The organism is Bradyrhizobium sp. 138 (assembly GCF_023074075.1).
GTDB lineage: Bacteria > Pseudomonadota > Alphaproteobacteria > Rhizobiales > Xanthobacteraceae > Bradyrhizobium.
Map to the genome: position 1 here is coordinate 1 of NZ_JADPKT010000010.1, position 57,671 is coordinate 57,671.

Sequence of the window (57,671 nt, forward strand, 5' to 3'; positions counted from 1 at the left end):
CCTGGGCCGAACGGCCGGCTTCGGACCCCGACCCGCGCACGCTTGGCCTCACATCGCGCCATCTCGCCTACGTGATCTACACCTCAGGCTCAACCGGAACTCCCAAAGGGGTACAGAATGAGCATCGGGCTATTATCAATCGCCTGATCTGGATGCAAAAGGCCTATGCACTCAATGCGGCTGATGTCGTCTTGCAGAAGACCCCGTTCGGATTCGATGTCTCGGCCTGGGAATTCTTCTGGACATTGCTTGAAGGGGCAACCCTGGTGCTGGCACTTCCTGGTGCGCACAAAGACCCAGATGCGCTTATAGACTTGATAATCGGCCAACGCATCACCACTGCGCACTTCGTACCATCCATGCTGGCCAGCTTCATGGACACGAAGGGCGTTGATCGCTGCACATCCCTGCAGCGTCTCGTGTGTAGTGGCGAGGCGCTTTCTGCCTCCCTTACGCAGAAGGTTCGGCGCGTATTACCCTGGACTAGTCTGCACAATCTATATGGTCCCACGGAAGCTGCTATCGACGTAACGGCCTGGAATTGTCCGGCTGATTTTAATGGGGCAGTGGTCCCGATCGGCCGTCCGATTGCGAACACGCGGGTGTACCTGCTGGACGGTCATGGCGCGCCCGTGCCGTTCGGTGCGGTGGGCGAGCTTTACATTGGCGGTGCGGGAGTGGCGCGAGGCTATCTGAACCGCCCCGAGCTGACAGCCGAGCGGTTCATCGCCAGTCCCTTTGTGGACGGCGATCGGCTGTACAGGACCGGCGACCTCGGGCGTTATCTGCCGGACGGCAATCTGGAGTTCCTGGGCCGCAATGACGACCAAGTGAAGATCCGCGGCTTCCGCATCGAGCCGGGCGAGATCGCGGCGCGGCTTTGCGAGCACCCGTTCGTGCGCGAGGCGGTGGTGGTGGCGCACGAGGGCCCCGGCGGCGAGCAGCGTCTTGTCGCCTATGTGGTGTGCGCGCCGGAAGCAGCTTCGAATGGGCTGGAGGGAAGCGAGCTTGCCGGGGCCTTGCGCGCGCACCTAAGTGCGCACCTGCCGGAGTACATGGTGCCATCGGCGTTCGTGCGGCTGGCGGCGCTGCCGCTGACGGTGAACGGCAAGCTGGACCGCAAGGCGCTGGCTGCGCCGGCTGACGATGCCTATGCACGGGCGGCCTATGAGGCGCCGCAGGGCGCAGTCGAGACGGCATTGGCGCGGATCTGGGCCGAGCTTCTCGGGTTGGAGCGGGTCGGACGCCACGACGACTTCTTCGAACTGGGTGGGCACTCACTGCTAGCGGTGCGGCTTCTCAGTCGAGCGCTCGATGCCGGGTTCAAGTTTACCGCCGCCGATCTCTTCCAAGCTCCTGTTCTGAAGGAACTTGCATTGAAGGTTCATTTGGAGCCACAGCCCAGTAGTCCGGGAGTGATTTGTGTTCGCGCAACCGGATCGCAGCCGCCGCTGTTCTTTGTTCCCACAGGCTTAGGAGATTGTTCCTATATCCTCAACTTGGTGGAGGAAATGGACGCGGACTGTCCAATCTATGGTCTACCGTGGCCTTCTTTCAGTGAAGTTTGTTCACCAACTCTTGAAGCGATAGCCTCGCAAGTCATTCCGGCGATCAGGGAGATACGGTCCCGGGGTCCATATCGATTTGCTGGATACTCATCAGGCGGAATATTGGCTTACGCCATAGCCGAGCAGTTACTGAGCCTCAATGAAACTGTCTCATTTATGGCGTTCATTGATGTTACGCTACCCGCAAAGCCAGCCGGCATGACGCCCACCCAGATGGTATGCGAAGTGGTGCTAGAAACTCTTGAACCCCTTGAGGACGAGCACTTTAAACTATTAAAGCGCTTTGCACGGCACAGTTCGATTGCTCAACTACTTGAGAAGGCTCATCAAATAGGAGCTATACCTCCGGATCACAATGATGCTTTGATGTACGAGAGAATTGAGCAGTTTCAAAGGGCGCTGCAGCTATATCGGGCTCCGTCGCTGCCAATTGAGGTACATCAGTTTTACGCGGATTCTTCCGTAAGTTGTCGCGCACGAATAGACAAGAGCTCAATAGCTCCAGAGATGAGCTCGCCGATGCGCGGCTGGGACAGGGTTTTGAGTGCAGCGGCCATTGATACCACAACGATTCCAGGCAATCACGCGACGATGATGAACACTCCAGAAAACCGCAAAGTCCTGGCACGCTCGTTATCAAGAGCCTTAAATAGTCGTCCGTGAAGAACCTGGATTTCAGCTCGGGACGAACTGAAGCTGGACGAGGATTTGGCGCAACAGGAGCTGCAGCCAGCGGAGGAGACGCCGGAAGTTGTAACCGGCGGCGGCGAGGACGGCATTGGTGGCGTCGCCTTGGCGATGCCAGAGATAGTTGCGGCCCATCCGGTGTTCGGATTTGAGATGGCCGATGACCGGCTCGACCGCGGAGCGCCTTCGCAGCTCGCGTTTGATCTTTGGCGTCACCCGCCGCTTCTGGCCTGAGGTGAACACCCTGAACCTGTAATCGGGCGGCGCATTGTGGCCGCGATAGCCCTTGTCGGCGAGGATGCGCGCGATGGTGTTGCCGATCAGCGCCTCCATGGCCGCCCACCTCGAGATGATACTGGATGCCCACAAAGGCGAACCCCTTGCCGAGTTCGAGAATCAGCGAACGCAGGTGTTCTATCAGCCCGCGTTCGAGGTCTCGCTCCAGCATTTCGGGGCCAAGTGAAAGAAAGTCGAAGCTGTAGGGATCCTTGAGGATCTCTTTAGCGAGCTCGACCGCTCCGCCGGCAGAGTCCGCGAGAAGGTGGTAAGTGCGCGCTGCCTTGACGGGCGAACAGGTCACTATCGATCTGATTGATGAGGACGTTGCGGCTCCATCCGTGTTCGATCGCCTGTCGCGCGTACCAAGCGCGTTGCTTCGGCGCCTTGACGGCATCTAGAAGGCGGACGTTATGGCCCCAGGGCAACAGTGCAACAACTTGTTGCACAAATTCGGCATCCCGCCACGTACATTTGTTGCTCCTCAGCGTCCTCATCGCGAGGTACCGCTCCGACCGCAACGAACGCTGGCTGAAAATCAAAACTGTGCAGAAGGGCAAATTCCCCGTGGTCGGGTTCATCAAGGATCCTACAGGTGTGGCTGCGCTCTACCTGGGCAAGAAGGAAGGAAAGGAACTGGTCTACATGGGCAAAGTCGGGACCGGTTGGTCGCGCACCGTTTCAAGCGAGATCCGAAAGAAGCTCGATACCGTAGTGAGCCCAAAGGCCAAGCTCACCCGGCCCATCAAGAAGCCCAAGGCGACGTGGGTTGAGCCCACGTTCTACGCAGACGTCGAGTACCGTGATATCACGTCAGAAGGGCTGCTGCGTGCCGGCTCGTTCAAGGGGTTGAGCAAGAAGTAGGGCTGCAAGGGGGGAAAGATGAGCACTCGATTGCTGATTTTGATTTTCGGCGGGGGCGCTTTCGCCGTCGCGGTTCACGCTAACGACCTATCGGCGATGTATATTGCCCTGTTTGCAAGTTTTATCATCTACCTGCTCCATACGTTGGAATTCAAACTGAACAAGCTTCTCGACCACTACGGCATCAGGGTCTGGGATAGCGATATCTCGAAGGACTGATGTGAGGGCTGGGATGGACTGGGGACTTATTTTGGTGTTGGCGATTTCCGGCGGCATCTTCCTGTGGCAACGCTCGAAAAACGTCGAAAAGGCAAAAATCGCCAATCAGCGTCTGAAGCAGGATGATCGCCTGTACGAGCACATCAAGGCAGGGATGCGGGAGTACCACTTCCGCGATGGCGAGCAGCAATTGTGGCGAGTGAAAGAGAGCAGGCAACGGCTATTTGAGACCGCCGATCTGATAGCCTTTCATGTGACACACGTCATCGAGAGCCGCGTAGGTTTTTATTTTAAGGACCTCGGAGAGTAAGCGCCTTTGCGGGCAACGGTGATGAGTTCATCGAGAGCTATTACCGAACCGATGCCACTTTTCAGAAGGAAGGCATGCTGATCCCGCCGGATGACTGACGCCCCGGTTCTCCACAAGGCTGCGGGATGTGATCTGCTTAACGTCACGCCATTGTAAAACTTTTTCGTTTGACGGATTTTGCCAAATATACAGACAGAATCCTCAATCCTTTCAAATACTCAGCGCGGACCCTTGCGAGTCCGGATTTCGGCGATAGAGTTTTTTGGTGCCCCAAGTGTGAATCAATTTCCTTGCAAGCTTCCGGACTTCTGATCTTATGAATCTTGGTCGGACGGCCTGGTTCACAGCAGCTCATAACCAGTCAAATGGAGAGCTGCGCCAATGCCTGACCATCCCGAGTTGCACGTTAAATTCCTGGGCCTGAGCCTCAGCGCTAAAGGTGCGCTGGCAATCTGCGCCGCCATGATGATTGTTCTGTCGGTGCTTGAACCGCCCCGGGTTTGCCGGAGGCTCCAACCCCTGAGAGGATGGAGCCATGACGAGCAAGACGACGAACAAGTTTTCACCCGAGGTCCGGACCCGAGCGGTTCGGATGGTTCTGGATCACGCCAGCGAGCACCCGTCGCGCTGGGCGGCAGTGACGTCAATCGCGGCCAAGATCGGCTGCACGCCGCAGACGCTGCATGACTGGGTCAAGAAGGCCGAGGTCGATAGCGGGCAGCGGGCCGGCGTTCCGACCGACACGGCCGAGAAGCTGAAGGCTCTCGAACGGGAGAACCGCGAGCTGCGGCAGGCCAACGAGATCCTGCGCAAGGCAAGCGCCTATTTTGCGATGGCGGAGCTCGACCGCCGGTCCAAGCCATGATCGCCTTCATCGACGATCATCGTGGGGCGCATGGGGTCGAGCCGATCTGCAAGGTCTTGCCGATCGCCCCCTCGGCCTACCATGCCCATCTGGCCAAGCGGCGCGATCCCGCCAAGCTGTCGGCGCGCGCCAGGCAGGACGCCGCGCTGAAGATCGAGGTTCGGCGCGTCTTCGATCAAAACTTCTCCGTCTACGGCGTGCGCAAGGTCTGGCGGCAGCTCAAGCGCGAAGGCTTCGATGTTGCCCGTTGCACAGTGTCGCGACTGATGCGGGACATGGGTTTGCAGGGGGTCATCCGCGGCAAATCCGTCAAGACCACGATCAGCGACAAGGCCGCGCCATGCCCGCTGGATCACGTCAATCGCCAGTTCAAGGCACCAAGGCCGAACGTCCTCTGGCTCTCCGACTTCACCTATGTCGCGACCTGGACCGGCTTCGTCTACGTCGCCTTTGTGATCGACGCCTATGCCCGCAGGATCGTGGGCTGGCGGGCCTCCCGCACGGCGCACGCGGGCTTCGTGCTCGATGCGCTGGAGCAGGCCCTGCACGATCGCCGACCGGTCCATCGCGGCGGGCTCGTGCATCATAGCGATAGGGGCAGCCAATACGTCTCTATCAAATACACCGAACGCCTGGCTGAAGCTGGCGTCGAGCCTTCTGTCGGCAGCGTCGGAGATTCCTATGACAACGCTCTCGCCGAAACCATCAACGGTCTCTACAAGGCCGAGGTGATCCATCGGCGCGGACCATGGCGCAGCTTCGAGGCCGTCGAGTTCGCGACGCTGGAATGGGTGGACTGGTTCAACAACCGGCGGCTCCTGGAGCCCATCGGCAACATACCGCCGGCCGAAGCCGAGCAACGCTACTACGCCATGCTGGAACAATCGGCCATGGCGGCATAACTTAAACCAAATGGCCTCCGGCAAACCCGGAGCGGTTCAGCTCGCCTTCTACCGCTTTTGATTGTGGCTCGTTTGCAGTCTCACGATCCACCATGCAAACACCTCAACCTGTGAAGCGGCGTCGGCCAGGACAGCTTTTTGCAACGAACGAGCTGTACCTGTTCGCGGCCAGCCTAACTCGTGAACGCGGTTAAAGCGCTTAGCCCCCCGTGTCATCGGACGCGAGTGTTCCGTCGCTTCAAATGCCCTTGGTCATCTAAGGGTACGGTCTTGGTTAGAGAGGCAGCTTGATTGATTCCACGCAAGCTCTCTTCAGCCGCTTTAGCTGGGCGTTGGAGTAGAGCCCGAAAGTGATGCCGACCTCGCTCTCGTGGCCCATGATGTCCGCCACAACGTTCTCCCGGTGACCTGCATCCTCAGCCTTCGTCGCAAACCAACGCCTAAAGCTATGGAAGTTGACCTTGGACCTCCGCGCACCCGGTCGCTTATCATGCACGCCAAGTTTCTTGCGATAGTACGTGAACCGCTTCGAGAGGGCCATCGTCCGATTGCCATCCCAGCCGGTGTCCTGGAAGTCGGGAAAAAGATAGGCAGTCGCATCGCGCTTGCCCATAAGTTTCGCGATCATAGGTCGAAGCGTTGAATGAATGGGAATGGTGCGAACCCCAGCCGCAGATTTGCTGCGAGTGACGCTGAATGTGTGGTCGCTGCAATCACGAATGCGAAGCTGTCCGATTTCATCGAGGCGCATCCCAGACAGGGCGGAAATCCTCATGGCGTTCACCATATCAGTGTCTGCCGGGCCCGCGAGAAGGGTGCGAACCTCGTCATCCGTGAACGGCCGCTCGGGCCCATCGGGCCATCTGGGGCAATCCTATGTGCCTTGGCCTTTGGGAGCGACTTGCGCATCCAGGGGTTCGACTTCACGCCGAAGCTCTTCTCTAGCCAGGTCCAGTATTGCCGTAAGGCAGATAGCTTCTTGTTGGCCGTCTTGAAGTGCACGCCCGCCTTGACGAACGCCTCATCGCGGAAATCGGCGGCAATCCGATCCGTCGTGGTCTCGATGAAGAAGCCTTGGCTGGCCTTCGTGCACCAACCCTTGAACAGCGTTAGCGCGGTGCGGGCGTCGGCCTTGGTTCGCTCGCTATATGTCGAGGCAGCAAGCCATCGCTCGATGTAGAGGTCGGCGGGGGTGACCTTTGCGGACGCCAGTTGAACGAACTTGGTGGCCTGCTTGGTAGCTGCCCGGGGTTCTCCGAACGGTTCGTAATCTTCCCGGGTCCCGCCAGTCGCAAGATCGATCTCTTCGGCCCGGTCCGTGATCTGATACATAAGGTCATTGCGCCGCGCGGCATCTGCCCGGACGAATTCCTCCCGGAGCGCCATGGCCTCCAAGAGTAGCGGGTCTTGTTCCTCGGGCCCAGCGTCCGGTGTTTGGCAATCTCAGACTTCAAATCCGCAACGGCGTTCCAACGGGCTATGCGGGCCACCCGGAGGTCTGTGGTCGCCAGGGACTTTCAGGAGCCGCTTCTTGCCAATGGCGCGCCGTAGCGTCCTAGGGACTTCAGCAACGGCATACCAAGTCGTCCCTTCGCCCCGAAGGCTGGGTCAAGTAGCGCCGATCACCACCACCTTTTTCCGCTCTCAGAATAACGTTCACGTGGCCTGCCCCTAACAGTGTGCCCAACGGCTCGCCCCCAACGCGGGCTTTCATATAGAGCTATTTTGGCAGTATTTCCAGGCTTTGAAAGCAGGCGCGTAGGGTCCAGGTTCCCCAGCCAACCTAAGAGTCCACAGCGGAATCAAGCGACTTTCTGTCGATCGCAGAACCTAGCCTAGTCGATCCACACCTTTGGTCCACTTCGACCGAGAGGGGCTTTGACCTTTGCGCAGGAAGGCCCGGGCGCACCGGCCGAGATGGTCCCTGACAGGCGCTACTGCAAGTTCAATGTACATTGGTGCTCGAAGGGTGGGCATCGACAGAATTCTAGATCGCAGCGTTGGCCTGGTCGATCCGAAGGAGTGCTTAATCGGGTGCATCGTGGGCCAGTACCGGCACATGTGGAGCGCCGGCAGCAGCGAAGGCTGGGGATCGCGACGGCTAATTTCCACGATAGTTTGGCGATCGCTTCTCGAAGAACGCGTTCATTCCTTCCTGCTGGTCAGCAGTGTTGAATGCGCATCGAATTGCCTGGCGCTCGAATTCGAGCCCGGCGTCCAGGGTGGTCTGAAAGGCGGCGAGAACGGCCACCTTGGCGAGCTCAGTCGAACGCGGCGGCTTTTGGGCGATCAGTTCGGCGATCTCGAGCGCTCGCGCCTGTGCCTGGCCGCTTTCGACGACTTCAGCGACAAGGCCGGCCTGCATCGCCGCACGGGCAGAAATCGATTGGCCAGTCAGTATCATCAGCATGGCCAGAGATTTGCCTGCCACGCGCGTCAGACGCTGGGTTGCGCCGTCGCCTGGCAAAATCCCGATGTTGATTTCAGGCTGTGCAAACCGCGCTCCTTCGCCTGCTATGGCGATGTCGGCGAGCAAGGCCAATTCGTGACCACCACCGAAGCAAATTCCCTCAACCGCGGCGATAAGAGGCTTTGGAAAATTGGCGATGTCCCGCCACGCAGAACGTCTCGCGGGATTGTCGATTGCCTCAAACCCGCGCTGCTGCATCTCCTTAATATCGGCTCCGGCAGAGAAGAAGGTTTCGTGCCCGCAAAGGACGACGCAACGAACATCCTCATTGAGCGCAGCCTGCCGCAAGCTCGCGCCAAGCTGTGCGATCAGGTCGTTGCTTAAGGCGTTTCGTTTCGACGTCCTGTTCAGCGTCACAACGCGCACATGGGCCCTGGGAGAGGTCGAGAGGATGAGATCGGGCTTGCCGGTCATTGAGGGTGTCTCCTGAAAGAAGTCAGAAAGGCAGCCTATAGACTGAAATCGTTTTCTACGCAAAACATGCTTCATTATAGTCAATCCGACTGACCAGGCTTCGAGCTGTTTCTGGCTGCTCAAGAAAAAAATTGCTGGTCAGACTGGGAGAAGGTTTAGCGGCAGCATTTTTCGCGCTTGACTCCGAAATCTAGAGCGCCTACGTGTATGAAATCGATTTCAGAACTGCGATGTTTTCTTAGCCAGATGACGGCGTAGTAGCGCGGCGCCGTCCAACAAGAACAACAGCTTCTTCACGAGTGCGCTTTGGCAACAGGAGGGATGGAAACCATGGGAATGGGACAGGCTCGCGCGCGTTTTGTACGCAGCGCGTTCGGTGGCGTCTGCTCTTGGGCGGCTGCACAGATCGGAATCGCCGCTCGCGATCTCTTTGACTAAGGTCATGCAAGAGCCGGTCGTGCGGCCGCACGACTTGCGAAATCGCGAACCAAGACGGCCTTATCGGCGGCATGCCGCGTACCCGTTGGCGCTTGCGCCTTCACCGCTATGAGCCGGCCCGCTCAAGTCGCGTGTATCTTAGATAGCGCCGCACTCCGCGCGTAGACCCAGCGAGCGGCTGCTCGTCCTTGCTTGACCGCAGCATCATTAACGCCATTGACTTAGCCCGAGGACACATGAACATTATTGCTCAACCCAGTGCCGTATCTGTTCAGCTTGATAATCAGATTGCAAACAGACGGATGACCATCGGCCTCGGAGGGGGCGTAGCGCTGGAGTGGTACGACTGGAACGTCTACGGCGTGATGGCGGCGTTTCTCTCGCCGCATTTCTTCCCTTCCGATGATCCCACGACCTCGCTGCTTGCGGGGCTAGCCGTGTACGGGGCGGGCTTCTGCGCGCGGCCACTGGGAGCGGCTTTGCTTGGCCCAGTCGCAGATCGCATTAGCCACAAGCGAGTAATGATGATCTCGGTGACGGCGATGGCGGTTTGCTCGCTGCTGATCTCTCTATTGCCGACCTACCGGGACATCGGCGTCACGGCGGCTGTGGCGCTGCTTATCATGCGCCTTATTCAGGGGCTTGCTACCGGAGCCGAGGCGGGTGTCGCCAATGCAATCGCAATTGAACTGGCGCCGCCCGGAAAGGAGGGGCGTTATCTGGGGCTGATCGGTGGCACTTTCATCCAGCTAGGCAACCTTGGATCCAGCCTTGTTGCGTTTCTGGTGAGCGCATCGGTTGCCCCCGAAGCGATGCGCGAGTGGGCCTGGCGCGTACCTTTTGCGGTCGGCGGGGTGCTGGGCCTACTGGTCATTTATCTGCGCACGTCGGTACCGGAGACCTTGATCCATCGGGTTATGCATCGCCAAGATGACTCGTCGCGAATTCAGGAAACCACCGGCGGTGTGTGGAAGACGCTCTGGAGCGTGCGGCTATCCCTGCTTGCGGTCATCCTGGTGATCGGATCGGTGCAGATCGCCAACTATGCCTGGAACACCGGTCTGCCCAATATGGCGAACACGGTGTTCAAGGAGAATAGCACCTCTGTATACGGAATTATGACGCTGATGGTCTTGATCTGGATGTTGGCCGCCCCGCTTGTTGGCGCCTTCGCTGACAAGGTGCGGCCCTCGCGTGCGTTCACGCTGCTGCGCCTACTGCTCATCCCATGCTTTTTCCTGACGCTGCTTTATTCGGAGAAGGGCATCTCCACGTTCTTCCTTGTCACGGTATTCGGCGGAGCCATCGTGGGGTTCAACATGGCGCTCTATAACTTCATCGCTACCACCCTGATGCCGCGTGCCGTGCGCACCACGGGCGTAGCGCTCGGTTACGCGCTCGGCGTCTCATTGTTTGGCGGGACCTCACCGTATCTTCTTGTGTGGTTGCAACGCGAGCACATGGCCTGGATGTTTCCTGTCTACGGATCGTTGATAGCGCTCTTAAGCGTGGTGGTCTACCACTTCGCCAAAAGGCGTGGCCGCGTCTACATCGGTGACTGAACGCCTTCTGCCTGCCGCTTGCGCCTCCCAGCAGAGGCAAAGCCTTCCTTATCAGACGCAAAGCATGTCGACTGGCGAGTATCTCTTGATGCTGGGCAAGAGCATGGGATTGGGACGAGCGCCTTCGCCAGCAGCGGGACACGTGAGCAGTCCTGATCGCATCCAGGGCCGCTTATGGGCGACGACGTCCATGAACTGGAGTCCATCGAATGAAAACGCCATCGTCACCGCACTTCGCGCTCGTCGACTTGCAGCGATATTTCAACGCCGGTCGCCTGGAACTCGATGAGGGGTTCGGCAGCCGCCCAGGCGACACCGGCTGGATCGATTCGCTTCGAGGGCCGCAGACGTATCGAGGCATCCCGTTTCTATTCGGCGCCAACGCCGGAGCGGATGTGCTGGCCTTGCGTCCCGGGGGGCTTCCTGTGGTGATCGCGCTGCCGCCCACATTGGCCAGCTACGTGCTCTTTGTGCAAGTGGTCGCGGACCGCCCACCCGTAAGTCCTCAAGGCTTCGGGGAGATCGGGCCGGCAACGCTGCCTGTGGAAGGCAATTCGCTCGGCGATCGGGTGTCGACATACGTGCTCCGATACGTCGACAGCACCGAGGCCGACGTGCCGGTGCTACGGCGGTTCGCGGTCCAGCAGAACCATATCTCCTGGAGCGCGAGCCCGTTCGCGGCGCTGCCGTTACGGGGGCCCATCGTGCACGCAAGCACCGGCGAAAACTGCGCACTCGGCAGAACGGCGGGCGCGAGCTTCTTCCATGGCGAGACACGCACCGAATCGGGGCGCATGGATCGACAAGGGGAGAACTTGTGGCTTTATGCGCTCGAAAATCCATATCCGGAGAAGGAGCTCACCGCGCTAAGCCTGCGAGCGGAGCAAGAAGTTTCTCTTGTCTTTGCGGTGACCACGACAAGGCTCACCGAGCATCCCCTGCGCCTCCAGGCTCGTCGCAAGCTGAAGATGCGGCTACCGCCCGGAGTGCATCTGAATAAGCTTGGCGAGCTCGACGTCGATCATCGGGGCGAACAGATCGGCATGGATCTCGGCACGGTGATCTCCGCCCGCGCGGTGCTTGACTACGCGAGATCGGACTGGCTCGGTGACAAGCACGACGTGCAGCCGGTGCGTTCCGAGGACGAGGTCATCGTCGAGTACTCCGCCCATCCCGACGCAAGGCTGTACCTACGCTCCGACGACGGCCGCTTGCACCTTGCCGATCTTCGGTCGCTGGAAGCTGGCGGGAACGCAGGAGACACCTCGCTGGAGGCGGTGCCCATCGCGCCGGCAACAAGGCCCGTCAAAATCCGCATCGTAGAGAAGGGCAACGGCGTGCGTGTCGCCGCGCGCCTGCATGTGCATGGCGCGGATGGGGAGTATCTGCCGCCCAAGGGGCACCACCGCAAGGTCAATACCGGAAGATTCGAAGACTTCGCCGGGGAGTTTACGAACGGGCTGAACCAGTACGCCTATGTGGATGGCAGCTGCGAGGCGGACTTGCCGATCGGGCCCGTGTTCGTGGAGATCAGCAGGGGCTTCGAGGTGCGGCCCCTACGCCGTATCGTCCAAGTCACCGCGACCACGGAGGAACTCACCTTCGAGCTGGACAGGGTGCTGCGCTGGCGCGAACAGGGCTGGGTCAGCTCCGATACTCACGTCCATTTCCTGAGCCCGCACACAGCCCTGCTAGAGGGCAAGGCGGAGGGGGTCAACGTCGTCAACCTGCTCGCGGCACAATGGGGCGAGTTATTCACCAACGTGGCCGATTTCGACGGGCGCACGACGCTCGGGGCAAAGCACTTCGGCGGGGACGGAGAGTTCCTTGTTCGCGTCGGCACAGAGAACCGTATGCAAGTCCTAGGACACATATCGCTTCTCGGCTACGAAGGCGAGATTATCAACCCCCTGTCTTGCGGCGGACCCAACGAGGCTGCGATCGGCGATCCTCTGGAAGCGACCATGGCCGATTGGGCGGAGCGCTGCCGCCAGCAAGGGGGCCTTGTCGTGATGCCGCATGCTCCCAACCCGCAAGCCGAGCGGGCGGCGGACATCGTGCTCGGCCTGGTCGATGCCATTGAAATGATGTCGTTCAACCCGCGGACTGCGCAGATCAGCGCATTTGGTCTGGCTGACTGGTACCGTTACCTCAACATCGGCTACCATCTGCCACTGGTCGCCGGCTCCGACAAGATGGACGCTGCCGCGCTCCTCGGAGGCTCGCGGACCTATGTGCAACTAGGTGGGCGCGATTTCACGTATCGCAACTGGATGGACGCCGTACGCAGCGGAGACACGTTCATCACAGTCGGGCCGCTCGTTGAGGTGACAGTGGAAGGACGTCGCCCCGGGAGCGCGATCGCGCTTCCTCCTTCGGGTGGCACCATCACAATCGGCTGGCGGATCGAATCGGTCAGCGTCGCGCCAACACGGGTGGAGGTGATCCGCAATGGCATCGTCATCGATGAAGTTCGATGTAGCGAGTTGTCGTGCAACGGCCAGCTCGCGTTGCGCATCACCGAGTCCTGTTGGATCGCAATACGCGTTCGAGGCAGTGTGGCGGGGCGCGAGGCCGACATCGCGGCCCACACCAGTGCGGTGTATGTCAAAGTCGGCGACAAACCGGTCTTTGCCACTGCGGACGCGGTGTCGATTCTTGCACAAATCGAGGGATCGATCGCCTATATGGATACGCTCGCTCCCAGGACTGACGAAGCGCGGCACTCGCGGCTGCGAGCTGCCTTGGAGCTTGCACATCATCGTCTGCATCATAAGCTGCACGAACTTGGCGCCATTCACCACCATGCGCCTGTCCACTCCGTTCACACCGAGCGCGAGCACTGAGAAGGGGAAAACGTCGTGTGAGCTGCTCTCCTTTCTCTCGCTCCAGCGCTTCGCGGGCAGCATGACCGCGGCATGTTTCAGCCACGTCCACTTTGTGCCGCCACCAGTCATATGTTCGCGCAGCGTGGCAGCCGCCAGAGTCTTGGAAGAATGCAGAAGGCACGAGAAATCGATTTCAGTGACAGCGCGTCGGCCGCGGCAGCTTCAGCCCGGGCTGCGCCTGCGACGCGGTGGGCGTTCGCTAGATCTCGGCGGCCCGGTCGATGACCGCATGACCAGTCGATAGGGCAACAGGACACTCCTGGGAAGTGGGCTTCCAGCGATCGCATTGATGAGATAATCGGCGGCTCCTCGGCCAATTTCAGCTGCCGGAACACTGACTGTTGTGAGCGGCGGGTCCATCTGCGCCGCCAGCTCCACATCGTCAAATCCTGTGATGGAAAGCGTAGCCGGCACGGCGACCCCAATTTTGCGGGCCTCTGCCATTGCACCGATGGCAAGGGTGTCGGTGGTGCAGATCACCGCCGTCGTGTCGGGGTGGTCGGTGAGGAGCTGACGAAGAGCGCTGCGACCCTGGGCAAGCGAATAGTCGGCCTTAATGATCTGGGTGGGCCTGAGCGGGAGGCCGGCGTCCGAAAGAGCGCGCTGAATGCCCTCGAGCCTCGCGCGGGACCGGTCGTTGGACGCAGCAACAACATTGGCGATCGCGCCGAAACGGACGTGTCCAAGCCGCAACAGATACTCGGTCATCTCGCGCGTGGCTCTTTCGTTATCGATTCCGATCGCGGGAATGCCGCCAACTGCCTTCGAAACATAGGTCGTGATCACAGGCACACCGGCTTGTTCAATCAGAGCCCTCAGTTCACGTCCATGGGAGCCTCCGACCAGTACAATTCCATCGATGCCGCGCTCGATGAGGCTCTGCAGTTCCTGAAGTTCGCGGCGCTGATCATATTGGGAATTCGCGATGAAGAGCGTATAGCCGCTTTCGCTGAGGCGGTTCTGCAGCGCCTCAACTCCTTCGGCAAAGATGCCGAGCGCCAGCGTCGGAACGATGACTCCGATGGTGCGCATGCGTCCCGACTTCAAGGCTCTCGCCGCGCTGTCTCGCGTGTAGGACAGGTCTGTGATGTGCCGCATCACCTTGTCCCGGAGCTCCGGTCTCACGATTTCGGGATGATTGAGGACGCGCGACACGGTCGCAGGGGACACATTGGCCTTTCGCGCGACATCTTCGATCTTCACGCGCGGTTGCTGGCGTCCTTTAGGCTCGATTGTTGGTTTTTTATCCATCCGGTCTGGTCGCTCAGTCAATGGCATGAGTCCGATCCACGTTAGAACATTGGACAGCCAGCGTTCTCAAGCTCTGTATACGCCCGATCCGTCTTATCCAGTGGAACTCTGGTACATGGGCAGGCGCTGAGTTGGCAGGCCGGCCATTTTGCTTGACTCTGCAGATCATGATGCTTATTTCTGAAATCGATTTCAGAGGTCGAGCCAAATAGAACACCTTTGATCCAAGAAAACTGAAAGGCGAGACCATGGTCGATCTTTTGAAGGGCGTTCGCGTCCTGAGCTTCAATCACTTCCTGATGGGCCCCGTGGCTGCGCAGTTTCTCGCCGATCTCGGGGCGGACGTCATTGCCATCGAGCCACCAGATGGCGCCTTTCAGAGGAAATGGGGCGGAGCAGACAAGCGGGTCGATGGGCAGTCCATGCTGCTGCTCACCGGGAACCGCAATAAGCGAAGTCTCACGCTCGACCTGAAGAAACCTGAAGCCATTGAGATTGCCAGGAAGTTGATCGCGACCTCGGATGTCATGACTGAAAACTTCCGCCCCGGCGTTCTCGACAAGCTTGGCCTCGGCTACGAGGACGCCAAGAAGATCAATCCGCAAATTATCTATGCTGCGGCCTCAGGCTACGGTCCCGATGGGCCCTACGTCTACCGTCCCGGTCAGGATCTACTGGTGCAGGCAATGTCGGGGCTGGCCACGATTACTGGAAGCCGCGAGCAGGGTCCAAGGGCCGTAGGTGTTTCAGCGGTCGATCACCATGGTGCTGCGTTGTTTGCGGCTGGCATTCTGGCTGCGCTTGTGAGGAAAACGCGCACCGGACAGGGGTGCCGGGTTGATGTCAGCCTGTTATCTGCTGCACTCGATCTGCAGATGGAATCCTTTACTTGTTACCTCAACGGCGAGCGGCCTGACGATGTCCGTCAGCCGGGACCGATCTCCGGTTGGTACTACGGTGCGCCTTACGGCATTTATCCGACGCGTGACGGTCATATGGCGATTTCTCTTGGATCTCTCAGCACAGTGTCGGAGGCGCTCGATGTTCCGGCCGATCAGCGCGTTCCAGACAAGGAGGCGTATCGCCGACGCACGAGGCATCCGCTGCGATCGCCGCAAATGTCGCAAAGCGCACGACGGCCGAATGCATCGCATTGTTCGAGGCCCACGGAATTTGGCACGCCGCGGTCAATGACTATGCAGATGTCGTGACCGATCCGCAGGTCGTGCACAACAAGAACTTCCAGGTCGTTCGCGGGGCGACGGGCGCGCCGATCACGCTCGTCAGCCATCCCGTGCGCTATGATGGCAAGCTGCCCGAAGTCCGACTGCCGCCTCAGAAACTTGGGGCTCAGACCGAGGAAATCCTCAAAGAGCTCGGCTACGACGACCACCAACTTGAAGACCTTTCCAGCAAGGGGGCGGTCGGCGCCTTTACGTCCTCGCGCGCCCCTTGATGACGCTCCCAACGCGCATCACGGCAGGCATGCTCGCATGTACACACTGGTCATGCGCGTGACGATCGGGCTGAGGCGGATAGCCGTTGGGCGTTTGCTCGTGATCAGGAGCGATAGCTGGAGAAGGCAGCTGCGTGCTCCTGACCCGCTTAAGCCATCGGCTCGGCCGAAGCGAAATCGGTCGGACATTGGAAGGTTAGCACCGGGAACGATGCCCTGGGATTTCGGCAAGTGGCAAAGGAGTATCGGATATGAGCAAGTCGCGCTGGGCACACGCAATAGACCTGATGCAAGCACGCGTCGATCAGACGCTTGCCGCGATGAAAATAGAGTTTCCGCATTGGGCAGACAGCTCGACCGGTAAATGGACGACCACGCCGGACGGCGATTGGACCGGTGGCGCATGGCCGGGTATGTTGTGGCTGCTCGCGCGGCGATCTGGCGAGGCGAAATACCTCGATGCAGCTCGGTTCTGGAGTAGCCGCTTGAAGCCGCGCGCGCAGCTGCAAACGGCGTTCAAGGGCTTTGGGTTCTACTATGGGGTCGCTCTTGGCGACGTCCTGTGTCAAGACAAGGACGCAGCTCTCCTGGCACTGGATGCCGCCACCTCTCTCAAGACGCAATTCGATTGCCGGCTTGGCCTCATTCCGCTAGGCCGCGATGCGGAGGAAGCAGAAGATGTTGGCAATTCGTTCAGCAGCATCGACTCTCTGCAAGCAGTCCCGCTTCTGTATTGGGCCGCCGCAAGGACAGGCGATTCCTCATACGCTGGCATTGCGGCGCGCCATACCACGCGCGTGCTCGACATTCATATGCGCTCCGATGGCTCAATCGTTCAGTCGAGTGAGCTAAATCCGTCCACCGGCAAGATAGTCCGCCATTTCACCCACAAGGGATTCAGCGACACGAGTGTCTGGGGCAGGGCGCAAGCTTGGGGGCTCGTCTATGCGGCGATCGCGCTTGCTCACCATCCTCATGAGACGCGCTGGATGGAGCAGTTGATGGCGGGAGCGGACTGGTGGCTTTCGCACGTGCCAGCGAGCATGGTCGCGTTCTGGGACTTTGATGATCCTGACATTCCCAACACGGAGACGGACACGGCGGCAACTGCAATCACGTGCTCGGCGCTGCTAAAGTTGGCGCGGCTCGCGCCGACGGCGGCACTGCGCGTCAGATATCGTGAGGCAGGCGAACGGACGGCAAAGGCCTTGATTGAGACCTATCTGACGCCAACAAAGCCGGACGATCCCCGCCCGCCCGGAATGTTGGTCGGCGCCTGTTTCAACAAGCGTCGCGATGCACGCGCTCAGGACTCGGCCAACAATGCAGAGACGATCTTCGGATCCTACTATCTGTTCGAATCATTGAACGTTCTTGATGGACTCATCGAGGCTGAGAAGATTTGATTAGAAGCAGCCCCTATTGCGATCATGGTCCAGGACGCACCGCTCAGCGGCGTGATGCTGACGGTGCCGATTCTTGTTCGTCTTGCACGAGAGGTGCCGTCAGCTATTTCAAAATCGAGGTACCGCTGCGCGGCGAAGCTGCGTGCGTTGATCGAGGAGGGTGGTGAGGCCCTCGCAGGCCGCACTCCGGCAACACAAGGGGGTTGGGCCTGACAGGTCAAGGCAGCGCGAGAGCGCAGACGTAGATGTGGCGCGACGATCAAGGACGCGATGACGGCGCTATGGGAGGCGTTGGACCGGCTATGCGGCAAGCAGCTCAACGTGATGATTCCGATCTTGCTGCCGGCCCTTGAGCAACATGGGCGATTGAAGCCTGGTCTGGCAGATCGTGATCCTGTTTTCGCGATCACCCCTGCAACCATCGACTGCCTGCTCGTCGACGTAAGGGTCGCGGCGAGCGGCGGTAGGCGGCGGCGCCGTGCCGGATTCCATTCGACCATCCGACGGAAAGTTCCGATCCGGACGATCAATGACTGCCCACAGCCGAATTATGCGAAAGCGAAGGTCCGGCGAGAGCGGTTTAGCGATGGGGCTGGCCTCCATCACCAGCCCTCAGAGTGAATCACGATTTGCCGCAAGCGAATCACTTCCGATTCCGTCAGGTAGGAAAATGCTCTAAAGTAATCAAGCGCTATCATGCTCCGTTGACGCCCTATGAGCGCGCGCTGGCGTATGCCAAATTGACGCGGCTGTAAAGCGGCGCCTACTACGTGGATCAGTATCGCTCGCTCCATCCGGTCGGGCTCATGGCCGAGTTTCGCACAAACCACGAGGAACTTGGCAGTTGCGTCGATCGTCGTGCCGGACAGGTGCGCGGCCTGCAACCCGCTTGCACGAGCTCCGCGCCGGCAACCGCAGCGACGTTCGCCAAGAAACCCTCCGCAGCACGGTGACGGCCGGCGAGGCGCGTGCCACGCACCGAGGCTGCCGTCGGCCTTATAAGACCAGGGTTCGCATGGCCGTCCAAGCTCGACCCGCACATTACTAGGATTGAGGGCTGGCTCGTCAAGGAGCCGCAATTGACTGCGCTCGCAATAACTCACGTTCGACCGCCCGTTCCGGAGTTGACAGCGCGCGCGTTGCCCAGCTCCTTCTTCAAGGCTTTCTCCCGACAGGAGAGTGGGGTGATATTTCCGAGCAATGGGGTTGGGAGCGCAAGGCCAGGGGCATTCCCAGGGCCGAGACAAGAACCGCGATGGCCCCCAGCCACTGTGTTGCGGTCAGAGTTTCCCGAAGGAAGATAGATGCGAAAATGGATGTAAGCACGGGAACGAGCGGTAGCAACAGAGCGGCGGCTGTCGCGCTCATTCGCTGCAGCGCGATCCCGTAGAGGAGGAAGGGGATCGAAAAGAGCAGCAATCCGGATCCGGCCACCGGGACAATATCGCCGATGACCACAGAGAGCGTCGGCAATGGGCGAACGCAAATCCACGCAAATACGACCACTGCAAACGCGACGATCTGGCTCGTTGTCGTAAGGCGCAACGCGTCCACGCTTTGCGACATCACACGGACCGCTATGCTGTAGAGTGAGGCGAATAGTACGCCGGCGAGTACGAGAGCGACCCCCAGTCCCGGCGTTGCGGAAGGAGCAGATTCAGAGGTCCATTGCAAAAAGCCGACCCCGGCAAAAGCCAACAAACAGAGAAAGACGATAGCACGGTTAGGGATCTCACCAAGGATCAACCACGCAAGAAGTATGACCATCGGCAGTTCAACTGCGAACAGCATCGCCTCTACCGACGCCGGCAGCATCGATAGTCCGAAGATCGACAGACCAGACGCAAGCGCCGGCTGCAGGATGCCGGCAAGGCCAGCACGCCAATCGCTCAAGCGAGGCGGCGCACCTGAGAGGATCGATAGTACGATCAGGCTTGCGGCACTCACAGCCAACTGCGCTGTCAAAAGCGAGAGCGGTTCGATGCAGCAGAGCGCGGCCTTGGACAGAACGTTGCCGATGCTCCAGCTGACCGTTGCGAGTGTTCCGCAAAGAAGCGGTAGGAAAAGAGGTGGGCTCTCACTCAAGCTTATGACTCCCTTCGTCGCGGCGATCGGAGTGGGTTCACGGCAATGCACGTTTGAATTCTCGGTTCATGATCTGCCGCCGCCGGATCGCATATCGAATTCTGGGCTCTAATTGTCCTACCCAAGGGCGAAGCCACGAGTATCGCATGCGTTGTGTCTCTTAGCCTCGAAGCTTCGTCGTTCCGCACCACGGGCGAATGGCATGGTCGGAGGTAACTGGCGACGCCCTTACGATGATCGTACATGCGTTGTCGATCGCATGAAAACAAGTGAAAGAGCGATAAATCCATACCACGATTTACGTCATCTCCACCCCGGGGCAGGCTGCTGCGACCTATGGGGTTGAAGACGGATTGGATCGAGCTGCCGTTCCGCCTTCGAAGGACCTGGATCCGGAGGTGCGTAAGGCGCTCCGGGAGTTTCTAGTCGCATCGCTCGACGGGTACGGCGATTCCCCTCACGTGGTTGATTTCGCAATCCGAGGACGCGCGCCAATGATGATTGGGGAGGACATTATGCCACAATGCAGGGGCCGGCGCTGAGGGCAGGCCTTGCCAAGGCCGTCCAAGGCCTCGGGGCCGCACGCTTCCGCATTTTTCGGAAGCTCGAAAACTGAATCGGTAATCGTAGTCCCTGCTTCTGTCCGAAACCACACGTGCCGAATGTAAGTAAATTGCCAGGGTGTCTGCACACGAGACATTCGGCCGAGAAATTGCGACCAGATTCCTCTGGTTTGCACTGGCCCAAATCATGCTGTGGCTACGGGCGAGAACGCAGAATGGGAGGCGCCTTAGTTGCAACCAGCCATCGAGATGACCTCGTGCCACTGAGAATGAGGGCAAAATATAAGTCGTGATCCGAAATCCGATCTCGATCGGGACGAGGGACCTGACGGTCTTGGAAGTCCCGTCTTAGGTCATGACTTGGCTGAAATGCGCATCCGCAACCTAGATGCGCACGCTCACGCCAGGCGGGCATCTGGTACTCGGATCTGCGTGTGATACCGCTCGAACGCTTGGCGTCATGCCGCTGATGCAGAGATGGTCCGGGAAGCGCTGACGAAGCGTTGATCGTTCGAGTGCGTCTGCTTGCTCGCTGCTTTCGGCAGCGAAGACGGTCTTCAAATTAATCGAATCGTCTGGGGCTAACATGGAGGCACTATGCGCATCTGCGGTATCAAGCTGACGCATGACGGATCAATCGCTCTTATCGAGGACGGACGACTTGCTTTTTGTGTCGAGCAGGAGAAGCGGGACAACAATCCGCGATATCAAAGCATTGACAATCTCGATGCAGTTGTCGTCGCCTTAGCGGAGCAGGGGCTGGATGCGTCGGATGTTGATCAGTTCGTCATCGACGGCTGGTGGGGAGAGGGGCAGTCGGAATTCCAGGTCCTCAGTGGGGCTACGCCAATTACTCTCAAAGGTGCGCCGTATATTGAAAGTCATGCCGATGGCCTGCTAACGTCGCGCGACGGCACTGGCCTGCTACTGGGCGGCAAATCCTTTCCTTACAGGAGCTATCCGCACGTCACGGGCCATGTGGCCGCCGCATACTGCACGAGTCCCTTTGCGAAAGCAGGACAACCCGCGTTCTGTCTGGTGTGGGACGGCGGCACCTTTCCACGTCTTTATTATGTAGGACTCCGCGGCGCCCAGTTCATCGAATGCCTGTTTCCAATGATTGGGCACGCCTATGCGGCCGCAGGTTATCACTTCGGACCGTATAAGCAGGCGACGCGCACCAATTGGGACCTCGGTGTTGCCGGCAAGTTGATGGCCTATATCGCACTAGGCTCTGTTGATGAAAACATCGTCACGGTCTTTCAGGAGCTTTACGAGGAGCACTTTGGGACCAATGCAGAGCTCGCCCGTCCTGACAGTCCGGAGTCTGCGCTTGAAGCTGTGCATGATTACGTCGATGCCAGCGCGCAGCGGTTGAAGTCCAAGGCTCCCGAAGATGTGCTTGCATCGTTTCATTGTTTCCATGAGCGTCTGCTCGTTCGCGAAATGGCGCGTGCTTTGCAGCGCCACTCACGTTTTCCGGCGCGCAACTTGTGTATAACAGGCGGCTGCGCTCTCAACATAAAATGGAATAGTGCGCTACGCGCCAGCGGCCTGTTCGATGCTGTCTGGGTGCCGCCCTTTCCGAATGACAGCGGATCGGCAATCGGTGCCGCTTGCTCGGCAGTGGCGGCCGACAAAGGCTTCGTGCCGCTACAATGGTCAGTCTATAGCGGTCCAGCCCTGCAGCCGAGCGATGTGCCGACCGAATGGGACGCCGCGCCGTGTAGCATGAGTGAACTCGCGACCATTCTCGTCAGCAACAAGCCGGTGATTTTCTTTGCCGACCGCGCCGAGCTTGGGCCTCGGGCACTGGGCAGTAGAAGCATTCTCGCAGCCGCGACGACGGCGCGAATGAAGGATCATCTCAACGATATCAAACTTCGCGAACACTTCCGGCCGGTCGCTCCGATATGCTTGGAGGATCGTGCCCCGGAGATTTTCAGCCCTGGAACGCCGGACCCTTACATGCTCTTTGATCATCAGACACGAGCAGAATGGCGGGACAAAGTCCCCGCCGTTGTACATCTGGACGGAACTGCGCGATTGCAAACCATTCCCAGATCGTCCCAGCACAAAGTCGCCAAGCTTCTCGTCGAATATGAGAAACTTACGGGTATTCCACTGCTTTGCAACACGAGTGCGAACCACCATGGACGCGGTTTCTTCCCGAATGTCGCAACGGCCTGCCAGTGGGGAGGCGTTGAGCATGTATGGTGCCATGGCATGCTGTGGACGAAAACACAGAAGTGAGCGATCCCCGGTCCAACGGCACCTTTCCCGCTAAGAATGAGCGAAATATGACAGCGGGTCGCTGTCTGCCGGATGTCGCCTACGATGCGCCGGGAGGGTGCTTCGGGCTGCGAATGGTGCGGCAGGAGGACGATTTTATGTATGGTCCTCGGCACGGCCACCGCCTGATACAGGCATATCAGGGTGCTCGGCGAGCCAGTGCCGGCATGCCGCAGAGCCTAACGATAGGCTTGCTGCGCTTAGTGTTCCTGGCACGGCCGTTGCTATTGAGAGGCAGCAACACCGAGTGAGGCTGTGCATTCAGACGTGTCAGACAGACGCTCTCTAACGCCGTGTGTCCATTTCCGAGAGAATAGGCGCGGGAGCAGCCGCGGGATCGTTGGGACTTGCCAGTGGGCTCATCAGGATCGCCGGTTGCGATCGGCCAGCCAGGATGAGGGCGGTAAGAAGGGCCGAAGGTCCGGGAAAAGCATCTTTCCGCTCAAGAGCGGTCTGGGATCGCCAGAGCGGCAGCAGCGGCCTGGGAAAAGGGCTGATCCCTCAATTTCAAACTGAGACACGGCATTATCGCTCAACACCGTCCAGCGTCCCTGGTGATGGGCGCCGCGAAATGGCGCTGGCGCGACACGGGCTAGTCATCGCACAAGGATGCCGAGATTGGCGGCGACTACCGCATCAGCACCGGACATTTTGCCACAACGTAGCAGTCGGCGCTGAGGACAGGCATAAAGCGAGAATCGGGTCAATGCCCAGAACCGCAGGCGCTGGGCAGCTTTCGGTAACCCGAAAACTGATCAGGTGAGCGCAGTTCGTGCTTCTGTCGGAAACCAAACGTGACAAATGTCAGTAGATCGCCAGCGTGTCTGCAAACGCGACGTTCGGCCGAAAAGTTGCGAGCGATTCCTCTAGCTCGCACTGGCGCATGGTGCGGCAAGAGGACGATTTCATGTATGGTCCTCGGCACGGCTACCGCCTGATACAGGCATATCACGGTGCTCGGCGAGCGAATGCCAGCATGCCGCAGAGCCTAATCATAGGCGCTTGCTGCGCTTAGCGTTCCTGGCACGGCCGTTGCTATTGAGGGGCAGCAACACCGAGTGAAGCTGTGCATTCAGACGTGTAGACAGATGTTCTCTAAAGCCGTGTGCCCATTTCCGAGAGAGCAGGCGCGGGAACAGCCGCGCTATCGTTGGCAGTCGGTTGATGGAGAGCGAGATGAGGCCGGCTATCCGGCTTCTCAGCTCACCGCTTGCCGGACGCTGAAGCAGTTCGTCCAGACCGGCCTGCTGGCCGCCGGCGTCTCGCGAATGTTGTTTTCACCACAAGATGGAGAGTTAGATGAATGCCCCGCTAGGCGTGTCTGTAAGGCGCCAAACGACTGACGTAGATGCAATGCTAGCCGAACTGCGATTATGCGAGCGCCCGCATGACGTGGAAGTAAGCGGTCTGCCCCTGCACGTCCTGCCTGGTGTTTTGTCACCACGCCTAAGTCACGGTCCCGACGCATTGATGTCGAAGTGGCACATCGAACCTGGCGCGACAGTACTCGATCTGGGATGCGGATCAGGCGTACTAGGGCTTGCAGCGCTCCGTGCCGGCGCAGGCTGTCTAGTGGCACTCGACATAAATCCGCAAGCCGTCCTCACGACGAAGATAAACATCGAGAGGTTAGGTTACTCGGACAAAGCCGAGGCGCGCTATAGCGACACCTATTCTGGGCTGCATTCCGGAGAAAAATTTGACATCATTCTCTTTGCCGCCCCTTATTGGAATCGTAAAGCGAAAGACGACCTGGAGCGCTCTTGCTTCGATGAAGATCACAATGTCATGGCTTCGGCTCTCAAAGGTGCGCGGCGCCGCCTAAATGACAAGGGCGTGATGTATGTGCTCTTCTCTGATCAGGGAGATGTCGGGCGCGTCCTGAATTTGATTAATAGGAGTAAGCTGCGCGTCAGGAATATGCATATTTTCCGCCCCTCGATTCCAGAGGGGCACGTCCGGATTATTTGGGAACTCACGGTGCGATGAAAGCTCGTGTATCGGGTACCGTTCGGGCCGAGCATGGGCCCAAAAAGAAGGTCCAGGCGCTGCACGGTTCGCTTCGCAAAAGTCATAGAGTTCGCGGTACTTTCCGGCCGACGAGGCGCGCTCGACATTTATGTCGCGGTGACTGACCGCGATGATGACCGAAACCCGTGAAAAGCCCATTCTGGCGCACCTTCACGTAGGTAGCTATAATCCACGGTTAGCCTCGCGCTTCGAGTAGTCGCTCGAGACTTCAGCTTGTCGTCGAACTCATCGCCCGGCCGTCCGGCAACGATGCGCCTCCGTTAACCGAAACGGTGTTTTTGCCTTGCGCAGTTGCGGAATGTTGCCCGGATAATCGTATTTGAGTAGCGCCTCAGTGGCGCAACGGCTGAAGCCCATAAGCTGCCGACCGTGGCGCGTGCAATAAATACCGAGAAAATGCGCCATCAACAGTGGGATGTCGTCGCGCCGCTCCCGCAGCGGCGGAATCGCAATCGGAAACACGCTTAGCCGGAAATACAGATCCTGCCGGAAGCGGCCGGCCGCAACCTCGGCGGTCAGATCGACGTTGGATGCCGCCACCACACGAACGTCGAGCGAGATAGTCCTCGTGCCGCCGACCCGTTCGATCTTCCGCTCCTGCAGCGCCCGCAGCAGCTTGCCCTGGGCCGAATAGGTCAGCGACGCGATCTCGTCGAGAAACAACGTGCCCCCGGAGGCGCGTTCGAAATAGCCGGGGCGCGAGGCGATGGCTCCGGTATAGGCGCCTTTCGCCACGCCGAATAATTCTGACTCGACGAGCTGCTCCGGGATATTCCACCAGATTGCGCGCAGCGTCGCCGTCGCGGGTGCCGAGATTGACGGCCAGCATCGGGGTCACCAGCCCTACACCAGTCGATGAACTCATTCGTGCCGAAGCGGTTGGGCTCGGTGCTTAACCAAGCGAGATCGAGCCGTGCCGGACGGCTCTCCACCGGGCCGACGCCGTCCTTCCAATTGTAGCCGGAGACGAAATTGCCTCCCGGATATCGTACGAGGGTGGGACCAAGCTCCTTGATCAGCGCCAGCACGTCCCCGCGAAATCCACGCTCGTCCGCCGTCGGATGACCCGGCTCGTAGATGCCGCCGTAGACACAGCGCCCGAGATGCTCGATGAAGCCGCCGAACAAACGGGGATCCGTGTGACCTATGACAAAACGACATGCCGCGTGGCCTCTCGCGCGCTGATCGTTGCGACCAACCTCCTGGAGTCGGAGGATCTCGAAGCCAGACCTCGGGTTTCGACAAGCGACCTGAGGGGAACGCTCGTCTCAAACCGCAGGAGGCGCGTGAAAGCTGCGCAAATCAACCGGACCGACGATACGTTAAGCTCGGTAGCCCGGGAATTTGGTGAAATGCAGCGCAGCAAAGAAGCTAGGCTCAACGGCAGGAGAGCCGGCCGCCCTTTGAGAACGGACGGCGAGAGCGCACGGCGGGACCTACAATTGCCGGCCCGATTAACTGTCGCTGACAGCGTCTGGGGCCAGGCTGAAGTTATCCACAAGCACTTACTATTTGGAAGTCCCAGGGGCTCCTCTTAGATGCTACCTTTGATTGTTGTGAATGAGGGGACTACTTTTGAAGATTAAGTCTATCGCCGTTAAGAATTTTCGGTCCTTCAAAAAGATGGTGGTTAATCTGGATGATTACACAGCCTTCGTGGGACCGAATGGCGCCGGAAAGTCCACTGTACTTTGCGCCCTGAACATCTTTTTCCGTCAGACGGAGGAAGCTCCGACAAATCTCATCGAGCTTGACGCCGAAGATTTCCACAACGGCAACACCAAAGAGCCTATCGAGATTACATTGACCTTCCACGATCTCGAGCCCGAGGCGCAAGCGGATTTCTCCGAATACTACCGGTCAGGCATCCTGGTCGTATCAGCGCTTGCGGAATTCAGCGACACGACGCGCAAGGCGACGGTTCGCCAGTTCGCCAAACGCAGTGCCATGAACGAGTTCAGCGAATTCTTCCGCAAATACAACGACGGGGCTGCTGCCGGTGAATTGGCGGTGATCTATGAGGGGATACGCGAGACTCACCCCGAGTTCGGTCTTCCCAAAAAGGGCAGTAAAGAAGCCAATCGCCAAGCGCTTCGATCATACGAGGAAGACCACCCGGAACGATGCGTTCTGATTGATAGCGAAGATCAATTCTACGGCTTCAGCAAGGGCGGCGACCGTCTATCCCGCTATGTCCAATGGGTCTACGTCCCCGCAGTGAAGGATGCGACCAAGGAGAACGTTGAAGGTCGCAACACCGCACTGGGCAAGCTCCTCGCACGGACGGTGCGCTCAAAGGTGAATTTCGATGGAGAGATCGCCTCACTCAGAAACACCACCCTCGATGCTTACAAGAACATCATCCAGAAGCAGCAAACTGCGCTGGACGACCTCTCGCAAGCTCTGACAGCCAAGCTCGGTGAATGGGCGCATCCCGAGGCGGTTGCGCGGCTGGAATGGACCGAGGACCCGCTCAAGTCCGTGCAGATTGCCGATCCCGCGGCGCGGCTATTCGCGAGCGAGGGAACGTTCTCAGGCGATCTCGCCAGATTTGGGCATGGCCTTCAGCGATCCTATCTTTTGGCTCTCCTTCAAGAGCTCGCCGCGACGAACGAGTCGGCGCAACCTCGGCTGATCCTGGGATGCGAGGAGCCGGAGCTCTATCAACACCCTCCGCAAGCGCGTCATTTGGCCTCGGTTTTCAAGAAGCTGAGCGAAGCAAATGCGCAGATCCTGGTTTCGACCCACAGCCCGTACTTTGTGTCCGGAAGGCATTTTGAACATGTGCGTCTGGTTCGAAGGGATGAGACGAAAAAGGAGTCCAGCATACGATGGACCACCTGCGAAAAAGTCGTCGCAAGGTTATCCGAGATATCCGGAGAGAAGGTGACGCCGATTGAGGCGGAGCGGGCGCAACTCCATCAAGCTCTGCAACCGCATCTCAACGAGATGTTTTTCACCCAGAAGCTGGTGTTGGTGGAGGGTCTGGAAGACACGGCTTACATCACCGCGTGGATGACATACTCAGATCTTTGGGATGTTTATCGCAAGTCGGGCTGCAACATTGTTGCCGCGAACGGCAAGAGCTCGCTCATTGAGCCCCTGCTGATCGCCAGGGAACTGGGCATTCCGACGTTTGTCGTCTTTGACGCCGATGGCAACGAGCAAAACCCGGGGCGCCGCAACCTTCACAAACTGGACAATATGAAAATTCTCGCCCTGCTGGACGGTGATGTAACCACGCCTTTTCCGGACAATCCGGTGTGGACGAGCAGCTATGCGATTTGGCCGGAGAATCTCGGCGCGATCCTCAAGCAGGAGGCAGGAGCCGCGCTTTGGGATACTTCCTATTCGGCGGCCACCAAGGGATTGGGCAGCCCCTCCGGCAGCTTCGTCAAGAACACCGTCCACATTGGGGATCATCTGGCAATCCTGAGAGGGAAAGGTGCAAAGATGCCGACGCTCGACAGCCTTTGTGCAGCGATCCTGGCGCTGGCTTGAGACATGGGGCAATAAATGGATTACGTGAGAGTGCGATCCAGCACGGTGAGCGCCGTCGGATACGACGAGGACGCAAGGGTCTTGGGCGTACAATTCCTCAATGGCAGTGAATATCACTACTTTGCCGTGCCCAAGGCGCAGTTCGAAGGCCTCAAAGCAGCCGCTTCGGTGGGGAGCTACCTGAACGCCTTTATCAAGGATGCCGGTTTCCGATTTAAACGAGTCAGATAGAGGAGAGCAGCGAGGAAGGACGGACGAGCCAATGATCGAGCCAACTATCACCTGCCCAAAATGCAGCAGCGAGATAAAGCTGACCGAATCGCTCGCGGCGCCATTGCTTGAGCAAGCCCAAAAGCAATTTCAAAGCCAGCTGGCAGCCAAAGAAGCCGAATTCGCGAGGAGATCCGAAGAACTTCGGGCACAGCAGAATGAAGTTGCGAGAGCGCGCGAGCAGATCGACGAGTTGGTCGCCACCAGGTTGAAAGGTGAGCGGTCACAAATCGCGGCCAGCGAAGCCAGGAAGGCCCGTGAGGCGGCAGCCCTCGAGCTCGAGAACAAGGACAAGGAAACGGCTGAGCTGAAGGAGCTGCTGGCCACGAACAACGCGAAGCTTGCCGCGGCCCAAAAAGACCAGGCAGAGCTCCTGCGCAAACAGCGCGAAATTGAGGACGCCCGGAGAGAGCTGGATCTGACGGTCCAGAAGCAGGTCCAGGAGGAACTTGCCGGCGTGAGAACGAAGGCCAGGCAGGAGGCTGAGGACGAGCTGAAGCTCAAGGTGTCGGAAAAGGATCAACAAATTTCGGGCATGGCCCGCACGATCGAGGAATTGAAGCGAAAGGCGGAGCAAACCTCACAGCAGGCCCAAGGCGAGGTCCTGGAGCTTGAACTGGAGGACGTGCTCAGGGCGCGGTTTCCGACGGATGTGATTGAACCGGTGGCGAAGGGTGAACTCGGCGCTGATGTCATTCAGCGTGTCAACGGCGCGATCGGGGTGCCTGCGGGGGTGATCTTGTGGGAGTCAAAACGCACAAAGAACTGGTCCGACGGATGGCTGCCCAAGTTACGGGATGATCAACGACGCTGCGGCGCCGATGTTGCGTTGGTCATCTCGAGCGCTCTTCCAAAGGATATTGAACACTTCGATCTGGTGGATGGCATTTGGATAGCTCATCCGCGCTGCGCAGTCCCGGTCGCGATAGCTCTTCGGCAGTCGCTCGTGGCCGTCAACGGTGCGCGCACCATGCAGCAGGGACAGCTCAGCAAGGCTGAGGAGGTTTATCAGTACCTGACCGGAAAGAGATTCCGGCAACGTCTCGAGGCCATCGTCGAACGCTTCAATGACATGCGCGAGGATCTGGATAAGGAGCGCAAGTTCATGACGCGCTTATGGGCAAAGCGCGAAAGCCAATTAAACAGCGTCATTGAGGCCACGATCGGGATGTATGGAGATTTGCAAGGCATCGCGGGGAAAGCCATGCCTGAAATAGAGAGCCTGGACACGCCACTGCTGGACGGTCCCGGAGCTGAGGCAAAGCAATCGTAAGATGACCGCAAAATCGCTTTGGGCGATGTGGGAACGCGAAGCCGAATCGGGCTAAAGTCCAGCATTGTCAACGGCAATCCCTCTGCAACCGGCCTAACCGCCGGGCTCCCGCGCCGGGGACTCGGCGTTTCGCGAGTCCGAGCCGGCGGGCTGTAACCCGCTCAAGCAGAAAGGGAGGCGGCTATGGCAAACCATGGCGGCCAGCCAAAGTCTGTTTACGTCAATGCCTATCTGCGTTGGCGTTTCGGCAAGTTGGAGCATGTGTGCTCCCACTTCCGGTCCCTTCCGGGACAACTTGACTTCGGCTTTTGACAATTTGGGCACGGCTCAGATTGGCCAGTGACGACGCCGGGGATATGTTCCCGGCGAGTGTTGCGTAGCGAGACCTGACCTCTCGGTCGGGTCTCGTTTCCTAGCTCTGCGCGTTTCAATCTCGGCCTCTTGTCGGCTCGTCGAGCCTTGCACTCATCCGCACCAGTGCATCAAAGTTTTTTCATCTTTCGACTTGGCAAAACTAGATCTGCAACGGCAGGTCAAAGGCGATTAGTTAGCAAATGACGTATCCTCTGCATCTTCTCGGCTGGAAAGCATTTCAGGATCTCTGCATTGCACTTGCCGAAGAATGCCTCCGTCGTCCCGTTCAGAACTTCTTGCCGGGCAATGATGCCGGCCGCGACGGCGCCTTTGTTGGCCGATGGGACGGAGACGATCCGGGAGCTGGTGCATCAACGATCCAGTGTAAATTTACGTCCAAACCCTCGAATTTGTCCTTGAGTATTCTCACTGATGAGTTGGAGAAGGCAAGAAAGCTTGCGAAGCGGCGCTTGGCAGCCGACTACATCATTCTCACAAATCATTCCATATCAGGCGCAAGCGAGCTAAAGATCAAGGAAGCGTTCGAAAAGCAAGGGGTGGGGCGCTGCCGCGTGTTTGGCTATGAGTGGATCGTAAGACAAGTCAGGTCCTCTCCACGACTGAGGATGATGGCACCCCGCCTGTATGGTCTCGGGGACCTCAACGAATTCCTGGATGAGCGGGCCTACGCCCAGGCGCAATTGATTCTATCGGCGTTGGGCAACGACCTTCAGCGCCTGGTCGTCACCGAAGCACACCGCAAAAGCGTGCGAGCTATCAGTGCGCACAATTTGGTGCTCCTGCTTGGTGCACCTGCTGCCGGCAAGTCTACAATCGGCGCAAGCTTAGCGATAGGCGCCGCCGATATTTGGCAGTGTGCTACCATCAAGGTGACTTCTCCGCAAGAACTTCGGGAGCGCCTGTCGCCCGGCGACCGGCAATTCTTCTGGATCGATGATGCGTGGGGAAACACCCAGTATCAGCGGCAGACTTCCGAGCTCTGGAACCAAGTCTTCCCGCTGATGCAGGCGGCGGTTGCCTCGGGCGCAAGATTCTTGATGACCTCCCGCGACTATATTTGGCAGGCAGCGAGAGGCGACTTGAAATTTCAGGCGTTGCCGATCCTCAGCAAGAGCCAGGTGGTCATCAACGTGCACGAGCTATCCACGCAGGAGAAGGCTCAAATTCTCTACAATCATGTCAAGCTTGGTGATCAGCCGCCCGCCTTCCGCGCGGAGATTAAACCAAGCTTGCCTGGAGATAGCGGAGCGGAAAGACTTTTTACCTGAGACAGCGCGACGCTTGGGATCGAGTTTCTTCGCGGGCTCCATAGATACCTCAAGAGAATCGTTACTGAAGTTTTTCGCAGAGCCTGAACAGTTTTTGTTGGAGACGATCACAAACTTATCCGCCGACTGTCGAGCTGCCATCGCGGTCGTATTCATGAATGGCGGGCAAGTGAGATCCCCCGTCTCCGAGAAGGACATCGCGCCAGCGGCGAACGCATTCGGCGAGACGATCGGCGCAGTGCGTGAGCAGCTCGTTGCTCTCAATGGCAGCCTGCTGTTGCTGTCAGCCGACGATCAGGGTCAATTTTGGACATATAAACATCCGACTGTCAGTGATGCATTCGCTCATTATGTTGCGCAGAACGCCGAACTCGTGGACATTTACTTGAGAGGGGCAAAGTCTGATTCAATCGCGAGGGAAGTCGTTTGTGCGGGGTGTATCGTCACTGGCGCTCCAGTGATTGTGCCTGATAGCTTGCATGGTCTGCTGGCGAAGCGTCTCTCCTCCCTCGAAGATTATCGAATTGCAAGCTTCCTCTCCTACCGCGCGAACAAGACCTTTTCCCTGCTAATGCTTGGAAAACGTCCAGATGTCTTGGATCGCCTTCTCCACTATCACATACCGATTAAAGACGACACTGACGCCGATCTCGCAATCAAGCTTCACGATCAGGGCCTACTTCCCTCCGAGCACCTTCAGAAGCTCAAGAGCGCTTTGGAGAACGCCGCAATCGAGCATGGCAGACGCGAGTTTCCTCCAACAACCACGACTAGGAGAAATCTTTACAGACGATGAGCGCGAGGCTCTCCTTGACCGGATCGAGACGGAACTATTCCAACGCATTGATGATCAAATAAGCCATTTGCGAGGGGAGTGGGATTCCGATAGCCCGCCCGACGAATATTTCGATCTCTTTGAGTCTGCCTTGAGAAGTTTCGTAAGCGCATTATCTTGTAGGGGAGATTACAGCAACGTTCTGCGAGCTGCGTCAGATGGGATAAGCCGCGCGCTCAGTGATATGTATGACGATTATCGGCCGAGTCCGTCAACAACTGCGCCGACGAGTTCTTCAACTCCTCAACATGCTGCTCTTTCATCCCTTTTCCGAGACGTTGACGAGTGAGCGATCTGGCCCTGATACGTTCGCGCAAGCTATTGCCAGGACTGCCGAGATCGGCGGGCATGATCGGTAGCGTTCGCCTCCGCCATAATCTGATTGGCCCGTCCTGCGCTCCGTGGTTCAATGCGTCCTATGGATGGCGCCCGCGCACCTCACACAAGACTGAATAATGGTGTCAGAGGCATGCTTATACTGGATCATACCGGTGATCGTGCCGAAGGGACGGTTGGCTATACCTGCAATCGTCGGGGGATGGCCGCGACGTTCGGGCAGTTACCGGCATGGCGCGCGCGAAAATTCGTGGCTTCCCCGTTCAATCCGGCGCTAGTCACCAGGAGGTACCGGGCGCGGGGATCCTTCAGCCGTTCTGCCGCGGGCTCGCCTGCCTCGCCATGTTCGAGGAGACGCTTCACACCGGCGACCGTTCCATGCGTCGTTGTCCGCAGCTTGGCCTGGACGATCAACCGGTAACCGTCGAGCGCCGCAGAACCGGCGCGGCTCGAACCTCGTCGAGATCGGCTTCGATGTCGTCCGAGGCATGCTGGGAGCGGCGGTCGTCGCGGCATTCGCGACCTTGACCTGCCACTGAGTATTTCCTCCAGAAGGAGTTAGAGTCCGGCCCGAAGAAGGACGGACAGATGAAGCGAGCAAGGTTCACAGAAGAGCAGATTATCGCGGTGTTGAAGGAGCATGAGGCCGGGGCGAAGACGGCCGACCTAGCTCGCAAGCACGGGGTCTCCGAAGCGACGATCTACAATTGGAAGGCCAAATTCGGCGGCATGGACGTTTCCGAGGCGAAGCGGCTGAGGGCCCTGGAGGAGGAGAACGCGAAGCTGAAGAAGCTTCTGGCCGAGCAGATGCTCGATGCGGCCGCCCTTCGCGAGCTCCTTTCAAAAAAATGGTAGGGCCCGCCGCCAAGCGCGCTGCGGTCGCGCATCTGCAGGCCGTCATGAGCCTGTCGGAACGGCGGGCCTGTTCGATCGTGGGCGCGGATCGGAAGATGATCCGCTATCGCTCCAGCCGTGCTCCAGACACGGCTCTCCGGGGCCGGCTGCGTGACCTCGCCAACGAGCGGCGACGTTTTGGCTACCGCCGGCTGTTCGTCCTGCTACGGCGGGAGGGCGAGCCGTCGGGGATCAATCGGATCTACCGGCTTTACCGCGAGGAAGGGCTCACCGTCCGCAAGCGACGGGCTCGCCGCAAGGCCGTGGGGACCCGTGCCCCGATCCTGGTGGAGGCCAAGCCGAATGCACGCTGGTCGCTGGACTTTGTTCACGACCAGTTCGCCAGTGGCCGACGCTTCCGCATCCTCAACATCTCGACGATGTCACCAAGGAATGCCTAGGCGCCATTCCAGAGACGTCGATCTCGGGGCGGCGCGTGGCCCGCGAACTGACGGCAATCATCGAGCGACGCGGCAAGCCAGGAATGATCGTGTCCGATCATGGCACCGAGTTCACCTGCAATGCCATGCTCGCCTGGTGCAAGGACGCAGCCATCGATTGGCACTTCATCGCACCGGGAAAGCCGATGCAGAACGGCTTCGTCGAGAGTTTCAACGGCCGGATGCGCGACGAGTTACTCAACGAAACCCTGTTCTTCGATCTCGACGACGCCCGCACCAAGATCGCTGTCTGGGTCGCCGACTACAATCTCCAGCGGCCCCACTCATCGCTGAAATACCTAACCCCCGCGGCCTACGCGGCCCATCTCACCGCAACGGACGATCGGCTACGCAACCCCGACCAGCTCCGCCGATCGTCCGTTGCTCCACCCGCGCCACTTGGCGTACAAAACCCCGAGACTCTAACTGCCGCTGGATGAAAATTCAGGGGCAGGTCAACCTCCGGAAATAATGCGGCCTCCCGCAACTCGCGGGTATGGGAATGTTGCTAGCTGTTCAAAATGGCCTTCACATCGCCGCTCTCGACCGCGCGGCCCGTGGCAACGACTGCATCGTCGTATGGGCGCATAAGCTCGTCCTTCGTCATGACGGTGAGGCCGTTGACGTCCCTCACTGGCAGCACTGAGTTTTTGAAGTGTCCCTCGTTCCACGCCTTGGCCGCACGCCGCTGGCTCTGCGCATACCCGTCGACATCCTCGCGGGAGAAGCCGTATTTGGTGGCGATCAGATCAGCCGAGACGCCCTGCCACATGAAATAAGGTGGTAGCGCGATGGAAGGATCCATCGCCAAGGCACCGCCGGATGCGCCCATGCCGACCCGGCCCATGGGTTCAGCGCCACCGCCGATCACGAGCTCGTGCTGCCTGTTCATGATTTGGGCGGCAGCGAAATTCATCGCAGCAAGTGCGGAGGCGCAGAAGCGGTTGATCTGCACGCCGGGTACCGTCTCGCCGAGACCCGCCTTCAGGACAGCGAACCGCGCAACGTCCGGACCGGCCTCGCCGATCGGGTCGACTACGTCGAGCATAACGTCGTCGGCGGCACCTTCGCTCAGATTGTTGCGCTGGCGCATTTAGAAAGCCATTCCGTTTCATCACGATCGAACATGGCGCAAGCTTCTCCTGGCATTCGCCGATGATATGCTCGCACCAGGCTTGCGGGCTGCCATTGTCGCAATCCAGCGACGCTGCGCACCAATCGATCTCTGGTCGCGGCTCCGATTGCGAAGCTATAAATACCAGCTGATCGCGGCCAGAAAGATCGTTGCGACCCCATGAAACTATGGCGCCATGTTCGGCTGATGAACAGTTGAGTAAAGCCATAGACCGTGGCGAATCTCTCGTGCGTGAAGCTCTTACGCTTCGGCAGCCTTTCGAACTCCGGCTCGCCAAATTGCAAGTTATCAGCGAGCTTATGCGACCAGAGCACTATCTCTTCCTTTGACGTAGACGAGCAGGCTTGCGACCTTTGCGCAATGTCCTATGCGGCGTTGCTCCTTTGGGTGGCTGGACAAAGAACTCAGATACATGGACACCAAGTGCTTTAGCAATTCGATCGAGAAGATCTATCGTTGGATTCGCATCTTGCCGCTCAACAGCTCCCATATGTGAACGGTCAATCTGCGCATCGTAGGCCAATTGCTCCTGCGGAATACCGAGATCCACGCGGATCCGCCGAACATTCCAGGCCACAAGCGCACGAGCTTCCATGCGCCAAAGCAGCCATTCGGCAGGCCATCAAACCACTGGCTATACCCGCTCTATTGCCGCAAGTTCGTTCGAACGATAGCGAACTCGCCGCGTGGGCTTACATGAAGGAGCCGGCGTTAGATCCAGATGTCGAGGGCGGCGCCCAATGAGTTGGTGCTGACGCCCTATGAACGCGCACGGTCACATATGGATTATTCCCAGATGCTGAAGACTATGGGCGCCGACTCGGAAGAAGTTGCCGGCATCGTGTTACTTCTCGCCGGCCCTGCAACCGGTTTCCCTCCTGCGGCAGCGACATCGTGACGATCCTGAAAACCGCCTGGAAGGAAGAGGGGATTCCCGGCGATGATCATCCGCATCGACCAGCACAGAGAGGCCGTATCGCGCGATTGTGATCTTGACCTCTGGGCCTAACTGCGAGGCGCTGCGCTGGCTTTCATGGTTGGTGAGCGCGCCGGGGTATGAGGCTGTGGAATCACACGCTCTCTGGCCGGCGCGGAGAATGTCAGCACTTCTGGCGGGCAAAGACGCGGTCACCTCAAGCACCGCGGTGCGCGGGACCGAATAGAGATCCGGGGGACCTTGCAAACACCAGGGTCCGATGGGGGCTGCCAGTCTCACGCAATCCATCGCAAAATGAAGAGCAATCAATCGCATTATTCGATGGTGCCGCCGGATCGATAGTTGTCGACGATTGCAAGAATTCGCCAGCGTCAAACTTCTGCTCCGCATCGCCAACTCCAATGCACGTCTCACCTGCGATGTTTGTGCATCGATCCTACGCTGATGGTTCGAGTAAGGCTGCGTAGAAACGAAGGTGCCATCGTTGCATAGGCGGAGTTCGCAATTTGGACGGTGCCACCAACGCGTATCAAATGAATCGAACAAGAGTTCCTCTTAGAAAACGGTACCATTGCGCGTTACTAGATTGAAATTCTCAACTATTGCGTTCACGCGCTCTTCACAGCTACACGTTGTCTTGCCATGAGCTGCGTTCTCGTTTGTTGGCGCAATAAGGGGGAACTGTTTTCCATGAGGCAATTTGCGATTTCAGCTGGGACGAGCGGCCAAGGGAGGCGAGGCGAGTTATCGTTGTCTGGTGCGGGATGTGCGTGTCACCGACTGTTGCTGCGGCCCCTCGCGTTGAGATCCAAAAGAACTGCGCCGCTGCGCAACCGACTCAGCACCACGTTTGGAAACACTTTGGCGTCACTTGATGCCCGTCAGCTGGGCCGAGTCACGGCCCATTGGCGAGCGCAATGCCCGGAGTCTCACCTTCCGAGATTGCTATCTTTGAAACATCGTCGCGTGGCCGCCCTCCTTCCGGCGCACTCTGGCCAAGCCTCTCCGCGAGGGGTGGGGACAGTTGTCGAATAGCGCATCAAGATCAACTTGTAATCGAAGGCGTTCCCACCAGCTTCGGAGGTCGCCGCATTTGGGAGTGTCATGTCTTCCGTTGTCCGCACCCTTCATCTAGGTCTCAACCTTCACGGCGCGGGCGGTCACTCCGCAGCTTGGCGTTGGCCGGGCACCAACCCCAGCGCTTTCTTCGACATCGAGCATTACGTTCGTGCTGCGAAGATTGCCGAGCGCGGCTTGTTGGATGCAGTGTTTCTGGCGGATACTCCCGCCATCTCCTATGACGTCACTCGCCAGCCGCCCCTCAACGGGCTTGAGCCTACGCTCGTCCTTTCCGTGCTCGCGCGCGAGACAACGCGAATCGGGTTGATCGCAACGGCCTCGACGACCTACAATGAGCCATACAATCTGGCACGACGGTTCCTGTCGCTCGATGTCATTAGTGGTGGCCGAGCCGCATGGAATGCGGTTACGACCTCCAGCCCCGCGACGGTCGCAAACTTTGGCGGTCGCCAGATCGGACGCGACGAGCGCTACAAGCGGGCCGAGGAGTTCGTTGAAACTGTCCGTTCTCTCTGGCTGAGCTGGGGGGATGAGACCATCATCGCTGATCAGACATCTGGAGTTTACGCCAATACCGATCATTTCCGGCTGCTCGATCCTAACAAGAATACATTCGCAATCCGAGGCCCGCTCACCCATCCCGGCTCGCGCCAGGGGTATCCCATCATCGTCCAGGCTGGAGGCTCGGATCCTGGTGTGCGCCTTGCGGCGCGCAGCGCCGATATCGTTTTTACCGCAGCCGGGGACTTCAAAACGGCAATCGGGGAATCCGAGCGCCTGCGCGCGCTCTCGCGTCAATTTGGCCGTCGTGCAATTCCACTCATCCTCCCCGGCCTCGTCACGTTCATCGGCGGCACGGAACAGGAGGCTCAGCGGAGAAAAAAGCAAATCGACGGGCTGCTTGATCTGACGCGCGCGATGGACGCTCTCGCACGGAGCATGGACGTGCCGGTCGAGAAACTCAGCCTCGACCGGCCCTTTCCCGAGGAGCTCTTGCCGGATCCGCACAATGTTGCGTTCTCAGTCGGTCATCACCGTACGTTCGAAGCATTGGCGAGGGAAGGCCGCACGGTTCGCGAGATCATCGGCAGCGTTCAAGCGTTCGGTCATCGCTTGCTCGTCGGTGCACCCGAGCAGATCGCCGATTCGATCGAATCATGGTTTCGCACAGGCGCGGTCGATGGCTTCAACATCATTCCAGACGTGCTGGAAGGCGGCGCGACGGCGTTTGTCGATCATGTCGTGCCGATCCTACAGAGCCGCGGTCTATTTCGCACGGAATACCAGGGGGAGACACTGCGCGAGCACCTGGGAATTCCTCACCCCGACGTTGCTGCCGAGACGTTGGCTAGGCCGTCGTCTCTGTGACGCAGTGTTTATCCACATTCATTGGAGTTTGGAGATGTCTGTTATCGAACGCACGAGCCTTTGGCCTCTCGGCATCCAGCCAAACACTCGAAGAAAGCAAAAGGCAACGGCTGTCCTGTTGGCGGTCTCAACGCTCCTGCAGATCTCGATCATGGCGTGCTGCTCTGCCCAAGAGGAGGCGTCAGCCGGCGGACCGAAACGAGGAGGCATCATTCGCTACGGGCATTTTCAAGAGCCGCCCTGCCTGTTCGGGGGGTGGGTGCAGCAATGGTATCTTCAGCGGCAGTATAGCGACAATTTGGTTGCTCGGAGGGAGGATGGCAAGATTGTGCCTTGGCTCGCAACGTCTTGGACAATTTCCGACGACAGGAAGGCATACACCTTTGAGATCAAGCCAAACGTCAAGTTTACCGACGGGACGCCTCTCGATGCACAAGCTGTTGCCGAGAACATCAACGGATGGCTCGGCAATGATCCGGATCGTCGCAATCCGACTGCCGCTCCTTACCTCGAAGACAGCTTCGAATCGGCGACAGCAATTGCCCCTCTCACGCTGCAGATAACGCTGAAGACGCCATTTCAGCCGTTGCTCAACGTTTTCGCGCAGTCCTCCCAAGGCATTTTGTCACCAACTGCGCTCAAGCGCGGACTTGCCGTGAACTGCAACAGCCCGGTCGGGTCAGGCCCGTTCATCGTGGAGAAATGGAATCACGGGAAGAACGTGGTGTTTCGCCGCAACCCGGATTACAATTCGGCACCAAGTCACGCCAAGCACCAGGGGCCGGCTTACGTTGATGGCATCAACTGGAGGTTCCTTGCGGATCAAACCGTCCGCTATGGCTCACTGCTGACGGGCGAATCTGATGTCGTCTATGATATTCCGGCAGTTGCCTGGAAGGACGCCAATTCCCGCTTCGCCGTCTTGCGGCATATAACAGGCGGCACCCCTTTACGCCTGGCGTTGTATACGGCACGGCCCCCCTTTGACGATGTGCGCGTCCGCCAGGCTTTTGCATACGCTGCTGACCGAAGAGCCGCCGTCGAATTGTCCTTCCTCGGCGCTTTGCCATTTGAGGCTAATGGAGCGCTCAGCCAGAGTTCGCCGGAATATATCAGCGGGCTCGGGCGGTCCTATGGGTATGACGTTGGAAAGGCCAATCAGCTCCTCGATCAAGCGGGTTGGACTGAACACAACAAGGACGGCATTCGCCTCAAGAATGGCAAGCCCCTCGTTGTTCGAATCTCCTATTCGAGCGCTTTTCTAAAGCCAGACGGCGAGCAGGCATTGCAGGTCATCCAGCAGCAGGCGAAAGCTGCCGGATTCGAGGTGCGCCTTCAGCCGACCAACCAGGCGGATTTCTTTGCCGGGAAGAATCTCGGTCCGGACGACTACGAGGTCGTGCTCCTCTATTGGGTTGCACCCGGCGCAGAAATCTTCCGCATTTCATGGAAGCCTGATCGGAACGGCCAGCGGAACCGCTATAATCCGTCGCGCTACCAGGATGAAGCACTGTGGAATGTCGTTCAGACAGCGGAACAGGAGTTCAACGATGGCGGACGGACTGCGCTTTATCAGCAGGCTGAACGCAATATCGTGGAGAAAGCGGCCGTCCTAGGCTTCACGGTGCTCGATGTCACATTGGCGACCAGCCCAAGGCTGAAGGATGTCTGGCTGGACCGCGGGTCGGTCGGTGAACCCGTCTTTTATGACGCTCATTTCGTCGACGTGAAGTGATGCGTGTGAATAGCGCAGCTCATGTTCGGATAGGCTGGCTTGCGGGCAGGTTCGTGTCCGCTGCGACTGTGGTGTGGCTAGCTGCGACCTTCACGTTCCTTGTTCAATGCCTGATGCCCGGCGACCGCGCCCAGATCATCATCAACATGGCGAGTGGCAACGTTGGAGAGGCCTCTCCAGCAGAGCTCGCGGCGGTCAACGCAAAGTACGGCTTTGATCAGCCACTCGTTCTGCAATACGGCAAATACATATGGGGCATCCTGCATGGGGACCTTGGCTTGTCATACCAGCAGCATCGGCCGGTCCTTGACATCATCGCAGAACAGATTGGGCCAACCGTCATTCTAGCGGTTGCGGCGCTCATTGCGGCGTGGGTCATCGCGGTTCTGACGACCGTCCTCGTCGCCGGCCAAGACAACATGTGGTCAACCTTGCTCAGCGGAATACAGGTGTTCCTGGCGACCGTGCCGCCCTACTGGCTGGCTACAATCCTCCTCGTTGTGTTTGCGGTGCAGCTTCGCATTGTCCCGGTCATCGGGGGCAATTCCCCGATCGGGCTCGTTCTTCCAACGATTGCGTTGGCTTTGGAGTTGTCAGGATTCCTCGGGCAAATCGTTCGCAGCGAATTCACGCGTGTCCTCGAGCAGCCATTTGTCATCTCGGCGCGGGCACGAGGTATGGGTGAGCTCGGCGTCAGGTTTCGCCATGTCCTGCGTCATGCAGCGTTGCCCGGCATCACTTTATCAGGCTGGGCGATCGGAAAGCTTCTTTCCGGTGCGATTCTGATTGAGGCGGTATTTGCGCGTCAAGGCCTTGGTGGAGTCCTTGTCGCTGCGACGTCCTCTCGAGACGTTCCAGTCGTCTCGGGGGCTATTCTGATCTCCGCCGGCCTGTTCGCCGTCACCAATATGCTCGTCGATCTCACCTACCGAATCGTCGATCCCAGGATCAAGATGACATGAGCAGGGTAGGTGACTGGAGCGCGTGTTCGCAGCTGATAGAGGCGTCGGCGATCCTCCGTCGTATTCCTCTTCGGGTTCACGTAGCTCTGATCGTTATCGGTTTCTTTATTGTCGCGGCAATCGCGCCGAGTCTGCTGCAGACGCACGATCCGCTCGCGATCGATTTGACGGCACCATTGCAAGCTCCCTCATTCGCGCACTGGTTCGGAACGGACCAATCAGGCCGGGATATTTACTCCCGAATTGTCGAAGGAGCAGGTCAGTCACTCACCATCGGGCTTGGCGCAACTGCGCTGAGCATCGGCGTTGGGCTGGTTTTTGGCATCATTGCCGGCCTTGTGGGTGGCGCGCTCGACAATGTTCTCAGCCGGCTTTTGGACGTGCTGTTCGCACTTCCCACGCTGTTCCTCGCGCTTCTGTTCGTGAGCTTGTTCGGTCCATCGGTGCTGACCCTCGTTATAGCGGTCGGAGTTGGCACAGCTCCGGGCTATGCTCGGATGATCAGAGGACAGGTTCTGTCTGTAAAAGGGGCGCCTTATGTGGAGGCTGCCAAGGCCCTCGGCCATCCTTATCCACGTATCCTATGGCGGCATATCATTCCGAACGCGATGAGCCCGCTCACGGCGATGATGACGCTTGGCGTTGGGCAAGCGATCGTCTGGGCGGCGGGTGTTGCGTTTCTCGGTCTCGGCGTCGCTCCCCCGGCGCCTGAATGGGGCGCGCTGCTAAATGCTGGGCGAAACTATGTGATCTTCGCATGGTGGCTTGAGATCATGCCGGGCATTGCCGTGGTGTCGTTTGCTCTCGGCCTGACTGTCGTCGGACGCTATTTGCAGGATCTCCTGGAAGGAAAGATCTAAGTAATGCTCCACGTTCCTAATCGACAAGTTCCCCCGCAGGCGAACCTTCTGACAGTCGATTCGCTCTGTGTCTCATTCGGGCGGGATCTTCCTGAGGGAACAGCCGTGCGCGGCGTCTCATTCTCTCTCCAGGCTGGGCGCTGCCTGGCCATTGTCGGAGGGTCCGGCTCCGGCAAGAGCGTGACTTCGCGCGCCATTGTCGGTCTTGCCGGCCGCCGGGCTCATGTCCATGCGCGTCAACTGACCTTCGCCGGAACCGATCTCACAGCTCTCGATGATCGCAGCTGGCGGCGCGTCCGCGGCAAGGAGATCGGCTTCGTTCTGCAGGATGCACTCGTCGCGCTCGACCCGCTACGCCCGGTGGGCAAGGAGATTGGCGAAGCACTGCGTCTCCACCGTGCGGTTGCATCAAGCGAGGAGCTCGAACGGCGCGTCGTCGCACTCCTTGAGCTCGTCGGGGTGCCTGAAGCAGCGGTCAAAGCCCGGCAGCTGCCGCATCAACTATCCGGTGGCCAGCGCCAACGGGCGCTCATCGCTGCCGCTCTGGCCCTCGATCCACGCATCCTGATCGCGGACGAGCCGACCACGGCTCTCGACGTCACCGTGCAGGCGCAGGTGCTGGGATTGCTGGAAGAGGCCAAGTTGCGGGGCAAGGCGCTTCTCCTGATCAGCCATGATCTGGCGGTTGTCTCCCGGATAGCTGACGAGGTCTTGGTCATGCATGAAGGCAAGGTCGTCGAGCACGGATCGGCAGACCAGGTCTTCCAAGACCCTCAGCACACCTATACCCGCCAGCTTTTGGATGCGGTGCCCTCTGCGCGCCTGCGCGGCTCTCGCCCCTCGCGATTGCCCGCTGCTCGGGCGTGGAAGCCGCCGTTACGGTCTCAGGAGCAATCACCATCGACATTCCCTTCGGTCGTGCTCAGCGCGGCAAATCTTGTGAAGCGATTCAAAGGACCAGATGGCGTGCTGCGCACGGCCGTCGATGGTATCTCCTTTGAGCTGCGATCCGGCGAGACTCTGGGTGTCGTCGGGGAGTCCGGATCTGGCAAGTCAACGATGGCACGATTGGCGCTGGCGCTTGACCTGCCCGATGAAGGCGCCGTTCTGTTTCAAGGTCGGGCCTGGACCACGCTCACCGAACGCGACCGCAGGGCGCGGCGCCGGGCCATCTCGGTCATTTACCAGGATCCTCTCAGCTCCTTTGATCCGCGCTGGTCTGTGGGACACATCATTTCCGATAGCCTCGCAAGTGACGTGGAGAGCAGAGACGAGCGCTATGAGCGCGTTGTCGAGCTTCTTGATCTGGTCGGACTATCCCCAGCCCTGCTGGATCGCCGGCCGCTCGAACTCTCGGGCGGTCAGCGCCAGCGCGTTGCGATCGCCCGCGCGATCGCTCCAAGGCCCGCTGTGATCGTCTGTGATGAACCGGTCTCGGCTCTCGATGTCTTGATTCAGGCGCAAGTGCTGGACCTGCTGACCGATCTCAAGGCGCATCTCAACATGAGCTACATCTTCATTTCGCATGATCTCGGTGTAATCCGCCAGCTCAGCGACCGCGTCATGGTCATGCGCCAAGGGCGCGTCGTCGAGACCGGCACCAGGGACGAGATATTCCTCAATCCGCGCACCGACTATACGCAACGCTTGCTCGCAGCAGTCCCAAGCCTTGTGCGCGGCGGGGCGGCCAATCGTTCATTCAGCCGCGTCTAAGAAGACGCCGGCATAGATGGGCTCGTTTCAATGCTCTGTGATGAACGCCGTTTCGACGATCGGGCCAAGGCCTTTGGCGATTGAAGGCTCGAAGGCGCGTCCTCTAGGCGGCACAGGCGATGCGGGCAAGCTTGTTGGCGAGTGCGATCGCTAGCGCCCCCAAAGGTCACGAGCGCCGGGCGCGGAAGTGCCTCATCCCCTTCTTCGGCAAGAAGGGCCTCTCAGAAATTACTGGCGTGAACGAGTACCGCATGCATCGGATTGCAGATGCCAAAGAGAGGTGGGGAAAAGCGCGACCTTCCTAGCTCGTCCTCAATGTCTTCCCATATGCTGTTGTAGTCAGTCTATTCGTGCGTTGGTGAGCGGGAGGTTGTCACATCCGCATCCGCCTGTTGGGATTCCTGCGGTGCAAGTTGCCGAGCATCTAAGCGCTTTGGGCTCGTCCATGATGCGACTGTGGGATTTGCGACTATGCTGTCGGGCCCAGGACACGTGCGCTTGAGCAAATAGCCTTTACAAGTCAAGCTCTCGTAGTTGGCACGAGCCTTGAAAAGGAGCTGTCATTCAGCATCGCATGCTCGAGGAATTGCAGTGATGGCTCACAAGATGAAGGCCTCTCAGTTCACCTATGCCGCGCACGGTTCCGTCACCGTGATCGACCAAACCAATATCGCGGTTCGCGCCGGCACCGATCGCCCGATGCCGATGACCGACCGTTCGGCGTGCCAGCCACCTGATGCGTCTTCTTTGCGCTTAACACGCGCCAAAAAGTCGATGCGATTGCGGAGGCACTGATCAAGTTGCTCATCAGCGGGCGAGCAGCCGTCAGACCCTAAGCCCAACGGCAAGTCTAAGCCGACGCGCGCCTCGTCTGTGAGGCGCAGCTGCCCAGGCGGGCCGCCTGTTTCCGCATCGGTAGGCCATCACGAATTCAGGGCGGGAAAGAGCATCCCTCTCGGCGGAACAACTCGTTTGCGGACGAGGCAGCTCGAGCAGCAATCCATGAACAAAATAGTCGAAAGAAAACCAGGATCAGCTTTGCGATACGCAATGACGAGACGAGCGGCTGGCCAACACCTCACTGTCGAGCTCAGCGAAATTGTGAAGCTCGCGTGGCCGATGGTGTTGACCCAGCTTGCGCAGGTCGCGATGATGACGACAGATCTTGCCTTTATCGGGCGCATCGGGCCTGAGGCACTCGCCGCGGCCGCCCTGGCCGTCACGCTCTATCTCGTCAGCTTCACCTTTGGCGCGGGCCTGCTCGCGCCGATCGCACCTTTGGCGGCGCAGGCCTATGGCGCCGGAAATCATGCTATGGTACAGCGCGCACTGCGCACTGCGCACTGCGCACGGGGCTGTGGGCGGCGCTGATGCTATCGTTCCCGATCATCGCGTTTGCGTTTGGCGGAGAGCAAATGTTACTCGGTTTCGGTCAGGCGCCAGACGCGGCGCGGCTCGCCCAGCAATATCTGTTCGGACTGGCCTTGGGCGTGGTGCCGGCGCTATGGCTTCAGGTCATCCGTAATTTCATGAGTGCGGTCAATCGGCCGGAGCCGATCTTGTGGATCACACTGGCGGCTATCCCCCTCAACGCCCTGCTCGTGTATCTTCTGGTCTATGGCAAGCTCGGGCTGCCGCGGCTTGAGCTGTTCGGGGCCGCGCTTGCGAGCACGTTGGTGAACTGTGCGATGTTCCTGGCCGGTTTCTGGTTTGCCACGATGCGTCGTCCTTTCCGTGACTACCACGTGCTTGCAGATCTCTGGCAACTCGATTGGCCCTTCTTGCGGCAGCTGATCGTGATCGGAACTCCGATTTCGCTTGCCTCCCTGATGCAGTACGGAGTTTTGTCGGCTGCCGCACTCCTGGCCGGCCTAATCAGCACCAGTGCACTCGCTGCTCATCAGATCGCGCTTCAGATCACCGTGATTACATCCATGATCGCTTTCGGCATCAGCATGGCGGTGGCCGTGCGCGTTGGCCATGCGGTCGGCCGCAACGACGGTTCCGGCATCCAGCGGGCAGGCCTGGTCGCGATACTGCTCGGTACCCTCATCGCTGCCCTGCTGACCGTTGCGGTGATCGTCGCGCGTTTTGAGATCGCCGAGCTGTTTGTGGACAAATCGGCCGGAGATGCCGACGCAACGATCGGACTGACTGCAGAGCTCCTTATCGTCGCAGCGAGCCTTTTTGTCACTGATGCAGCGCAGAGCATTGCGGCTGGCGGTCTGAAGGACACCCGGGTGCCGCTTCTGTTCGTCGGCATTGCCTATTGGCTGATCGGCTTCTCACTTGGCTACGTGCTTGGTTTGAAGATCGGGCTTGGTGCAATCGGTATCTGGATTGGCTTGTCAATCGGGACAACCATCTACGCGGGGCTCCTTGTCCTGCGGTTCCATCTGCTGGCGAGCAGGCGTGCTCTCAGAGCCGTCACTTGATGGCGTGAATCACGGTTATTGGCGAGTGATAATCTTAGGACTGCGAGGCTACTTACTAAGTGTGCGCTCCGCCTTCATACCGAGGCAAGCCGCTTGGTTCGGAAGAAGATGCTGAACCGCGTAGTCACCAGGAGTTGCGGGCCTTTCTAAGGCACATCGAAACGAATGTGCCGGCCAACTTGGCCCCCATCTGGGCAGCACTCCACTGAAGCATCCAAGGTCAGGACCTGGCTCGCCCGATGTCCGCGCTGGCACGTTCACTTCACACCACCCATGCCTCCTGCCTCGATCAGGTCGAACGCTTCTTCACGCTCATCAACTAACGCGCCCATCCGGCACGGCCGACGTCGTAAGAAAAAGCGGCAGCTTTCTCCGCGCTTGCGATTTCACGCCCCTTCATGTGGACCGCTTAGTCCCAACTCCACCCTCTAGTACCTCGCGCGACTTTGTCGGCGAACTTCCGGGACGTAACTGCGTCGCCGGGATGAAAACTGAGGAACGGAAGGCGGGCGGCGATTTGCGGCTCAATGGTCCGACACCTGGAGAATGCGCGTACGTGCATCGAAGGCAACTATTACTCGATCGTCATAGAGAGCGACATTGGCTTTGCGGTCGAAGGCATAGAGAACAAGCGGGACTTGCCGTCTCGAGCGTTGCCAACCATTGTCCGGTTTGTGACGGAGACGCGAGTGCTGTCAGTTACGAAATTCTGGCGGCGTCCGCCGCGCCGTTTCTGGACACGCATTCAACGTCAATTCAGGATAGGTGAGGGCTGGCACAGACATTGCTATTGAAGTGCGTCGTAAAGGCCGAATGCAAGAATAACGACCGCATGAAATTGTGGAGGTACCCCAAGTTGCGGCTTCTTCGGTCTGCTGTCGACACACTGATAAGTATCCGAATGGGGAAGTCGTGGGGAGATCAACTCCGTCTGCCACAACTTGCTTAGGCTTACGTGCGTGTCGGCTCGTGATGGCACAATTCCAAAGGGCCGGTCAGGCAATTTACATCCTGATGAGTGATGATGCTGGGCGCAAAAGGATTCCCAAGTGCGCTATGAGGCGCAAACCTCGGCTACCTGAAACCGGCAGGCCATGCAGAATAACGCCCGCAAATGAGGCTGAAAGTGCGCTCATCATCGAGAATGGAAGATGTCGACAGTGACGCAGGCCATCGATACCAATAGCCAGTTCAGCGTGCATGAGGAGCTGGGTATCCGTCCACCGACGATAGGACAATCCTCGGCAGATGGTGACTTTGTTCGCTACTGGAGCCGAAACAGTGATCGCGCGTCCGCGTTGGCCGCAGTCGGAAAGCGAACCGAGGAAGCTATCAAGAAGACCGGCACCGGCCTGCAGCTATCCTCCGAGAACTTTAACGGTCACGATCTATCCGAATTTCGGTTGCGGCGATGCATCCTCAATCGTGCGCAACTTCACGGAGCGAAGCTGGATGGAGCCGACCTGTCCGAGGCCAACCTTATCTGCCCAGGATTAGAGCGAGCAAGTTTCCGCGGAGCCAAGCTCGATTTTGCGTATATGCATGCGATCTCCGCTCAGGTCTGCAATTTCGATGATGCAAGTCTGCGCAATCTCATCGATGCAACAGGTAGCCTATTCCACGGATGCAGCATGAGGAGAACGCGTTTCGACAATGCAGTCCTAAGTGGCGTCCTGTTTTATCAGTGTGACGCAAGCCAGGCTGTCTTTGATGGCGCCGAACTGCAAGGATCGACGTTCAATGAATGCTACCTGCCTCGCTCGTCCTTCCATTTTGCCAAGTTGAGCCAGGTTACAATGACCAAGGCGCATCTCACCGGCAGCTCGCTTCTGCAGTCGAGGGGGGAGTGTCTATCGGTCCTGCGGCCCACTTCGGTCGATGGTCTCGTTCTAGAGAACGCTCATCTTCCCTATTTCAGGCTTTCAAAGGCGAGCGGTCTCATCCTAGCCAAAGGACTGAGCGCCCCCTTTTCGGATTTCAGCCTCTCAAATCTTGCGAGGGCGGAGTTTGAGCAGGCAGACCTGTCTGAGGCGCGACTTCTGTCTGTAAATCTAGCCAAGGCCAACCTCGTCGGCGCGGTGTTGAACGGAGTATCTATTCGCTTTTGCCAGCTCGATGGGGCTGATCTATCTCGCGCATCAGGAGAAACTATATCAATCACCGAGAGCACGATGCGCTATGCCCAATTGAGCGGCTTTCGTGCGCGCTGTGCGTTCATACGCGACTGCGATATCGATGATGCAGACTTTTCGCAGGCGTATCTCTATCGATCAATGATTACAGGTGATCCTCCGCAATCTATGGCCTTGAATCGCGCCAATTTCGAAGGAGCAAACCTTGTTCAGTCATATATTGCAGCAGGAATGACCGGCAGCAATCTGGAGGCCGCCCGTACCGCATATATTCGAATGAATCAGTCGTCCCTCCGCAAGGCCAACTTGAGTGGAGTTACGCCGTTCCAGGCAAGCTTTGTAAAAACTGATTTTTCGGATGCAGAGATAACGACTTTTGAACCGCCGTTCTTTGCCGACAGATGTCCTGGGCTCCAGGCCGCTTTAGAGGGCGTGGAAGATCAAAAATACAAACCCTCAGAGTATCTGGCTGACTTCTCATCGCTGGTGAGGCGCGGTCGAGAGGGATCGAGCTGATCTGAGCGCAAAATGCGCCTGGCGATTTAGACCAGCTGTCATCGCGGAAGAGAATGGAGGAGCACGATGCATCCGCGCCGTGATGGGACTCCAGGCTCTTGCGCGGTCGCGCGTGGCCAGTGTGAGGGCAGCTCTCACCACGCGTCCTGTCTGATCGAGCAGCCGAGCTGCTGGGCAATCAACAAGACGGAGCCGGATACATGCATCTAGCGTCGCTTTCAGCTGGCAAGGCGTTCATTACTGACATGGCAAGACGAGGTCGAACGATCGGCACAGTACACACGTTAGGTGCGTTGCATCAGGGGCACGCGGAATTGATCAGAAGGGCCGCAGTCGAGAACGATGTGGCCATTGTCACGGTCTATCCGAACAAGATTCAGCTCAGCCCAGGTCCCGAATACGAGTTCGACTTGGAGGATGACATTGCGCTTGCGCTAGGAGCGGGTGCTTCTGCCGTGATTTCGACGACGGACGCGGAGATATTCCCGCCAGGATATCGAACGTTTGTGTCTCAAGGGGATTATCCGCTGCGTGCGAACGGGCCTCATGGGCTCCTCATGGAAGGTATCACCGGATGCATCCGCTGGATCTGTTTCGCTCGCCCATCTCGCAGTTATTTCGGCTTGAAGGATATTGGACAGGCCCTTCTCGTGAAGCGAGCGGTCGCAGACCTGCTTCTTGATTGCGACATACGCTTTGTGCCAACAGTACGATACAAGAACGGAGTGCCTATTTCGTCACGTTTGCGACACTTCAATCGTTCCGAGCTGGACGAGCTTTCGTCTCTCTTCCTGGCGCTGGACCACTTGAGAAAAGAGGCGGCGCGGGGAGTGTCTTGCGCCCAAGACCTGATAGCGTCGGCAAGACCGCTGATCAAATTCCGACAGTTTGAATTGGAATCCCTTCGCATTGTTGGCGCGGACAGCTTTGAAGATCAGAAGCAGATCGAGCTTCCCTTTATAATCAGTGGAGTCGCCCTTGGTCGCAGCCTCAGAGTGCCTGACAACATCTTTGTACCGGATCAAGATACACTTTTGCATGGTCCTGCAGATATATGGATCGATTTGCCCAAGAAGTCGGAGTCGGGCGACCATGCACAGGCGCAGGCTTGAAGAGATCAGCGGCAGTTCGCGCAATTGGTCACTCAACCGTCTAGGCGGCTCGAAATCTCATCTTCAACCTGCGCCCTGTCTCTGGCGAGTTGCTCTCGCTCCCGCCGAAACTCTCGCTTTGCGCGAGACCTGCAATCCATAATTGCCAATTGTTCCTCGAAACGCTCACCAGTCTCCGGGAGGAGAGGAGCAGCGAGCGGACTCTGTGAGCTGAACGGCGCCTGCCTGCAAGGTATCCGCCCGGTGAGGGCCGCCTTGCCGAATGAGGCGTATTGTTGAGAACTGTCCTTATGGACAGTGATAGGCGCAGTGCCCAAGTCGAACGGCTTGAGGTGGTGGACACGGGCCGGCGGCGACGCTGGTCCGAGGATGAGAAGCTCAAGATTGTCCTGGAGAGCTTACAGGCGCCGCGCCAGGTCGCAGCAACCGCGCGGCGGTACGGCGTTTCGCGCTCATTGCTGCTGCGATGGCGACGGTCGTTTCGGCCTGAGCCGAAGGATGCCGCCCATCAACCTGGCTTCGTACCGGCGGTGGTGGTCGCGGAATCAGGGCCGATGCCTTGTCCAGTCGCGCCGTCAAGCAGCGGCGGGTCGATCGAGATCGAGTTTGCGGCCGGGGCTCGGACGCGGATCACGGGCACGGTTGATGCGGCGACGCTGAAGGCCGCGGTGGCGGCACTGGCAGATGGACGGCCGCGGTGATCCCCATTGCGTCGGGCGTGCGGGTGTGGATTGCGACCGGCCACACCGATATGCGTCGCGGCATGAACTCGCTGGCCTTGCTGGTGCAGGAAGCGTTCACGCGAGACCCGCACGGCGGCGATCTCTATGTGTTCCGAGGCAAAAGCGGCAAGCTGATCAAGATCCTTTGGCACGATGGACTGGGCATGTCGCTTTATGCCAAGCGGCTGGAGCGTGGCCGCTTCCTGTGGCCGTCGTCGGCTGATGGCGTGGTGACAATCACCCCAGCCCAGCTTGGATACCTGCTGGAGGGCATCGACTGGCGGATGCCGCAACGTACCTGGCGACCGCAGGCGGCCGGCTGATCGCTGGGATTTGAATCGGTGGCACGATCAGCGGTTCGGACAGAGACCGCGTCTTGTGATTCTCTGGTCGGCGATGGGCGCTGATGATTCTCTTCCCGACGATGTGACCACGCTGCAGGCGATGCTGCGCGCCGAGCGAGCGGCCCGTTTGGCCGCGGAAGCCGAGGCCCAGGCGGGGGCCTTGCTGATCGAGAAGCTCAAGCTCACGATCAAGAAGCTCCGGCACGAGCAGTTCGGGCAGTCCTCCGAGCGAGGCGCATTGCTGGACCAGCTCGAGCTACAGCTCGCGGACCTGGAGGAGAACGCGGCGCAAGCTGAGACCGCGGCGCAGATGGCAGCGGAGAAGATAGCGGTGCCATCGTTCGAGCGCCGCAAGCCAGCCCGTCGGCCGCTGCCGGAGCATTTGCCGCGGGAGCGCATCGTCTATCCGGTGCCGGCCACCTGCCCATGCTGCGGCGACAGCCGATTGCGCAAGATTGGCGAGGACGTAACCGAGACGCTGGAGCTCGTTCCGCGCCAGTGGAAGGTGATCCAGCACGTGCGCGAGAAGCTCGTCTGCCGGGCCTGCGAAGCGATCACCCAACCGCCGGCCCCCTCGCATCCGATTGCGCGCGGGCGTGCAGGGTCCAAGCTGCTGGCCCATGTCCTGTTCGCCAAGTACGGCCTGCACCTGCCGCTTCATCGTCAGAGCGATGTCTACCAGCGTGAAGGCATCGACCTCGACGTATCGACGCTCGCGGACTGGGTAGGTGCCGCAGCGGCAATCCTGATGCCTCTGGTCGATGCGATCCGGAGCCACGTCTTCGCAGCCGAGCGCATCCACGCGGATGACACCACGGTGCCGGTCCTGGCCAAGGGCAAGACCCGGACCGGCCGGCTCTGGACCTATGTCCGCGACGACCGTCCGTTTGCCGGCCCAGATCCGCCGGCGGCCGTGTTCTTCTACTCGCCCGATCGTGGCGGTGCGCATCCGGAGCAGCATCTGGCGGGCTATGCCGGACTGATGCAGGCCGACGCCTACGCTGGCTTTGGCAGGCTCTACGAGGCCAATCGCAAGGGCGGCCCGATCATCGAGGCCGCCTGCTGGGCGCACGGCAGGCGCAAGTTCTTTGATCTCGCGCGGCTCAGCAAGGCGCCGATCGCGGCCGAGGCGGTCAAGCGCGTCGATGTTCTGTTCGCCATCGAGCGCGAGATCAACGGTCTTACTGCGCAGGAGCGTTTGCGTGTGCGCCAGGAGCGTAGCCGCCCCCTGATCGTCGAGCTGGAGGCGTGGTTGCGCGAGCAGCGCGCCAAGCTCTCCAGGAACAACGACACGACCAAGGCGATCAATTACTGCCTCAGCCGCTGGGATGCGTTTAGCCGCTTCGTTGATGACGGACGGCTTTGCATGTCGAACAATGCCGCCGAGCGGGAGCTTCGGGCTGTCGCCGTGGGCAGAAGAAATTGGACCTTCGCCGGGTCCGATGAGGGCGGACGGCGCGCGGCTACCATCTACAGCCTCATCGCCACCGCCAAGCTCAATGACATCGACCCGCAGGCTTGGCTCGCCGACGTGCTGGCGCGCCTACCGGATCATCCCGCCAAGCGCATCCACGAACTCATGCCCTGGAATTGGCGACCTCAGAACGTCGCTCAGGCCGCATAAGCGCGGTCAGCCATCCGTTCAAGATGACCTAACCAGGGGCCGTCACCGGACGCGTACCCTGCAAGTTGGTTGCGCACGATGATCCCATTGGTCTCGTTGGCCGCAGGCCCGATTGGCGGACTACGTTGACGTTCATCGTGCTGTTCGCGTACTTCGACTAACACTGCACGGCGACCTCGTGACCGAGTAGGTCGTTGACCTATACAGATTGGGGAATTGTAGCTTGGGCAGAGTGTCCCAATTGGAATTTCCTCCAGTGAAATTGAGCTAGTTTTGGTTGTTTCCGCGTCGATAGGTGCGGGCTCTGCCGGGGTTATGCTGCCATGCGGAGTGGCAGCGGGGTGAAGCAGGCTTGATCCTGCGCGCTGCCGCCATGACCCGAATGGGGAGGCTCCCTGTCATAGAAGGCAGACATAGGCCGGTCGGGCTCCGCGCCTGGCTGGCCGCTGTCATAGCGGGCACATCTCCTCGTTGACGCTCCTCCAGAGCCGTTCGACAAACACGTTGTTTCGCCATGCGCTGTTCCGTCCATGCTGATCGCGATGGCGTTGTCGCCGGGCAGGCCGGTAATAGCATGTCCAGTGAACTGAGAGCCCTGAGCCGCGTTGAAGATGTCCGGCTTGCCGGGACGAGCCAAGGCATACGCCAGCGTTCGACGCAGAAGGCTGGTCCATGGTGATCGACAGTCGGCACGACAGACCGCGACGTGCTGCGCAGTCCGACACCACAGCGAGATAGACGAGGCCAATCGCCCCAGGATGTAGGTGATTTCCATCGCCCAGACCTGGTTCGTTGCGTAATCTCCATGACGCGCAGCAGATATGGACGGATCTTGTGGCTGGGCTCGGGTCTGGTGGTGCGCGGAAGGCGATAGAGCGGCTATCCCCATCCGCCGCATCGCCGTCTTCACATGCCGGCGGCCGATCTTGCCCCTAGCCAGCAGGCCTCTCAGCATTCGCGAACCGGCGAGGGAAACTCGCAGATGCAACCGGTCGAGACGCCGCATGAAGGCGAGATCGGCGTGCGGCACCCGTCGCGGAAGGGACCGGAGAACTCCGACCCATCCTCACCCGCCGATACATTGTTTCTGAGCTGTCGTTGATCCCTATGGTCGAATTGCTCGAGTGCTCTCCAGCAGCGTTGAGCTTCATTTAAGCGAGCACTGGCGTGCCTACCGGTCGCCTCGGCTCGGAACATGCCGATCTCACTGTGGGGAGCACCCGTGCCTATAAGAATCGGTGAGTTGAGTCGGCTGTAGCCTCAGGTTGTACAACACGAGGCCGGCCTAACGCGGAGCATAGGCAATGAAACAGCTCTGGGCTGCTTGGACTGAGTGAGATTGCACTCGCGAGCTCAATCCGGCGCTACGATTGCACCATAGAGGCCATCGATCGAGAGCCGATAGGGCATCGGGATTGCGCGCACCCTCGTCAGCCTTCAACACTCCTGCACCATTGCCGATGGTCCCTTGAAGGAGGGAATTAAAGGACTGTTGGTGAGCGAGTGGGACAGCGAGAAAGGGAGGTACTTGGCTTCTCTCGGCGTTCACCGCACGTTCGATGGATTTGCGGTCAGTCAGCTCTTGGAGGGATTCGGCTCCTCGGTCATGGAGGACAACAGGGCTGTTGGCATCCCAGCTTCCGGTACGATGTTGTTTAAGTTCGCATCCGGATCGTTGGCGGCTCTCTCAGGAAGGACCGTAAAATTCACGACCAAACCCGTCAGTTCTCGTCAATTCCAGATGGAATTCACAGATTGGCCTGAAGCCGCTCAACCGAAATGACTCCCGTCGCGATAACTGCCATCTCGTTTCCGAAGGTCGGGTCGAGCTGTGAAGTCGCGATGTTTCGATTCCTGGCTCCGCGACCAAATAGGGTGGTGAAGTGGAGCTGGCGTCGTGGCGCGCATTGGCGAACGTAAAAAGCATTCTGTGAGATACAAGCAAGTCCGGAATAGAACGCCAATGGAAGCCGAGACTTGGTGTGCGTTGCGTGCACGGGGCACTCCGCCGAGGCATTGTCGTCCGCGGCTGGCGGTGCGGGCCGTCTCGGCTTTTCCGAGAAGAGGCTTGTCACGGCGCTCAACGTATCGGACATTTGTGCGAGCGATGCTCGCCAAGTCGCGACTTAATTCAATCCTCTAGATTGGCAGCGATGTTGATATCCAAGCTATTGACACAAGTCCCAGTTCACGTTGAAGCGTTCTCCTGAAACGGAATCCCGTAAAACGAGTGATATAGCCCGTTGTTAAACCGCAGCGGGAATTGATATCGCGGATGATATTGATCTCTGGTTTCGGGACTGCGCGCGTGCTCCGTATGTGACAGGCGGATGAAACCGTCGCGCAAATTTACTAAATCCAATGCGACGAAGCAAATATATGTCTGACGTGTAACTTGTATATTCAAATCGCAATTACTTATGGTAGAACATCCCGCGTAGTCGGGCTGATTGATGAGACCGCGAGTTATCCGTTCGTCCTCATAAGCTCGAATGTACCTGTTGCGGACGTGTGAGGAGTTGCCTTCCCAAAATTATCTTTAAGCTTGGCTCCCGGACAGAGCGAACATTTCTCATCGGCGAAAAGAATGCTGGTTTCGTTTCATGGACTGGACATCTGTTGACCGTATGATTGCGATGTAAGAGCGAGGTAATCGATCATGTTGCACGTCCATCCCGGCACCGCTGCCCGTCGACTGGTCCTCTGGTCAGAGCCGATGCAAGAGTCGGAGCTGTGCGCAACGGAGCAGGTCACACGATGGTCGTGGTCTGTAGCCCAAGATTCCATCGCAGCCTTTTGTGCCGACTGCTGCAGCACATTGCGAGCGAGTAGGGTGCGTCACCAGGCCGACTTGTTCTGTAGTCGGTCCCTCGAACGAGTGATCACGCAGTTTTGTTCGCGCGTCACGATAGCGAGAGAATAAGCATGAGCAACATGACAGATAACATTATCCCGCGAGCGGATATCGTCAAATCCACGGCCCGACTCGGTGCTGAGATCAAGAACATCAGACTATCAGATGAATTATCAGACGAGATGGTCCGGGCTATTAGCCAGTTGCTCCTTGAGCACAAGGTCATCTTCTTCCGTGATCAGGGACATCTCGATGATTTCGAACAGCATCGCTTTGCCCTCAGGCTTGGTTCGCTGGTAACGCCTATGGATATGAAGCCCGATCGTCGCAGCGGCCATGCTGACCAGGTGCACACGAACGTCAGTTTCGGTGACGAATCTCCGAAGATCTCAGTGCTGCGCGGCGTCGTGATCCCGCCTGATGACCGCGAGACAGTTTGGTCAAGCACTGCGGCCGCGTATCTTGATCTTCCGGAGCCGCTCCGGATGCTGGCCGACAATCTCTGGGCAGTGCACTACAGCACCTATGATTGCACCTTGACCAGGCATCCGGCCGAGATGGATGCAAAGCAATTTGGTGATGTCTTCACCGGAACCATCTGCGAGGACGCGCGTCCGGTTGTTCGCGTCCATCCCGAGACGGGCGAGCGCTTGCTCGTGCTCGGAGAGTCCGTGAGGAACTTCGTCGGCCTGGAAAGATATGCGAGCCAGAAGCTGTTTGACCGCCTTCAATCTTACCTCGCCTTGCCTGAGAATAGCGTAAGATGGAGCTGGAAACCAGGCGACGTTGTAATCTGGGATAACCGCGCGACCCAGCGCTGCGCCATCGGAAAATCCAGTGACCGAGATGGAGTCGAGAGGCGTAGCGCTATCGATGGCGATGTACCGGTCAGTATCGCTGGTCCTCGTAGCGTGGCGCGCTCCAAGCCAAAGCTGCAGACTGCCAAGGCTGCCTAGTGTGGCCACTGATCTGATCTATCGCCATCGAAGGAAGTGATCTGAATTGAGCGTCATCAAGGCTCTCCTGCGCGCAATGAGGCTGAGTAGCTGATGCGCACGCCTTCGTCTGTTGGTTCCCGATGTAAACGGGCACTACCCCACTGAAGCCCGAATGGATTCGCATCAAGGCACACGCATCAAATTGTTGGTACCCCTCATGTTCGACTCCGAAACCACCGCTCTCTTGCGTGCAGTTCTGAATGAAGTTTGCAGAGAACTCCCGGCTGGTGAGACTGGCACCCGAACGCACGTAGCTTCGAGAATGCTTGAAGCTGCGTCACGAGGAGAGACGTCCATTGAGGTCCTCAAGCAAATCGGCCAGACGGCGTTGACCAGCGCTCCAACCATGTGGTCTCAGAAGGGCTCCCACCTTGTTAATCCGCCAGCCGTGGTCGGGGTGGCGAGCTCCCAGGAAACCAACATGGATTGACGGGCCTAATCCATAAGGCCACCGCGGGGCTGATCCGCCGCGACGATTGGCCCGAGATCGGGCAATTGGCTGCCTGCGAGCGACTAGGGGCTACCGCATCAGATGGCTGAATTGAACCTCTTCTTTGTCGTTCGTTAAGAAGCTAGTTCAACTCGGTGAATGATTGGTGGCCGCTATGGCTTGCGGTCAAGACGACGCATCCAATAACCCTCAGCCAGGCGAAGATGCTATGAAAAGCTCATCGCCGTCACTGCTCAAGATGGACGCGATATCAAGGAGGTAACCTGCCGAGCGCACGGTCTGGATGATATTGGGCTCACCCTGGCTGCTGAGTGCCTTGCGCAAATGTACGATATGAGCATCGACAGTCCGGAGGGGCAACGGCGGTGCCCTTCCAGACGGCCGCGACGAGCTGGTCACGTGAAACGATTTGCCCAGAATCACGAGGCAAATGACACAGCAGCCTGAACTGGGTAGGTGATGTGTGCACGCGCCGGACGCCCGCGACAACCCCTTCGCGTTCTAAGACAAACGACAATCAATTTCTGCAAAGCGCAACTCGCCGGCCCATTCGGCTTGCCATATGCGATCGAATGTCAGTCAGGGGCGCAGGCACCCTTAGCGGCCTTTGAAGAATTGTAACGGCTTCCGGGATATATCATGCGACGCCAACGTTCGCTGTCTGCGCTCAGAATGAGACTCGAGCGCCGGGGTTTGTGATAAGCTGATCAACGGCCTGCTTGGTCGGCTGCTTGTCGGCGAGCATGTCTGTGTCGAGGTGAGACGGTCGTTGTTCTTACCGGCCAGCACCGCACCGATGCGGACGTCGACGGTCGCAACGGTCAGACGCCCCTCGTTTTCAAGTATTTATGAAATGAGCGATGCAATCGTCTCGCCGATAATGATCACGATAATCCGTCGCGAAGCCTTGTTCGTGCTTCGTCTGTCGGCGAGAGAGCTTTCTGCTGGATTTGA

38 protein-coding genes, 7 pseudogenes and 1 other annotated feature are annotated in these 57,671 nt (G+C 58.9%); of the genes and pseudogenes, 31 read left to right on the top strand and 14 right to left on the bottom strand.

Annotated features, from left to right (window positions below):
- Nucleotides 1–2,231: amino acid adenylation domain-containing protein (locus IVA79_RS07505; protein ID WP_249815929.1), on the top strand; the 2,231-nt coding region annotated here is incomplete at its 5' end.
- A gap of 12 nt (nt 2,232–2,243) precedes the next feature.
- Here IVA79_RS07505 and IVA79_RS07510 read toward each other — a convergent pair.
- From IVA79_RS07510 to IVA79_RS07520, 3 genes and pseudogenes are all read right to left on the bottom strand, one after another.
- A pseudogene (locus tag IVA79_RS07510) lies at nt 2,244–2,588 on the bottom strand (transposase); the annotation flags it as partial.
- Between the two features lie 61 nt (nt 2,589–2,649).
- Nucleotides 2,650–2,703 (bottom strand): annotated as a pseudogene (locus tag IVA79_RS07515) (hypothetical protein); the annotation flags it as partial.
- Nucleotides 2,704–2,755: 52 nt separating this feature from the next.
- Nucleotides 2,756–3,112, bottom strand: a complete 357-nt coding sequence (locus IVA79_RS07520; protein WP_346658153.1) for a DUF1016 N-terminal domain-containing protein — start codon at nt 3,110–3,112, stop codon at nt 2,756–2,758.
- Here IVA79_RS07520 and IVA79_RS07525 point away from each other — a divergent pair.
- The 4 genes from IVA79_RS07525 (at nt 3,009) to IVA79_RS07540 (ending at nt 5,691) form a co-directional block, all read left to right on the top strand.
- Entirely contained in the window at nt 3,009–3,395 is a 387-nt protein-coding gene (locus IVA79_RS07525) for a hypothetical protein (RefSeq protein WP_247551469.1), read from the top strand. The two genes, IVA79_RS07520 and IVA79_RS07525, sit on opposite strands and share 104 nt — an antisense overlap.
- A gap of 18 nt (nt 3,396–3,413) precedes the next feature.
- On the top strand, nt 3,414–3,614 hold the full coding sequence (locus tag IVA79_RS07530) for a hypothetical protein (protein ID WP_247551471.1): 201 nt from the start codon (nt 3,414–3,416) through the stop codon (nt 3,612–3,614).
- A 13-nt stretch (nt 3,615–3,627) separates the two neighbouring features.
- Complete coding sequence (locus tag IVA79_RS07535) at nt 3,628–3,924, top strand: hypothetical protein (protein ID WP_247551473.1); 297 nt, start codon at nt 3,628–3,630, stop codon at nt 3,922–3,924.
- Nucleotides 3,925–4,459: 535 nt separating this feature from the next.
- A protein-coding gene (locus IVA79_RS07540; protein ID WP_247551475.1) for an IS3 family transposase occupies nt 4,460–5,691 on the top strand; the annotation gives its coding sequence in 2 pieces (ribosomal slippage) (nt 4,460–4,751 and nt 4,751–5,691; 1,233 coding nt in all).
- Nucleotides 4,744–4,860: a sequence feature (AL1L pseudoknot), on the top strand. Its footprint overlaps the gene before it by 117 nt.
- A 274-nt stretch (nt 5,692–5,965) precedes the next feature.
- Here the strand turns inward: IVA79_RS07540 and IVA79_RS07545 are convergent.
- From IVA79_RS07545 to IVA79_RS07555, 3 genes are all read right to left on the bottom strand, one after another.
- A complete protein-coding gene (locus IVA79_RS07545) occupies nt 5,966–6,466 on the bottom strand; it encodes a tyrosine-type recombinase/integrase (RefSeq protein ID WP_247551478.1) in 501 nt (166 codons plus the stop codon).
- A 5-nt stretch (nt 6,467–6,471) separates the two neighbouring features.
- Nucleotides 6,472–7,077, bottom strand: coding sequence for a hypothetical protein (locus tag IVA79_RS07550; RefSeq protein ID WP_247551480.1), 606 nt, complete (start codon nt 7,075–7,077; stop codon nt 6,472–6,474).
- 715 nt (nt 7,078–7,792) lie between these two features.
- Nucleotides 7,793–8,575, bottom strand: coding sequence for an enoyl-CoA hydratase-related protein (locus IVA79_RS07555; protein WP_247551482.1), 783 nt, complete (start codon nt 8,573–8,575; stop codon nt 7,793–7,795).
- 674 nt (nt 8,576–9,249) lie between these two features.
- On the opposite strand from IVA79_RS07555, the gene IVA79_RS07560 reads away from it, so the two are divergent.
- A complete protein-coding gene (locus IVA79_RS07560) occupies nt 9,250–10,575 on the top strand; it encodes an MFS transporter (RefSeq protein WP_247551484.1) in 1,326 nt (441 codons plus the stop codon).
- Nucleotides 10,576–10,784: 209 nt separating this feature from the next.
- A complete protein-coding gene (locus IVA79_RS07565) occupies nt 10,785–13,421 on the top strand; it encodes a CehA/McbA family metallohydrolase (protein ID WP_247551486.1) in 2,637 nt (878 codons plus the stop codon).
- Between the two features lie 204 nt (nt 13,422–13,625).
- Here the strand turns inward: IVA79_RS07565 and IVA79_RS07570 are convergent, their stop codons facing one another.
- Nucleotides 13,626–14,741 carry a LacI family DNA-binding transcriptional regulator gene (locus tag IVA79_RS07570; protein WP_247474311.1) on the bottom strand — a complete coding sequence of 372 codons (1,116 nt, stop codon included), beginning with the start codon at nt 14,739–14,741 and terminating at the stop codon, nt 13,626–13,628.
- 272 nt (nt 14,742–15,013) lie between these two features.
- Here IVA79_RS07570 and IVA79_RS07575 point away from each other — a divergent pair.
- Together IVA79_RS07575 and IVA79_RS07580 are read left to right on the top strand one after the other, a co-directional pair.
- Nucleotides 15,014–16,170, top strand: a pseudogene (locus IVA79_RS07575) (CoA transferase).
- Between the two features lie 251 nt (nt 16,171–16,421).
- Nucleotides 16,422–17,576: a glycoside hydrolase family 88 protein gene (locus tag IVA79_RS07580; RefSeq protein ID WP_247551488.1), complete on the top strand. Its 1,155-nt coding sequence runs from the start codon at nt 16,422–16,424 to the stop codon at nt 17,574–17,576.
- A 1,155-nt stretch (nt 17,577–18,731) separates the two neighbouring features.
- Here the strand turns inward: IVA79_RS07580 and IVA79_RS07585 are convergent.
- Nucleotides 18,732–19,661 carry a DMT family transporter gene (locus IVA79_RS07585; protein WP_247551490.1) on the bottom strand — a complete coding sequence of 310 codons (930 nt, stop codon included), beginning with the start codon at nt 19,659–19,661 and terminating at the stop codon, nt 18,732–18,734.
- Between the two features lie 1,160 nt (nt 19,662–20,821).
- Here IVA79_RS07585 and nodU point away from each other — a divergent pair.
- Nucleotides 20,822–22,477 (top strand): nodulation protein NodU, encoded by a 1,656-nt coding sequence (gene nodU / locus IVA79_RS07590; protein WP_247551492.1) that lies wholly within the window; start codon nt 20,822–20,824, stop codon nt 22,475–22,477.
- A gap of 1,338 nt (nt 22,478–23,815) precedes the next feature.
- Complete coding sequence (locus tag IVA79_RS07595) at nt 23,816–24,505, top strand: methyltransferase (RefSeq protein WP_247276116.1); 690 nt, start codon at nt 23,816–23,818, stop codon at nt 24,503–24,505.
- A gap of 267 nt (nt 24,506–24,772) precedes the next feature.
- Here IVA79_RS07595 and IVA79_RS07600 read toward each other — a convergent pair whose 3' ends face one another.
- Together IVA79_RS07600 and IVA79_RS07605 are read right to left on the bottom strand one after the other, a co-directional pair.
- Nucleotides 24,773–25,282, bottom strand: a complete 510-nt coding sequence (locus IVA79_RS07600; RefSeq protein WP_346658154.1) for a sigma 54-interacting transcriptional regulator — start codon at nt 25,280–25,282, stop codon at nt 24,773–24,775.
- Nucleotides 25,283–25,316: 34 nt separating this feature from the next.
- Nucleotides 25,317–25,695: pseudogene (locus tag IVA79_RS07605) on the bottom strand (alpha-N-arabinofuranosidase); the annotation flags it as partial.
- 427 nt (nt 25,696–26,122) lie between these two features.
- Between IVA79_RS07605 and IVA79_RS07610 the strand changes: the two are divergent.
- The 5 genes from IVA79_RS07610 to IVA79_RS07630 all read left to right on the top strand — a co-directional run bounded on the left by IVA79_RS07610 (nt 26,123) and on the right by IVA79_RS07630 (nt 32,030).
- Entirely contained in the window at nt 26,123–28,048 is a 1,926-nt protein-coding gene (locus tag IVA79_RS07610; protein WP_247551494.1) for an AAA family ATPase, read from the top strand.
- Nucleotides 28,049–28,063: 15 nt separating this feature from the next.
- Nucleotides 28,064–28,279 carry a KTSC domain-containing protein gene (locus tag IVA79_RS07615; protein WP_247474327.1) on the top strand — a complete coding sequence of 72 codons (216 nt, stop codon included), beginning with the start codon at nt 28,064–28,066 and terminating at the stop codon, nt 28,277–28,279.
- A gap of 31 nt (nt 28,280–28,310) precedes the next feature.
- Entirely contained in the window at nt 28,311–29,591 is a 1,281-nt protein-coding gene (locus IVA79_RS07620) for a DUF2130 domain-containing protein (protein WP_247551496.1), read from the top strand.
- A gap of 554 nt (nt 29,592–30,145) precedes the next feature.
- Entirely contained in the window at nt 30,146–31,234 is a 1,089-nt protein-coding gene (locus IVA79_RS07625) for a hypothetical protein (protein ID WP_247551498.1), read from the top strand.
- Nucleotides 31,235–31,247: 13 nt separating this feature from the next.
- Nucleotides 31,248–32,030, top strand: a complete 783-nt coding sequence (locus IVA79_RS07630; RefSeq protein WP_247551500.1) for a hypothetical protein — start codon at nt 31,248–31,250, stop codon at nt 32,028–32,030.
- Nucleotides 32,031–32,815: 785 nt separating this feature from the next.
- On the opposite strand, the gene IVA79_RS36765 is transcribed toward IVA79_RS07630, so the two are convergent.
- Entirely contained in the window at nt 32,816–32,941 is a 126-nt protein-coding gene (locus tag IVA79_RS36765) for a hypothetical protein (protein ID WP_256465555.1), read from the bottom strand.
- A gap of 52 nt (nt 32,942–32,993) precedes the next feature.
- Here IVA79_RS36765 and IVA79_RS07635 point away from each other — a divergent pair.
- Nucleotides 32,994–34,179: pseudogene (locus IVA79_RS07635) on the top strand (IS3 family transposase).
- Between the two features lie 66 nt (nt 34,180–34,245).
- Here IVA79_RS07635 and IVA79_RS07640 read toward each other — a convergent pair.
- Nucleotides 34,246–34,832: pseudogene (locus IVA79_RS07640) on the bottom strand (acetyl-CoA C-acyltransferase); the annotation flags it as partial.
- A 355-nt stretch (nt 34,833–35,187) separates the two neighbouring features.
- Nucleotides 35,188–35,469 carry a helix-turn-helix transcriptional regulator gene (locus IVA79_RS07645; RefSeq protein ID WP_247551502.1) on the bottom strand — a complete coding sequence of 94 codons (282 nt, stop codon included), beginning with the start codon at nt 35,467–35,469 and terminating at the stop codon, nt 35,188–35,190.
- A 1,446-nt stretch (nt 35,470–36,915) separates the two neighbouring features.
- On the opposite strand from IVA79_RS07645, the gene IVA79_RS07650 reads away from it, so the two are divergent.
- The 13 genes from IVA79_RS07650 to IVA79_RS07705 all read left to right on the top strand — a co-directional run bounded on the left by IVA79_RS07650 (nt 36,916) and on the right by IVA79_RS07705 (nt 52,414).
- Complete coding sequence (locus tag IVA79_RS07650; protein ID WP_247551504.1) at nt 36,916–38,259, top strand: NtaA/DmoA family FMN-dependent monooxygenase; 1,344 nt, start codon at nt 36,916–36,918, stop codon at nt 38,257–38,259.
- Between the two features lie 34 nt (nt 38,260–38,293).
- Nucleotides 38,294–39,994: an ABC transporter substrate-binding protein gene (locus IVA79_RS07655; protein ID WP_247551506.1), complete on the top strand. Its 1,701-nt coding sequence runs from the start codon at nt 38,294–38,296 to the stop codon at nt 39,992–39,994.
- A 53-nt stretch (nt 39,995–40,047) separates the two neighbouring features.
- A complete protein-coding gene (locus IVA79_RS07660) occupies nt 40,048–40,956 on the top strand; it encodes an ABC transporter permease (protein WP_247551508.1) in 909 nt (302 codons plus the stop codon).
- Complete coding sequence (locus IVA79_RS07665; protein ID WP_247415553.1) at nt 40,953–41,816, top strand: ABC transporter permease; 864 nt, start codon at nt 40,953–40,955, stop codon at nt 41,814–41,816. Before IVA79_RS07660 ends, IVA79_RS07665 begins: the two co-directional genes overlap by 4 nt.
- Nucleotides 41,817–41,819: 3 nt before the next feature.
- A complete protein-coding gene (locus tag IVA79_RS07670) occupies nt 41,820–43,529 on the top strand; it encodes an ABC transporter ATP-binding protein (protein WP_247551510.1) in 1,710 nt (569 codons plus the stop codon).
- 594 nt (nt 43,530–44,123) lie between these two features.
- Nucleotides 44,124–44,324: a hypothetical protein gene (locus IVA79_RS07675; RefSeq protein ID WP_247551512.1), complete on the top strand. Its 201-nt coding sequence runs from the start codon at nt 44,124–44,126 to the stop codon at nt 44,322–44,324.
- Nucleotides 44,325–44,531: 207 nt separating this feature from the next.
- Nucleotides 44,532–44,900, top strand: coding sequence for an MATE family efflux transporter (locus IVA79_RS36905; protein ID WP_346658155.1), 369 nt, complete (start codon nt 44,532–44,534; stop codon nt 44,898–44,900).
- Nucleotides 44,900–45,964 carry an MATE family efflux transporter gene (locus tag IVA79_RS07680; protein ID WP_346658156.1) on the top strand — a complete coding sequence of 355 codons (1,065 nt, stop codon included), beginning with the start codon at nt 44,900–44,902 and terminating at the stop codon, nt 45,962–45,964. The genes IVA79_RS36905 and IVA79_RS07680 overlap by 1 nt, the downstream gene beginning before the upstream one ends.
- Before the next feature lie 1,151 nt (nt 45,965–47,115).
- Complete coding sequence (locus tag IVA79_RS07685; protein ID WP_247551515.1) at nt 47,116–48,612, top strand: pentapeptide repeat-containing protein; 1,497 nt, start codon at nt 47,116–47,118, stop codon at nt 48,610–48,612.
- 200 nt (nt 48,613–48,812) lie between these two features.
- The gene (locus IVA79_RS07690; RefSeq protein WP_247551517.1) at nt 48,813–49,724 is read left to right on the top strand and encodes a pantoate--beta-alanine ligase; all 912 of its coding nucleotides are present in this window, start codon (nt 48,813–48,815) and stop codon (nt 49,722–49,724) included.
- Nucleotides 49,725–50,014: 290 nt separating this feature from the next.
- Nucleotides 50,015–50,425 (top strand): transposase, encoded by a 411-nt coding sequence (locus IVA79_RS07695; RefSeq protein ID WP_247551525.1) that lies wholly within the window; start codon nt 50,015–50,017, stop codon nt 50,423–50,425.
- Nucleotides 50,422–50,769 carry an IS66 family insertion sequence element accessory protein TnpB gene (gene tnpB / locus IVA79_RS07700; protein ID WP_247551519.1) on the top strand — a complete coding sequence of 116 codons (348 nt, stop codon included), beginning with the start codon at nt 50,422–50,424 and terminating at the stop codon, nt 50,767–50,769. The genes IVA79_RS07695 and tnpB overlap by 4 nt, the downstream gene beginning before the upstream one ends.
- A gap of 73 nt (nt 50,770–50,842) precedes the next feature.
- Complete coding sequence (locus tag IVA79_RS07705) at nt 50,843–52,414, top strand: IS66 family transposase (RefSeq protein ID WP_247551527.1); 1,572 nt, start codon at nt 50,843–50,845, stop codon at nt 52,412–52,414.
- A gap of 313 nt (nt 52,415–52,727) precedes the next feature.
- Here IVA79_RS07705 and IVA79_RS07710 read toward each other — a convergent pair.
- Nucleotides 52,728–53,456, bottom strand: a pseudogene (locus IVA79_RS07710) (DDE-type integrase/transposase/recombinase); the annotation flags it as partial.
- A gap of 1,883 nt (nt 53,457–55,339) precedes the next feature.
- Between IVA79_RS07710 and IVA79_RS07715 the strand changes: the two are divergent.
- Nucleotides 55,340–56,224, top strand: coding sequence for a TauD/TfdA family dioxygenase (locus tag IVA79_RS07715; RefSeq protein WP_247551521.1), 885 nt, complete (start codon nt 55,340–55,342; stop codon nt 56,222–56,224).
- Nucleotides 56,225–57,671 lie beyond the last annotated feature (1,447 nt).

Bases quoted from the DNA above. Each gene is read 5' to 3' on its own strand.
- IVA79_RS36905 (WP_346658155.1), top strand. From the start codon at position 44,532: ATGAACAAAATAGTCGAAAGAAAACCAGGATCAGCTTTGCGATACGCA.
- IVA79_RS07530 (WP_247551471.1), top strand. From the start codon at position 3,414: ATGAGCACTCGATTGCTGATTTTGATTTTCGGCGGGGGCGCTTTCGCC.
- IVA79_RS07565 (WP_247551486.1), top strand. From the start codon at position 10,785: ATGAAAACGCCATCGTCACCGCACTTCGCGCTCGTCGACTTGCAGCGA.
- IVA79_RS07685 (WP_247551515.1), top strand. From the start codon at position 47,116: ATGTCGACAGTGACGCAGGCCATCGATACCAATAGCCAGTTCAGCGTG.
- IVA79_RS07570 (WP_247474311.1), bottom strand. From the start codon at position 14,741: ATGCCATTGACTGAGCGACCAGACCGGATGGATAAAAAACCAACAATC.
- IVA79_RS07705 (WP_247551527.1), top strand. From the start codon at position 50,843: ATGGGCGCTGATGATTCTCTTCCCGACGATGTGACCACGCTGCAGGCG.
- IVA79_RS07645 (WP_247551502.1), bottom strand. From the start codon at position 35,469: ATGGAAGCTCGTGCGCTTGTGGCCTGGAATGTTCGGCGGATCCGCGTG.
- IVA79_RS07650 (WP_247551504.1), top strand. From the start codon at position 36,916: ATGTCTTCCGTTGTCCGCACCCTTCATCTAGGTCTCAACCTTCACGGC.
- IVA79_RS07695 (WP_247551525.1), top strand. From the start codon at position 50,015: ATGGACAGTGATAGGCGCAGTGCCCAAGTCGAACGGCTTGAGGTGGTG.
- IVA79_RS07550 (WP_247551480.1), bottom strand. From the start codon at position 7,077: ATGGCGCTCCGGGAGGAATTCGTCCGGGCAGATGCCGCGCGGCGCAAT.
- IVA79_RS07680 (WP_346658156.1), top strand. From the start codon at position 44,900: ATGCTATCGTTCCCGATCATCGCGTTTGCGTTTGGCGGAGAGCAAATG.
- IVA79_RS07560 (WP_247551484.1), top strand. From the start codon at position 9,250: ATGAACATTATTGCTCAACCCAGTGCCGTATCTGTTCAGCTTGATAAT.
- IVA79_RS07555 (WP_247551482.1), bottom strand. From the start codon at position 8,575: ATGACCGGCAAGCCCGATCTCATCCTCTCGACCTCTCCCAGGGCCCAT.
- IVA79_RS07715 (WP_247551521.1), top strand. From the start codon at position 55,340: ATGAGCAACATGACAGATAACATTATCCCGCGAGCGGATATCGTCAAA.
- IVA79_RS07655 (WP_247551506.1), top strand. From the start codon at position 38,294: ATGTCTGTTATCGAACGCACGAGCCTTTGGCCTCTCGGCATCCAGCCA.
- IVA79_RS07675 (WP_247551512.1), top strand. From the start codon at position 44,124: ATGGCTCACAAGATGAAGGCCTCTCAGTTCACCTATGCCGCGCACGGT.
- IVA79_RS07690 (WP_247551517.1), top strand. From the start codon at position 48,813: ATGCATCTAGCGTCGCTTTCAGCTGGCAAGGCGTTCATTACTGACATG.
- IVA79_RS07535 (WP_247551473.1), top strand. From the start codon at position 3,628: ATGGACTGGGGACTTATTTTGGTGTTGGCGATTTCCGGCGGCATCTTC.
- IVA79_RS07625 (WP_247551498.1), top strand. From the start codon at position 30,146: ATGACGTATCCTCTGCATCTTCTCGGCTGGAAAGCATTTCAGGATCTC.
- nodU (WP_247551492.1), top strand. From the start codon at position 20,822: ATGCGCATCTGCGGTATCAAGCTGACGCATGACGGATCAATCGCTCTT.
- IVA79_RS07670 (WP_247551510.1), top strand. From the start codon at position 41,820: ATGCTCCACGTTCCTAATCGACAAGTTCCCCCGCAGGCGAACCTTCTG.
- IVA79_RS07520 (WP_346658153.1), bottom strand. From the start codon at position 3,112: ATGAACCCGACCACGGGGAATTTGCCCTTCTGCACAGTTTTGATTTTC.
- IVA79_RS07545 (WP_247551478.1), bottom strand. From the start codon at position 6,466: ATGAGGATTTCCGCCCTGTCTGGGATGCGCCTCGATGAAATCGGACAG.
- IVA79_RS07615 (WP_247474327.1), top strand. From the start codon at position 28,064: ATGGATTACGTGAGAGTGCGATCCAGCACGGTGAGCGCCGTCGGATAC.
- IVA79_RS07580 (WP_247551488.1), top strand. From the start codon at position 16,422: ATGAGCAAGTCGCGCTGGGCACACGCAATAGACCTGATGCAAGCACGC.
- IVA79_RS07620 (WP_247551496.1), top strand. From the start codon at position 28,311: ATGATCGAGCCAACTATCACCTGCCCAAAATGCAGCAGCGAGATAAAG.
- IVA79_RS07665 (WP_247415553.1), top strand. From the start codon at position 40,953: ATGAGCAGGGTAGGTGACTGGAGCGCGTGTTCGCAGCTGATAGAGGCG.
- IVA79_RS07595 (WP_247276116.1), top strand. From the start codon at position 23,816: ATGAATGCCCCGCTAGGCGTGTCTGTAAGGCGCCAAACGACTGACGTA.